Source organism: Indibacter alkaliphilus LW1 (assembly GCF_000295935.2).
Taxonomy (GTDB): Bacteria; Bacteroidota; Bacteroidia; order Cytophagales; family Cyclobacteriaceae; genus Indibacter; species Indibacter alkaliphilus.
On sequence record NZ_ALWO02000006.1, the window covers coordinates 57,672 to 100,650 of the forward strand.

The 42,979-nt window shown below is 39.1% G+C and carries 43 protein-coding genes (1 of these 43 running past the window's edge); 25 read left to right on the forward strand and 18 right to left on the reverse strand.

The features are described 5' to 3' along the window. From A33Q_RS00990 to A33Q_RS01025, 8 genes are all read left to right on the forward strand, one after another. On the forward strand, positions 1-180 hold the final stretch of the coding sequence (locus A33Q_RS00990; RefSeq protein ID WP_009035143.1) for a HEPN domain-containing protein. It extends 1,923 nt beyond the left edge of the window; the window shows 180 of its 2,103 coding nt (coding positions 1,924-2,103); the start codon falls outside the window, past its left edge; the stop codon is at positions 178-180. Next, a complete protein-coding gene (gene cobA, locus A33Q_RS00995) occupies positions 177-959 on the forward strand; it encodes a uroporphyrinogen-III C-methyltransferase (RefSeq protein WP_009035144.1) in 783 nt (260 codons plus the stop codon). Before A33Q_RS00990 ends, cobA begins: the two co-directional genes overlap by 4 nt. Before the next feature lie 400 nt (positions 960-1,359). Beyond that, positions 1,360-1,938, forward strand: a complete 579-nt coding sequence (locus A33Q_RS01000; RefSeq protein ID WP_009035145.1) for a precorrin-2 dehydrogenase/sirohydrochlorin ferrochelatase family protein — start codon at positions 1,360-1,362, stop codon at positions 1,936-1,938. Positions 1,939-2,031: 93 nt separating this feature from the next. Beyond that, a complete protein-coding gene (locus A33Q_RS01005; protein WP_009035146.1) occupies positions 2,032-2,712 on the forward strand; it encodes a hypothetical protein in 681 nt (226 codons plus the stop codon). A gap of 130 nt (positions 2,713-2,842) precedes the next feature. Then, positions 2,843-4,138, forward strand: coding sequence for a DUF2851 family protein (locus tag A33Q_RS01010; RefSeq protein ID WP_009035147.1), 1,296 nt, complete (start codon positions 2,843-2,845; stop codon positions 4,136-4,138). A 56-nt stretch (positions 4,139-4,194) separates the two neighbouring features. Continuing rightward, entirely contained in the window at positions 4,195-4,833 is a 639-nt protein-coding gene (locus A33Q_RS01015; RefSeq protein WP_009035148.1) for an acetyltransferase, read from the forward strand. 58 nt (positions 4,834-4,891) lie between these two features. Next, positions 4,892-5,875, forward strand: a complete 984-nt coding sequence (gene trhO / locus A33Q_RS01020; protein WP_016254459.1) for an oxygen-dependent tRNA uridine(34) hydroxylase TrhO — start codon at positions 4,892-4,894, stop codon at positions 5,873-5,875. Continuing rightward, positions 5,868-6,734, forward strand: coding sequence for a nucleoside phosphorylase (locus A33Q_RS01025; protein WP_016254460.1), 867 nt, complete (start codon positions 5,868-5,870; stop codon positions 6,732-6,734). The genes trhO and A33Q_RS01025 overlap by 8 nt, the downstream gene beginning before the upstream one ends. Before the next feature lie 22 nt (positions 6,735-6,756). Here A33Q_RS01025 and A33Q_RS01030 read toward each other — a convergent pair whose 3' ends face one another. The 3 genes from A33Q_RS01030 to A33Q_RS01040 form a co-directional block, all read right to left on the reverse strand. Next, entirely contained in the window at positions 6,757-7,038 is a 282-nt protein-coding gene (locus A33Q_RS01030) for a hypothetical protein (protein WP_009035150.1), read from the reverse strand. Between the two features lie 96 nt (positions 7,039-7,134). Next, positions 7,135-7,761, reverse strand: coding sequence for a response regulator (locus tag A33Q_RS01035; protein WP_009035151.1), 627 nt, complete (start codon positions 7,759-7,761; stop codon positions 7,135-7,137). A 2-nt stretch (positions 7,762-7,763) separates the two neighbouring features. Next, positions 7,764-9,797 (reverse strand): tetratricopeptide repeat-containing sensor histidine kinase, encoded by a 2,034-nt coding sequence (locus A33Q_RS01040; RefSeq protein WP_009035152.1) that lies wholly within the window; start codon positions 9,795-9,797, stop codon positions 7,764-7,766. Between the two features lie 391 nt (positions 9,798-10,188). Between A33Q_RS01040 and A33Q_RS01045 the strand changes: the two genes are divergently transcribed. Next, positions 10,189-12,618, forward strand: coding sequence for a TonB-dependent receptor domain-containing protein (locus A33Q_RS01045; RefSeq protein ID WP_009035153.1), 2,430 nt, complete (start codon positions 10,189-10,191; stop codon positions 12,616-12,618). Positions 12,619-12,698: 80 nt separating this feature from the next. Here the strand turns inward: A33Q_RS01045 and A33Q_RS01050 are convergent, their stop codons facing one another. Together A33Q_RS01050 and A33Q_RS01055 are read right to left on the reverse strand one after the other, a co-directional pair. Further along, on the reverse strand, positions 12,699-14,588 hold the full coding sequence (locus A33Q_RS01050) for an ABC-F family ATP-binding cassette domain-containing protein (RefSeq protein WP_009035154.1): 1,890 nt from the start codon (positions 14,586-14,588) through the stop codon (positions 12,699-12,701). 122 nt (positions 14,589-14,710) lie between these two features. Then, entirely contained in the window at positions 14,711-15,028 is a 318-nt protein-coding gene (locus A33Q_RS01055; RefSeq protein ID WP_009035155.1) for a hypothetical protein, read from the reverse strand. A gap of 33 nt (positions 15,029-15,061) precedes the next feature. Here A33Q_RS01055 and A33Q_RS01060 point away from each other — a divergent pair, with 33 nt between their 5' ends. Continuing rightward, a complete protein-coding gene (locus A33Q_RS01060) occupies positions 15,062-15,724 on the forward strand; it encodes a hypothetical protein (RefSeq protein WP_009035156.1) in 663 nt (220 codons plus the stop codon). On the opposite strand, the gene A33Q_RS01065 is transcribed toward A33Q_RS01060, so the two are convergent. Then, positions 15,725-17,518: an ABC transporter ATP-binding protein gene (locus A33Q_RS01065; RefSeq protein WP_009035157.1), complete on the reverse strand. Its 1,794-nt coding sequence runs from the start codon at positions 17,516-17,518 to the stop codon at positions 15,725-15,727. 146 nt (positions 17,519-17,664) lie between these two features. On the opposite strand from A33Q_RS01065, the gene A33Q_RS01070 reads away from it, so the two are divergent. The 7 genes from A33Q_RS01070 to coaE all read left to right on the forward strand — a co-directional run bounded on the left by A33Q_RS01070 (position 17,665) and on the right by coaE (position 22,863). Next, complete coding sequence (locus A33Q_RS01070; protein WP_009035158.1) at positions 17,665-18,765, forward strand: Glu/Leu/Phe/Val family dehydrogenase; 1,101 nt, start codon at positions 17,665-17,667, stop codon at positions 18,763-18,765. A gap of 141 nt (positions 18,766-18,906) precedes the next feature. After that, on the forward strand, positions 18,907-20,091 hold the full coding sequence (gene nusB / locus A33Q_RS01075) for a transcription antitermination factor NusB (RefSeq protein WP_009035159.1): 1,185 nt from the start codon (positions 18,907-18,909) through the stop codon (positions 20,089-20,091). 10 nt (positions 20,092-20,101) lie between these two features. Beyond that, on the forward strand, positions 20,102-20,404 hold the full coding sequence (locus tag A33Q_RS01080; protein WP_009035160.1) for a YtxH domain-containing protein: 303 nt from the start codon (positions 20,102-20,104) through the stop codon (positions 20,402-20,404). Positions 20,405-20,415: 11 nt separating this feature from the next. Next, positions 20,416-20,958: a DUF1573 domain-containing protein gene (locus A33Q_RS01085; RefSeq protein ID WP_009035161.1), complete on the forward strand. Its 543-nt coding sequence runs from the start codon at positions 20,416-20,418 to the stop codon at positions 20,956-20,958. Positions 20,959-20,961: 3 nt separating this feature from the next. Beyond that, positions 20,962-21,279 (forward strand): preprotein translocase subunit YajC, encoded by a 318-nt coding sequence (gene yajC / locus A33Q_RS01090; protein WP_009035162.1) that lies wholly within the window; start codon positions 20,962-20,964, stop codon positions 21,277-21,279. Between the two features lie 8 nt (positions 21,280-21,287). After that, on the forward strand, positions 21,288-22,250 hold the full coding sequence (locus A33Q_RS01095; protein ID WP_009035163.1) for a YbbR-like domain-containing protein: 963 nt from the start codon (positions 21,288-21,290) through the stop codon (positions 22,248-22,250). Further along, positions 22,243-22,863 carry a dephospho-CoA kinase gene (gene coaE / locus A33Q_RS01100; protein WP_009035164.1) on the forward strand — a complete coding sequence of 207 codons (621 nt, stop codon included), beginning with the start codon at positions 22,243-22,245 and terminating at the stop codon, positions 22,861-22,863. The genes A33Q_RS01095 and coaE overlap by 8 nt, the downstream gene beginning before the upstream one ends. On the opposite strand, the gene A33Q_RS22325 is transcribed toward coaE, so the two are convergent. Together A33Q_RS22325 and A33Q_RS01110 are read right to left on the reverse strand one after the other, a co-directional pair. Beyond that, positions 22,852-23,094 carry a hypothetical protein gene (locus A33Q_RS22325; RefSeq protein WP_009035165.1) on the reverse strand — a complete coding sequence of 81 codons (243 nt, stop codon included), beginning with the start codon at positions 23,092-23,094 and terminating at the stop codon, positions 22,852-22,854. The genes coaE and A33Q_RS22325 overlap by 12 nt on opposite strands. Beyond that, positions 23,091-24,056: a tetratricopeptide repeat protein gene (locus A33Q_RS01110; RefSeq protein WP_152527361.1), complete on the reverse strand. Its 966-nt coding sequence runs from the start codon at positions 24,054-24,056 to the stop codon at positions 23,091-23,093. Before A33Q_RS01110 ends, A33Q_RS22325 begins: the two co-directional genes overlap by 4 nt. 87 nt (positions 24,057-24,143) lie before the next feature. On the opposite strand from A33Q_RS01110, the gene A33Q_RS01115 reads away from it, so the two are divergent. The 6 genes from A33Q_RS01115 (at position 24,144) to hpf (ending at position 28,483) form a co-directional block, all read left to right on the forward strand. Further along, positions 24,144-24,638, forward strand: coding sequence for a C40 family peptidase (locus tag A33Q_RS01115; RefSeq protein ID WP_009035167.1), 495 nt, complete (start codon positions 24,144-24,146; stop codon positions 24,636-24,638). A 203-nt stretch (positions 24,639-24,841) separates the two neighbouring features. After that, positions 24,842-26,344 carry a F0F1 ATP synthase subunit beta gene (gene atpD / locus A33Q_RS01120; protein WP_009035168.1) on the forward strand — a complete coding sequence of 501 codons (1,503 nt, stop codon included), beginning with the start codon at positions 24,842-24,844 and terminating at the stop codon, positions 26,342-26,344. Between the two features lie 40 nt (positions 26,345-26,384). After that, positions 26,385-26,633, forward strand: a complete 249-nt coding sequence (atpC, locus tag A33Q_RS01125) for an ATP synthase F1 subunit epsilon (protein WP_009035169.1) — start codon at positions 26,385-26,387, stop codon at positions 26,631-26,633. A 126-nt stretch (positions 26,634-26,759) separates the two neighbouring features. Continuing rightward, complete coding sequence (rpsU, locus tag A33Q_RS01130; protein WP_009035170.1) at positions 26,760-26,954, forward strand: 30S ribosomal protein S21; 195 nt, start codon at positions 26,760-26,762, stop codon at positions 26,952-26,954. A gap of 310 nt (positions 26,955-27,264) precedes the next feature. Further along, positions 27,265-28,149, forward strand: a complete 885-nt coding sequence (locus tag A33Q_RS01135) for a tyrosine-type recombinase/integrase (protein WP_009035171.1) — start codon at positions 27,265-27,267, stop codon at positions 28,147-28,149. Positions 28,150-28,177: 28 nt separating this feature from the next. After that, positions 28,178-28,483 carry a ribosome hibernation-promoting factor, HPF/YfiA family gene (gene hpf / locus A33Q_RS01140; protein ID WP_009035172.1) on the forward strand — a complete coding sequence of 102 codons (306 nt, stop codon included), beginning with the start codon at positions 28,178-28,180 and terminating at the stop codon, positions 28,481-28,483. Between the two features lie 81 nt (positions 28,484-28,564). Here the strand turns inward: hpf and A33Q_RS01145 are convergent, their stop codons facing one another. From A33Q_RS01145 to A33Q_RS01165, 5 genes are all read right to left on the reverse strand, one after another. Continuing rightward, on the reverse strand, positions 28,565-29,743 hold the full coding sequence (locus A33Q_RS01145; RefSeq protein WP_009035173.1) for a CynX/NimT family MFS transporter: 1,179 nt from the start codon (positions 29,741-29,743) through the stop codon (positions 28,565-28,567). A gap of 42 nt (positions 29,744-29,785) precedes the next feature. Then, positions 29,786-30,820 (reverse strand): ferrochelatase, encoded by a 1,035-nt coding sequence (hemH, locus tag A33Q_RS01150; RefSeq protein WP_009035174.1) that lies wholly within the window; start codon positions 30,818-30,820, stop codon positions 29,786-29,788. Between the two features lie 166 nt (positions 30,821-30,986). Next, positions 30,987-31,466, reverse strand: coding sequence for a DUF4168 domain-containing protein (locus A33Q_RS01155; protein ID WP_009035175.1), 480 nt, complete (start codon positions 31,464-31,466; stop codon positions 30,987-30,989). A gap of 228 nt (positions 31,467-31,694) precedes the next feature. Beyond that, positions 31,695-32,936, reverse strand: a complete 1,242-nt coding sequence (locus A33Q_RS01160) for a cation:proton antiporter (protein ID WP_009035176.1) — start codon at positions 32,934-32,936, stop codon at positions 31,695-31,697. Between the two features lie 9 nt (positions 32,937-32,945). Further along, entirely contained in the window at positions 32,946-33,776 is an 831-nt protein-coding gene (locus A33Q_RS01165; protein ID WP_009035177.1) for a universal stress protein, read from the reverse strand. 239 nt (positions 33,777-34,015) lie between these two features. Here A33Q_RS01165 and A33Q_RS01170 point away from each other — a divergent pair, with 239 nt between their 5' ends. Together A33Q_RS01170 and A33Q_RS01175 are read left to right on the forward strand one after the other, a co-directional pair. Then, positions 34,016-35,632 (forward strand): M14 family metallopeptidase, encoded by a 1,617-nt coding sequence (locus A33Q_RS01170; protein WP_009035178.1) that lies wholly within the window; start codon positions 34,016-34,018, stop codon positions 35,630-35,632. A gap of 11 nt (positions 35,633-35,643) precedes the next feature. Continuing rightward, positions 35,644-37,392, forward strand: a complete 1,749-nt coding sequence (locus tag A33Q_RS01175; protein WP_009035179.1) for a M14 family metallopeptidase — start codon at positions 35,644-35,646, stop codon at positions 37,390-37,392. Between the two features lie 56 nt (positions 37,393-37,448). Here the strand turns inward: A33Q_RS01175 and trxA are convergent, their stop codons facing one another. The 5 genes from trxA to A33Q_RS01200 all read right to left on the reverse strand — a co-directional run bounded on the left by trxA (position 37,449) and on the right by A33Q_RS01200 (position 42,844). Then, entirely contained in the window at positions 37,449-37,754 is a 306-nt protein-coding gene (gene trxA, locus A33Q_RS01180) for a thioredoxin (protein ID WP_009035180.1), read from the reverse strand. 198 nt (positions 37,755-37,952) lie between these two features. Beyond that, positions 37,953-40,406 carry a TonB-dependent receptor gene (locus A33Q_RS01185; protein WP_009035181.1) on the reverse strand — a complete coding sequence of 818 codons (2,454 nt, stop codon included), beginning with the start codon at positions 40,404-40,406 and terminating at the stop codon, positions 37,953-37,955. Beyond that, entirely contained in the window at positions 40,393-41,370 is a 978-nt protein-coding gene (locus tag A33Q_RS01190; RefSeq protein WP_160169328.1) for a DUF4249 family protein, read from the reverse strand. The genes A33Q_RS01185 and A33Q_RS01190 overlap by 14 nt, the downstream gene beginning before the upstream one ends. A 106-nt stretch (positions 41,371-41,476) precedes the next feature. Beyond that, entirely contained in the window at positions 41,477-41,980 is a 504-nt protein-coding gene (locus tag A33Q_RS01195) for a hypothetical protein (RefSeq protein WP_152527363.1), read from the reverse strand. 105 nt (positions 41,981-42,085) lie between these two features. Then, positions 42,086-42,844 (reverse strand): hypothetical protein, encoded by a 759-nt coding sequence (locus A33Q_RS01200; RefSeq protein ID WP_009035184.1) that lies wholly within the window; start codon positions 42,842-42,844, stop codon positions 42,086-42,088. Positions 42,845-42,979 lie beyond the last annotated feature (135 nt).

Genomic DNA, 42,979 nt, shown 5'->3' on the forward strand with positions numbered 1-42,979 from the left:
CTTTTTGATGAAACCTTCACCGAAACTGACAAAATAGAGCTAGGGAAGCCTTTTGCTGAGATAGTCTATCAGATCCAGCAAGAAGAACCTTCGCAGGAATTTGCGAAAACTTATTACGAACAAGCCGCTGGGGTATTTGAAGCAATCAGTGCATTTAGAGAAAAGGAGGTGACAGCATGATAAACCGTACAAAACCAAAAGTAACCCTAGTCGGTGCAGGACCTGGTGATCCAGAGCTGATTACCCTCAAGGCAATCCTTGCGCTCAACAAGGCTGATGTAGTGCTCTATGATGCGCTGATAGATAAATCCTTGCTCAAACATGCCCCGCATAACGCCATCAAGGTATTTGTAGGCAAAAGAGTGGGCAAACACAGCTGTCCTCAAGATGAAACAAACAGGCTCTGTGTGGAGCATGCGCTCAAGCATGGCCATGTAGTCAGGCTCAAAGGTGGAGACCCTTTTGTATTTGGTAGAGGGGCAGAAGAGATTGATTATATCGAAGCCTTTGGCATCCCAACAGAGGTGGTTCCGGGTATCACTTCTGCCATTTCTGTTCCTGCGGCAGTAGGAATTCCCGTAACTAAAAGAGGCAGCTCGGAGAGTTTCTGGGTGATCACCGGTACCACTACTTCGGGAGAAATTTCCAGAGACATAGCACTTGCTGCCAAGTCTACCGCTACAGTTGTGATATTGATGGGTACCAGAAAACTATCGGAAATTGTCGCTTGCTATCAGCAAGAAGGCAGGATATCCATGCCCATTGCCATCATCCAAAGTGGAACTACCAAGGAAGAAAAATTGGTGGCAGGTACCATCTCCGATATTGAAGAAAAAGCCCGCCTCTCCCAGATTGCCGCCCCAGCCATCATTATTATTGGAGAAGTGGTAAGGGAAAGTTATCGTCTAAAGGAGGTTTACAATGAAGTAGTTGGAGTTGAATTAAAGCAGGTAAGGTAATTTAAAATATGCTTCGCGAAATAAAGTTGAAATATACCTTTGGTGAAATAAAGTAGAAATATACTTCGTGAAATAAGATAGAAACTGGAGATTTAGCGGAAGTCCCGAGAGCGGAGCGATTCGGGATATGCTTCGCTGAAATAAGATAGAAATATAGCTCTACCTACGGCAGACAGGTTCGCTGAAATATGCTTCGCGAAATATTTATCCCCCTGTTTCAATATATTTCAACTGTATTTCCACCGTATTTCTATTCTATAACTCAATCGCTCCAAATCCTTTCATTATAAGGAAATCCGCAAAAGTTCCGATTTCAGCCATATATCAATCATATTTCAACTTTATTTCTACCATATTTCTATAATATATTGTAAAACTTGTTTCCAAATAAGATCAAACCATGAACCAGTTATACCCCATCTTCCTCAAAGTTCACCAGCTCAATGTACTCTTGGTAGGGGGTGGATTTGTGGGGACAGAAAAGTTGAGTTTCCTGCTCAAGAGCAGTCCTAAAGCTCAGGTCACAGCGGTTTCCAAGGAGTTTAATGCTGAGTTTTTGGAATTGGCCGGGCAGGCAGCTAATGTGACCCTGATTCAGGATGCTTATGACGAAAAGTATCTGGGAGGAAAGCACCTTGTCATTGCTGCTACCAATTTCCCAGAGATCAATAAGCAAATTCATTACGAAGCCAAGGAAAGGTATATCCTGGTCAATGTAGCGGATACGCCCGAGCTCTGTGACTTTTATCTCGGTGGCATCGTGACCAAAGGAAATCTGAAAATCGCCATCAGCACCAATGGCAAATCCCCCACCACAGCTAAGCGTCTACGCCAAATGTTGGAAGAAGTACTTCCTGAAGAAATCGATGAACTATTAGAAAACCTCAACGCTTACCGAGATACCCTCAAGGGGGATTTTGAGTATAAGGTGAAGGCGATGAATGAAATTACAGGGATGCTGGTGGAGAAGAAGGGTTGACTTCAGAAGAGGATGGTTTTTGGCATTTTATTTTAAACCTAATCTCTTAATTCCCGTTCGAATCGAAAAATAGACTTTTAAAATTCCAGCGGTATGAAAAGATTTGTTTACACTTTAATTCTTTTTTCCATTGCCTCCTTTTCAGTCAGAGGACAGGATGGAATAGCAGGGATAAATTTCAATGCAGGTTTTCCTGTCGGTTCCTTTCAATCTGAAGTAGGAAACCAATTTTTTCCATCAATTAGCTTGAATTACCTGCACAAACTTTCAAATACTCCTATTTATGTAGGAGGTGAGTTTGGGTACATGTTGTATGGTACTGCTGTAGAAAGGAGCAACAATATCATCAATGGTACAGATCAGAATTTCAGAATTCGGAGAAATAACAATGCGGTAAATCTTTCAGCTGTTGTTCGCCTAATGCCGGATTTTGGAATTGGAGTCAAACCCTTCGTGGAAGGTCAGCTAGGTGGAATTCATACCTACACCCGATCCAAAGTTCGTGAAAACCGGCTGACCGAGCCTTTGTCATCAGGTACAGAGGTTTATGATTGGTCATTCCTGTATCAGTTGGGAGGGGGGATTATGGTTCCATTAGAAAAAAAGGGGGATGTTTTTCTGGAGCTGAGGGTCAATTACCTGCAAACAGGGCCTATGAATTTCCTCACCAGTCGGGATGCACTATATGACGATTTAGGTTCGGTGACACTCAATACAAGAAATGCTGCTTTTCAATTACTGTCGCCAAGTTTAGCTATTAAGATTATGCTTTAGATCTCTATCAGCCTAATCTTGAATGTTTTGGTGAAATAAATCACCTCAATTTTTTTTCAAGTCTCGAAAAGAGGTTAACTTAATAGTGCTTTAAGTAGTCATTATCTTTAGTTTTTAAATCTTTATTTTTATGGAATTCAAAGAGGATTTTCTTCAGGCTGTATGGAAATACCAGTATTTCGACAAGAATGGACTTCGCAGCAGTGATGGCCAAACTTTGGAAGTCAAAAAAATAGGACTTCACAACTTTTACCATGGTCCGGATTTTCTGGAGTCATGCATCAAAATCGGTGGTTTGGATCTTTTTGGACATGTGGAAGTTCATCGCAAAGCCTCTGATTGGAAAAACCATGAACATGATGCTGATACCCGGTACAATTCTGTAATCCTTCATGTGGTGTATGAAAACGACTCTGAAATCTTCAGAAATGACGGCACGAAAATTCCCACGCTAGAATTGAAAGGAAAAATCCTTTTGGATGTGGTTAGAAATTATGAAAAGCTGATCAGCTCGGGAGACGGTTTACTTTGCTCGGAATTTCTTCCGGAGATTTTACCAATACTGAAATTTTCCATGTTGGAAAAGGCTTTGGTAGAAAGACTGGAAGACAAATCAACCAGTGTCTTCCATATTCTGGAAGGTACAAAAGGAGATTGGGAAGAGACTAGCTACAGGTGGCTTTTCCAAAGTTTTGGCTTTAAAACAAACTCTCTTTCCATGCTGAGACTATCAGAAAGTATTCCGTATAGGACTCTTCAGAAGTTAAGCAATCATGCAAAGGGAATAGAAGCCATTCTTTTGGGACAGGCAGATTTACTACCTGAGCAACCTGTGGATGAATACTCTAAAGAATTGAAAAGTGAGTTTGAATTCTACATGAAAAAGTACGGCTTAAAGAAAACTGTATATTGCCAAGATTGGAAATTCATGGGAGTAAGGCCTCAAAATAATCCGGTCCTAAGGATTGTACAATTGGCAGCTTTTCTGAGTCAAAACAAAAACATTTTCAGTGAGGCCATTTATGAAAGTTCAAAGTTTGATGCCTTCAGACAACTTTTTACGATCGAAGTAAATCCATATTGGGAAAAACACTTAAGGCCTGGGGTTCCTGCTAATCAAAAACTCTCCAAAAAATTGAGTGAAAACACCATCCGTTTGCTTATGATCAATTTCGTAGTGCCGCTTTGGTTCAGCTATGGACGCTATATTGAAAACAGTCAATGGAAAGACAAGTGTTTTGACCTTTTGCAGGAATTAAAACCAGAGATCAATCATATTACAAAAAGGTTTAATGCTTACAACTGGATTTGTGAAAATGCCTTTGATAGTCAGGGAATGATTGGACTTTTCAACATGTATTGCATTCAAAAAAAGTGCATGGACTGCAAAATCGGTCATTCTCTTCTCAAGACAGCATCCGTTTAATTTTTGGTTAGGAGATTGATTTCCCGTACTTTTGCCATCCGATTAGACAAAAAGAAATGGATAAACCAGTAATAATTTTAGGAGCCAAAGGAATTGCACAGGCAGCATTGGAAATTTTCAATAGCAACGAGGTAGTAACTTATGGCTTTCTGGATGAAGACAAATCACTCCACGGGACTGAAATCAATGTAGTCCCCGTATTGGGTCACACCGAAGATGAAGGCTTTCTAAAGCTGATCGGAAAAAAGTGCGAGGCATTTGTAGCCGTAGATGATAACAAATACAGGGAGTTTTTGGTAAAAATGCTCAATGATGTCCGCAAAGTACAACCTGTAAATGCAATCCACAAGACCTCGTTTATTTCTTCAGATGCGGCTATCGGGCATGGCAATTTTATCAATTCCCGTGTAGGTTTAGGAACTGCTGTTAAAATGGGGAGTCATTGTATTTTACATACAGGAGCAATCATAGACCATCAGGCTGATCTGGGAGACTTCGTTCAAATAGGCGCCGGCTCTATTATCAATTCAGGTGTAAAGATTAGCAAAGGAGCCTTTGTAGGTTCAGGAGCAGTAATTGTTTCAGGAATATCCATCGGGAAAAACGCACGGGTTGGAGCAGGATCAGTTGTCATATCCGATGTGAAAGACGGCGAAACAGTCTTTGGCAATCCTGCAGCACCCATAAAGAAATAAAATTTCTTAAATTCATCAATAAAAAACCAGACACCCTGTCGGAAACAGGGCTTTAGTTATGGAAAATAAAGATTATAACGTCCTATTGTATTACTGTTATGCTCAGATCGAGGATCCTGAAGCTTACAGAGAAGAACATCACTTGTTCTGTATTGAAAATAACATTCGAGGCCGCATTATTGTCTCCCCGGAAGGACTAAATGGTACAGTTTCAGGTACCGAGAAAGACTGTCAGAAATACATGGACTATGTTCATTCTGACCCAAGGTTTGCCAAAACCGAATTTAAAATTGACACCCATGCAGGACATGCTTTTGCAAAAATCCATGTACGTGTCAAGCCTGAGATCGTACATAGCAGCTTGAGACATCTTGACCCCAATGTCAGAACGGGAAAACACTTGGAACCGGAAGAATTTAAAGCACTCAAGGATCAGGACGATGTGGTCATCTTGGATGTCAGATCCAATTATGAACACGAACTCGGCAGATTTAAAAATGCCATTACTTTGGATATAGATAATTTTAGGGACTTTCCGGAAAAAGTCAAAGAGTTGGAGCATTTTAAAAATAAAAAGGTTCTTACTTACTGTACAGGCGGCATCAAGTGCGAAAAGGCTTCTGCTTTCTTGTTGGAGCAAGGCTTTGATGACGTATATCAGCTTCATGGAGGAATTATCAAATACGGCATGGAGGCCGGAGGAGAGGATTTTGAAGGCAAGTGTTATGTATTTGACAATAGAATTGCAGTCGATGTCAACAAGGTAAACCCGAAGGTCATTTCAAAATGCCATGTTTGCGGTACTGAATCTGACCGTATGGTCAATTGTGCCAACCCTGTGTGTAATGAACACCTTCCCATTTGTGAAAAATGTGGATGGGAATTGGAAGGAGCTTGCTCTGTGGAATGTAAAGATCATCCGGAGAAAAGGCCTTATGACGGAACCGGCTATTACCAGAAGAACACAAATGGCTATAATCCATACAAAGGATTGATTAGAAAACAGGATAAGGAAAAAACTAAAAACATTATTCATGAATAATAGAATACCAGAATCTGAACTGATCATCAATCCTGATGGAAGCATCTATCATCTCAATTTGAAGCCAGAACATCTGGCTTCAACTGTTATTACTGTAGGCGACCCCGATCGTGTACAAAAGGTTTCTCAGTATTTTGATGAAGTGGAATTCACCATGTCCAAAAGGGAGTTTGTGACCCACACAGGAACCTACAATGGCAAGCGCATCACAGTAATGAGTACCGGAATGGGCACAGACAATATCGAGATATTTATGACAGAACTGGATGCTTTGGTTAATGTGGACCTGGCTACCCGGTTGCCCAAAGAACAACATACCAGTTTGGACATAATCCGAGTTGGGACCTCCGGTAGCATGCAAACTGACATTCCTGCAGGAGCCATGTTGGCTTCAGCATTTGGAATAGGCCTCGACACATTAATGGCCTTTTACAATACTGAATATTCGGAATTAGAATCACAAGTTGGGTTAAAAATTCAAGAGGAATTAGGTTTAAGTTTTCGTCCCTACTGCATAAAGGGGGCAGAAAAACTTTTAAAACAATTATCTGATGGATTGATTGTCGGCAACACAGTCACTTGTCCCGGTTTTTTTGCCCCTCAAGGCAGGCAGGTGAGATTGAAGCCAGCTATTCCGGATATTATTGAAAAACTCAGCAAAGTAAATGTAGAAAGTTTCGAACTGACCAATTTTGAAATGGAAACAGCAGGCTATTATGCAATGGGAAGACTGTTAGGCCATGAAGTGATGAGTTTGAATGCTATTGTAGCCAATAGAATTACGCACGAATTTGCTGAAAATTCGTACGAGATCGTGGACAAACTGATCAAACACACATTAAAAAAATTGGCGGGTTAATACCCGCCATTTTTCTGTCTAATCACCCATTATAAACTACTCTTTCAAAAAGTGTAGTATTTTCAATACTTACTGAATCCAAATCCAGTAATTCAATATTTTTAAGAAGCTTACAGAATATTTCCGAGCATTCCTGCCTACCTAAATAAGCTCCAAAGACCCTGTCTTTTTTACTTACCATGAATACTCTTTTGCTGTCAAAAATTCTGACCAGACTCTCCCAATCTGACATCATTAAAAGTTCATCTGACTTGCTGATAGACTGAATAATTTTGAAATCCCCAAAAGTAGAACTGATTTTCATAAGTGATTCTGAATTTGTAATATTCAAATATACTTTAAGCGTATTTGGCTATCAATAAGGGGAAACACGTATTTTTATCCAGTGACTGGTATTGTCTTAAAAAATGATCCCTTTGTTTTTTTGGGCCCAAACCAAGAGAGCGTTGTGCTTTTTATCCAGTTTCAACTTACTGATGATATTGCTTCTGTGCTTTTCAACTGTCCTTTCTGCTACAAAAAGCTTATCAGCGATAGCTGGCGTAGTAAGCCCATCTGCTATCAATCTCAAAATTTTCTTTTCTGAAGGGGTAAGAGAAGCACCTTGACTGACATTTTGTTTTTCTTCTTTACTTTTAAAAAGTTTTTCACTGAAATATTTCCTCCCTTGCTTTACCTCTTCTAAGCAATTGATTATCTCTTCCGTGGCAAAGTCTTTCAAAAGATAACCTGAAATATTGAGTGAGTCCGCTTGCTGAAATATAAAAAGCTCCTTGTGAAGAGTAAATAAAATAATTTTCGTCGGAATATTATCCCTTCCGCATGCCTTAGCTATTTCCAGGCCTGTCATCCCGGGCATTTCTAGGTCAAGAATCGCTATCCCTGGCTTTAACTCATTGATGGCTTCCCATGCTTCTCTCCCATTTTTGGCGGCAGCCGCAACCAAAAAGTCATTTTCTTCCAGAAAATCTTTAAGCCCTTTAAGCAACAAGGGATGATCATCTGCAATAACCAGTACCTCGTTCATGTCTATTTGTATAGGTAAAATGAAAATTTTGTTCCTTTGCCTTTTTCTGATTCTACCTTCATCGTCCCGTTGAGGCTTGCTGTTCGCTCTTTGAGCGTTTTCAAGCCCAAACTTCCGAAATCCTGATATTTTTCCGAAAAATCAAATCCAACACCATTATCCTCAATCGATAAACTGACCATATTTTTTTCCAAAACCACCAGTACCCGAACAGCTGAAGCTTGCGCATGTTTGATAATATTGTTGAAAACTTCCTGCACCATTCTAAAAACCTGAAGTTGCTCATTTTTGTCAAACAAATGATCCACATCGTCTATTTCAGAACTGATAAAAATCTCTGTCTCACCATCCAGATGCTCAAGCGTATTTTTGAGGGCTTGGGTCAGGCCAAGCTCTTCTAGCTGAAACGGGTGAAGAGACCTCGAAATACCCCTCAACTCTTCTATGGCTGAGTTTAACATTCCTGTAGCAGATGGGTCGGCGCTCATTGCAACTTTATTTTTGATCAGCAAAAGGCTTTGCCCTAAACCATCATGAAGATCCTTTGAGATTCGCTTTCGTTCCTCCTCCTGATAGACAAGCAAATCCCTGGAGAATTTCTCTTGCATTTCTTTTGCCTTAATCTGCGACTGTAAATTTTTGTAGAGATATAAAAACACCAAGCCCCCTATAATAAGCAGTGAAATCCCTATCATCCAGGCTAGTCTTTTTTGATTTACCAAGGTGATATTCTCGATCTCCAAAGATTTATTCACAAGCTCTCTTTCCTTTTTTTCAGTCTCATACAAAGTTTGATAATAAGCAAATGAGGTGGCTTTATTTACTGTAAATACTGAATCCTTTTTCTGGGTCCAAGATGAAAGGGCTTGGAAAGCTTCAGGATAATTACCCATCATTTTTAATAAATCAGCTTCAAATTCCAAAACATCAAGTTTGTCACTAAACTTATCCTCTGCATTAGCTTGCTCTTTGTACTCATCCAAATATATTCTAGCCCGGCTTAAGTCTCCGAAGTTTTTTTCACCCAGAAATCTTGACCTTAAAAAACTAATATCAAGGTATGAACCTTCTCCTATCCTTGAATCAAATATGCTATCAGCCCTTTGAAAATGAAATTCAAATTTCGGTTTATCCTTATCTCCAGCATAATGATTAGCCAAGGAGAGATTCAGAGCAACTTCAAGATGAGGGTCGTCCACCGCATTCAAATTCTCATAGACTTCTTTGAGAATCCTCAGGTTTTCTTCAGGATATCCTGCTTTTCTGTAAGTTCCGGCTCTATTGTACATCACAATAGCCCAATACTCCTTCTGATTTCGTTTCAAATGATTTTCCAAAAGTTTTAACCTGATCTTTTCAGATTCTTCCAGCATTCCATACTTGCTAAAAATAATACTCATACTGTTTTGGACATGATCAACATACTCCTCATCTCCCAAAAGCTCATAATACAAAGCGGCCAGCTGATAATCATTTACTGCGTTGATAAATTCCCCTTTAAAGTCCTTAGCTTGACCCCTGAAAAAAAGTGCATCTGCCACAAAAATCGAATCTTCTTCTGCAAATTGATTGATGGCATTGGTGTATTCCTCCACAGCCTCCTCAAACTGCCCCAAATCATAATAGGCCGCAGCATATTTCAAATAAACATTTCCACGCATCACTGAGGAAGAAATCCCGGGAACAAACTCTGTAGCCTTTTTCATAGTCTCCAAAGCCTGTTTGCCCCCATCAGCTGTCAATTGATAATATTGGAAAAGTTCTATAGACCACTTGGCAGCCTTATCCAAAGAATCCAAAGAGGCAGCATGCTGAATTGCATCAGGATAAAACTTCACGATCAAATCAGCATTATTAGGGTAAATCATAGGCAATAAGTCCTTATACAAGGCTAACCTATGATTATCAGAATCAGCAATTATCAGTTGATTGACTAGAGAATCAATGGACCTGTCCTGTGCTACGGACAATGTGTCAAAAAGAAAAAATACCCAAATTAAGGATAGTGATTTTTTGAAGAGTAATCGGGAGGGCATAGGTACTTCACAACATGTAAATCATTCGGAATCAATTCCAAATCACTAATTTATCCTTTTTTTGTTTAAGAAATATTCATTTTTCTTCCCGTTTGTGTAATAAATAGACTTTTTATCTACAAATAAGCCCGATAAATGTATATACACAGATTTCCGGAACAAACAGCCACCCCGAACGTTTTTTAAAGTGATGAGTTTTGTATGCGAGCCATGAATTTTATCAGTAGTTCATTTCAACAAATCAAGATTGGCAAACAGCACTCAACTTCCGAACAAATGATTAAATATTTATAAAATTACTTTCTTTTACGATTACCGCTTATAAATAAAGCCTTTAAAAACAGAATAAAATTCTGTATATTTAAGGTCTATTTCTTGAATAAACAATACTATGAAACCTATTTTAGCCTATTTATTTATCGCAACTTTTACCATGTGCACAATTGAAGTGTTCGGACAGGATTATTCAATTCGTGGCCGTGTTTTGGACCGTGACAAAGGAGGTGCAATGGAATTTGCTAATGTAGCATTATTAAGCCCTGCGGATTCGAGTCTCGTAACAGGAGGAATGACAGAATTGGACGGTACTTTCTCATTTCCGGCAGCTGCTGGAGATTATATTTTAAGGGTTGGATTTATTGGATATGAAAATTTCTTCAAAAATATTCAGGTTGGAGATAAAGAAACTTTAAATGTCGGCAATGTCAGGCTGAGAGCCGATGCTCAAAACTTGGAGGAAGTCACAGTACAAGGAGTTCAATCTATGTTTGAAAGTGATATTGACAAGCGAACATTCAATGTCGAAAACAGTATCGTTGCAGAGGGCGCTACTGCTACAGAATTATTGGAAACGCTACCATCCATACAAGTAGATGATGAGGGAGGTATTTCAATGAGGGGTAGTGGCAACATACTCATTTATATCAATGGAAGGCCGTCAAATTTATCAGGAGATGATGCAGAGAGCATTTTAGCCCAATTTCCAGCCAACAGTATCAAATCTGTTGAATTAATTACCAACCCTTCTTCAAGATATGATGCAGCCGGTGTCGGCGGTATCATTAATATTGTTTTGAAGAAAAATGAGAAAACAGGCTTAAATGGTCAGGCAAATGCCTCAATAGGCACAAGAGATAAATACACAGCTGGATTCAACCTGAATTATGGACTGGAAAAAATCAACATTTACGGGTCTTACAATTATCAGGACAGAAGGTTATTTAGAGAAGGTGAAGGGTTGAGGGAGTCGTTTATACCTAATGTTTCCCCATTCCTTGATCAGGATAATTATAGTGAAAGAGTTGATGTAAATCACCTTGTAAGGGGTGGTTTTGACTGGAACATTACAGACACTAAAACTTTTGGATTTTACGCGCAGGCAAATTTCAGGGACCGGTCCAGTTTTAATGATCTTAATCAGAGAAATTTAAACCAACAAAGACAACTTGACAGTCTTTTTGTCAGAAATAACAGAGACACCCGTACAAGTTATAATATTGAAACAGGGATCAATTACAATTGGGAAATAGATACTTTGGGACAAAGGTTATTTACTTCTATATCTTATTCTTATGATGACAGATTCCAAGATGAGTTTTACGATCAGAGTTTTTTCAACCAATTCAATCAAGAAGTCCCGGACAATAGATTGATACAAATCAATGAGAGACCACAATGGAGCTCACTTTATGTATTGCAGGCTGATTATGAGAAGCCATTTTCTGATGGTGGTAAATTTGAAACTGGGCTGAAAGGAACATTTGGTGTTTGGGATAGAGGTCAGGATTTTTTCCAGGGCGATCAAACCACTGAGTTTGAACCGGTATTAGACGACAGGTTCAGTGATGGTTTTAATTTCAAGGAAGATGTCTATGCTGCTTATGCCGCCTACAAAAATAAAATCGGAAAACTTGGCTATCAAGGTGGTCTGAGAGGTGAGTACACAGAAACAATCTCAGTACAAGAAAGCAACCAAAATGTAGTGGTCAATAACTATTTCAACCTATTCCCCTCATTATACCTTTCTTACGATCTTGGAAATGAAGAGGAATTTACAGCAAACTACAGCCGAAGGATTTCAAGACCAAATATTTGGGCATTGGCTCCGCTTTTCAGAGTAGCTGATTTGTACAACCTGAGTGTTGGGAATCCATTTCTACAACCTGAACTTACTGATAGTTATGAGGTAGGATATATGAAAGGATGGGAAAGGTATTTGATGAACGCAACAGTTTACCATAGATTCTCTACAGATATTCTGACAAGAGTAGTCAGAATAGATGATAGCAATGTGGCTGTTCAAACCCGTGAAAATGCCAATAGTAGAAGCGCAACAGGTTTTGAATTGGTCAACCAAATTCAGGTCACTGACTGGTTTGATGCAACTTTAACAGGAAACTTTTTTTATTCTGAAATATTCGGTGACAACATTGAGGAGGGATTCAATAATTCCAACTTCAGTTGGACTGTTTCTTTACTGGCTAATATGTCCATACCTAAATTTGCTACTGTACAGATTCAGGGTAACTACAGAGGACCTATAGTACTTCCACAGGGTGAAATAGAACCGCTTTGGGGAATAAACGCCGGTATCAGAAAAAATATCTTGAATAACAGAGCAACTATCTCAGCAAATGTCAGTGACATTTTCAATACAAGGATATTTAGGATAAGAACCGAAGATGCAAGATTTGTTCAGGACAGAATGTTCAACCGGGAAACAAGAATAGGTACACTTTCCTTTACCTGGAGATTTGGAGGATTTAAAGACAGAAATGGTAGAGGTGAAAGAGAAGAATATGATGAGGATATGGATTTTTAATCCTATCCCTTGCAATATACCGATGCCCATCCGAGATTGGATGGGCATTTTTTTTGAGACCCTTTATGAATAATCGCAGCTCAGTCAATTCCTTCCAGTTCACTCAATTCCAGCCAACGCATTTCAAATTCCTCCAAAGCTTCATCAACTTCCTGAATCCTGACTGACCAAGATGTAAGCACTTCGTGGTCATCATGACCTTGAGTGATTTTTTCAACCAGATAATCCTTTTCCTTACCAAGAGCTGCCATTTGTTTATTGATTTCCTCAAACTCTTTTTTATCCTTAAAAGTAGCCTTTAGCTTATCTTTCTGTGTCTCAGTTGTTACTACTTCCACCTTTTTCTCTTTGGCCAACGGCTGAATGAGATTTTTCTGCTCTTTCTCCCATTCTCTCAGGTCAGTATAATTTCCAGGGAAGTCCTTGATACTTCCTTGACCTTCAAAAACAAATAAATGCTCAACCAATCTGTCCATAAAATACCTGTCGTGGGAGACGATAATCAGACATCCTGGAAAGTTGTCCAAAAATTCTTCCAGCGTATTCAATGTGACAATATCCAGGTCATTGGTAGGCTCATCCAGGATGAGAAAGTTTGGGCTTTTGATCAGCACCATAAGCAATTGAAGCCTTCTCCTTTCTCCACCGCTCAATTTGGCAATTGGCGTATGTTGCTGTTTTGGAGGAAAACCAAACTTATTTAAAAACTGTGCGACCGTGATGGTAGCCCCTCCTGCCACTGTGACGACTTCAGCAACCTCTTTGACAATATCAATCAGCCTCTTTTCTTCATCAAACCTGTCCTCTTCCTGCCGGTAGTATCCAATGGCCGTAGTTTGACCCATGGAAACTTTTCCAGAATCAGGCGTCAATAAACCTGTAATAAGGTTGAGAAAAGTGGTTTTACCCGCCCCATTTGGACCTACAATACCAATTTTATCTCCCTTTTTGAAGGTGTAGCTGAAATCCCGAATAAGCTGTTTTCCATCATAAGATTTATTCAGCTTTTCAATTTCAATAATCTTATTTCCTAGCCTCTGAGAAGTAACAGAAAGTTCGATTTCTCTTTCTTCTCTTTTCTGAAAAGCTTTTTCCTTGGTTTCTTCAAAAGCATCCACCCGGTATTTTGCTTTGGTACCTCTCGCTTTGGGTTGCCGGCGGATCCAGTCCAATTCCTTTTTGTACAGACTTTTTGCTTTTTCCTGCTCAGTGGCTTCCACTTCTCTGCGCTCAGCTTTCTTTTCCAGAAAATACCCGTAATTACCCTGATATCTGTACACATTTCCCTGATCAAGTTCTAGGATCTGATTGGTCACTTTTTCCAAAAAATACCGGTCATGGGTGACCATAAAAAGGGCTAAGTTTGCCTTGGACAAGTATTCCTCCAACCACTCAATGGTTTCGAGATCCAAATGGTTGGTAGGCTCATCCAATAGCAACAGATCAGGTTTTTCCAGAATAGCCTTAGCCAAAGCCACCCTTTTTCTCTGCCCACCGCTAAGATTCCCCACTTGCATTTCCGTATCATGAAGTCCTAACCTACCCAATACTTCTTTTATCTGATATTCATAATCCCAGGCTTGGAGCTGATCCATTTTTTCAAAGATCTTCTGCATTTCCGAAGCATTGTCAATTCCGTTCTCGGAATCAAGCATGGCTTTTTGATAAGCTTCAATGACTTTCAGGGTTTCATTTTCACTTCCGTCAAAAATGGTCTGAAAAATGGAGAGCGAACCAGAGAAGACCGGGTTTTGGTGTACATAGGAGATTTTAACCTGCTGGTTGATGGCTATATCACCGGCATCTGCCACTTCTATACCCATGATGATTTTCATCAGGGTAGATTTGCCAGCTCCATTGATCCCGACCAAGGCTACTTTTTCTCCTTGATTAATGCCAAAAGAAATATTTGTAAAAAGCCTTCTTTCTCCGAAGGACTTACTTAGATTGTCTACTGAAAGGTAATTCATGCCGCAAAGATATACCTTTATTTAGCCATTGGGAACCCCACAGCAGATATTGAAAAAAATATCCCAAGCTGAAAACCGGGATTTCTTACAAATCAAATAGAATTTTGACGTATACTTTGAAATTATTTTGACCCTAAAAGTACTTTGATTCCCTCTATAATCTGCTTTAGGCCTTCTTTAAAATGAAAAGCTGATTCATTAATGTTAGGCTCATACTCCTCTTTTTTTTCATTGTATAGCTTCTCTACTTTTTCTTTTCCTTTTTGATATTCTTTTTCTAAAGTAGTACGCTTTTCTTTAAGGTCCTTGATTTTCTTTTCAATTTCATCTTTTGCCTCACCTCCTGCTTCCTTACCTTTCTCGATTAATTCCTCTATTTTAGTACCGATTTCCTTAAGAATGGATTCAACTTCATCAAAGCCCGACTTTTTATTTGCCATAGATATAATGATTTAATTTAAATTCATAAAAATATGATAAACAATATAGTAACTAAGCTCCAAACTACCAGTAAATTAAAGTATAAATTGTTTGAAAACACGGCTCATTTATTCATAGAGCTGGAGCAAGTTTGTCTGCAAATAGCTGGTGAAATAAGCCAAAAAGACAAAAGTGAAAAAGCAATCCCTATCAAAGTGGAAAAAATTAATGACTATGAATTTAACTTTCGGGTAGGTGGAGATGTCCTGATTTTCATCCTTCAAAGCAACATAGTCAAATTGTCAGATGACACCTACCTTGCCAAATCAAAGTACCTAAAAAGTGATGATAATCTGAAATACTTCGGGCAGATTTTGATCTATAACTTCCTTAGTGACACCCTGACTTTTGGGCGATTGGACGACCTGGGATACCTTTTGGGGAGAGTGCTGCTCAATATGGAAAACAAGTTTTTTCTAGAAGGTGACCGCAAGGTGGTATTCAACTTTCCCGAACTCAAGGAAAATCCTGTCACTCCCGAAAAAATGCGGGCTTTGGTAGAACAGTTGATTTTATCAGCTTTGGACAATGATCTGCTAGCTCCTGCATTTCAGGACATCATGGTGATCAATTACCATCAAAAATTGGAGCATACTTCAAGTATGGGGAACCCCAAAAAGATCGGCTTTGATTTTTTTGCAAAAAATCGGGAGTAACTAGTCCTCTTCTACAGTCTCTGAAGTCTGGGTTTGTTTTTCATACAACTCGGCATAAACACCTTTTTTCTCCAAGAGCACTTCATGCGTACCTTGTTCTACGAGCTTACCATCATCCAACACGATGATTTTATCTGCCAGTTTTGCGGAAGAAACCCGGTGTGAAATAATGATAGAAGTTCTCTTGATCATAATTTCTTTCAGGGCATTCAGAATGGCATTTTCAGTTTTGGTATCAACAGCAGATAAGCAGTCGTCCAACAATAGAATACTGGGTTCTTTGGCGATTGCCCTCGCAATGGAAACACGTTGTTTTTGTCCCCCTGAAAGGGTGATCCCTCTTTCCCCAAGTCGGGTTTCAAAGCCATTTGGAAAGTCTATGATATTGGTATAGACATCGGCATCTTTTGCTGCTTTTTCTACCACACCTTCCGGTATAGTATCCAAGCCAAAACCTATATTGTTGCCAATAGTATCGCTAAATAAAAAGACATCCTGAGGGACATAGCCTATTTGCTTCCTCAAAGCAGCAATATCGTATGCCTTTATATCCTTCCCGTCAATCAATATTTCTCCTGAATCAGGATCATACATCCTCATAAGAAGGTTTGCAATGGTTGATTTACCAGAACCAGTGGTACCAATGATTGCAAGTGATTCTCCTGAATTTATAGAAAAGCTAATCTGATCAAGTGCTTTGATTCCTGAATCAGGATACACAAAGCTTATATTTTTGACCTCAAGATCTCCTTTGATGAAAGTATCCAAGCCTTCACTGCTGACTATTTCATTTTCCACATCTAAAAACTCGTTGATCCTTGCCTGAGAAGCGGCTGCTCTTTGAATGATACTTGTAACCCAACCTAAAGAGGTGACAGGCCAGGTAAGCATATTTACATACAAAATAAATTCTGCAATCACACCATACCCAATGGTCCCTTCTATCACCTGAATTCCGCCTATGTATACAGTAAGTATGGTACTGACACCTATCAATGCCAGGATCAGTGGAAAAAACAATGCCTGTACCATTGTCAGTCTGATCGACTTGTCTTTATAGTCCAAGCTAGCTTCCTTAAATTGCCTGGAGCTGTCTTCTTCTCTTACAAAAGCTTTAAGAACTCTAATTCCTGAAAAAGCCTCCTGAACAAAAGTGCTCAGACCTGAAAGGCTTCTTTGAATTTTTTCTGACCTTTCGTTGATCAGGTTATTTACAAAATAAATGCTGACAGAAAGCACAGGTAATGGCAACAAGGAATAAAGTGTCAGCTCCACATTAACACTGAGCATGTATCCGATGACCATTGGAAAAAGAATCAAAAGGTTCAGACCATACATGATGGCAGGACCCAAATACATCCTGACACGACTTACATCCTCTGTGATCCTTGCCATGAGGTCCCCTGTACTGTTCCTTCTGTAAAAGCTCAAAGGCAGGTTTTGATAGTGCTCAAAGATTTCATTTTTCATGTCATATTCTATCAATCGCGACATGATGATGATGGTCTGCCTGATAAGAAATAAGAAAAATCCTCTCAAAAGAGCCATGACGAGTATGAGTACTCCAAAAATGAGTATGTACTTTAAAAATAAACTTCGGGCAAAAATGCCTATAGCCTCACCTTCAATTACTTGAAAATAAGAAAAACTTTCAACCACATAATCTATGGCAATTCTGACCAACTGAGCAGGAATAATTACAAAAAAATTGGAAATGACAGTAAATATAATCCCCAAGAGAATATATCCCTTGTATTTAAGCAGGTACTTATTGAGCCGTAATAGGGGTTTCACAGAAGAAAAGTTTTTAAATCACTTGATAAGTTTTTTATTACTCTATTAATTGCATTAGCAAAGGCCAAACAAAATATATAATTTTGCGGCACTGTCTTTCAATACAGTAATCCCAAATATAACACAATTAAAAATTCCAAGTTCACATGGTAGATTTAAATACTGAGGAAAAAGTGAGGGAAGGCTCCATTTATGGACAGATCACCTCACTTGGGCATGAGCAATTGGTCATATGTTATGACGAACCTACAGGGCTCAAGGCAATCATAGGAATTCACAATACAGTTCTTGGTCCAGCTTTGGGTGGAACCAGAATGTGGAATTACGCTTCTGAAGCAGAAGCAATTACCGACGTCCTCAGGCTTTCCAGAGGAATGACTTTCAAAGCTGCCATTTCCGGGTTGAACCTGGGCGGTGGTAAGGCTGTGATCATTGGAGACCCCAAATTAAAAAATGAAGCCTACCTCAGAAGGTTTGGAAGATTTATCAACAGCCTCGGAGGAAGATACATCACCGCGGAAGATGTAAACATGAAAACCAGTGATATGGAATATATCGCTATGGAAACCAAGTATGTAACCGGACTTCCTGAGGTAAAAGGAGGAGGCGGAGATCCCTCCCCTGTCACTGCTTATGGTACTTATTTGGGAATGAAGGCAGCTGCAAAAAAAGCCTATGGATCTGATAGCCTTACGGGTAAAAAAGTAGCCGTACAGGGTATAGGTCAAGTAGGAAAATACCTCGTAGAGCACTTAGTGAAGGAAAGGGCTGAAGTTTTCATTACTGATATCTTTGAAGACAGACTGAAAGTAGTAGCCAAAGAAACTGGAGCTGTTGTAGTGGACCCCAGTGTCATATATGATATTGATATGGACATTTACGCTCCATGTGCACTTGGAGCCACAGTCAATGATCAGACTATTGATAGATTAAAATGTCAGATCATCGCTGGAGCAGCCAATAACCAACTTCAGGATGAGGAAAAGCATGGAAAAGCACTTCTGGAAAAAGGAATAGTTTATGCACCTGACTTCTTGATCAATGCAGGTGGCCTGATCAATGTCTACGCGGAATATGTAGGAGGTTACAACAGAGAGTTGACTTACTTACACGCTGATAAAATCTATGACATTTGCTCAGCAATTCTTGACAAATCAGAAAAAGAGCAGATCCCTGCGCAAGAAGCAGCTATAGAAATGGCTTGGAACAGAATAGAATCCATGGGCAAGGTAAAATTGCCTTACTGATAAAACCAAACAATCAAAAGACCACCTGAGGAGGAACTTTGTTCTGAGGCAGGTGGTTTTTGATTATCTTAAAGGAAAAGGTTATTTCAATTCCCTAATCCAATTCAATTTACTTTATATTTACGTTCTTTAATTTCGGGTATGTTAAACAGAAGAATTCTCAGAGTCAAGGCTTTCCAAAACCTTTATGCTTACGAACAGTGTAAAGCATCCAACTTCAATTTGGCAAAAGACCAAATCAAAGATGCATTTTTGCCGGACCTTAACAGCATGGAAGTTCAGGACAAAGGCTTGCTCAAAAAAGAAGCAGCGCTTGCCACCGAACTGTTTATCAAAAATCTTAATACAGATACTTTTGAAGCTGAGAAATTTAGCAATCCCAAAATCACTGTTGAGGCAAAAAAAGCCATCAATGCTTTCCACCAAGCAAATAGGAAGGATTTTGAATTTTTGGCCAATAACATGGTAAGCTCAGCCGAAAGGCTTCCACAACTCTACCTCTATTCCATTCAGATCCTTTTAGCTTTCAGAGACCATGTAGAAAAAGAATCTGAGAGAAAGAAAAAAATGTCTCAGGAAGCTGTTACATTGAATAAAAGTGATTTGAATCTCAGCAACAACAAAATCTTATTGAAAATCAAAGACTCCGAAACTTTCAATAACGCCATTACCAGAAACGGCGCCTACATTGATGAGCTTGAATTGGAAATCAAAGAGTGGTTCAGGGATTATGTGAGACCCTTGGATAGTTACAAATCTTATATCCAAATAACAGATCCAAGCCTGGAGGAAGATTTTGAGATCGCTGATGACATACTCAAAAAGGTAATCTTCAAAATCGACGCGATTCTAAACTTTTTTTCTGAAAAAGACCTTAACTGGACAGAGAACAAATCTATCGTAAGGAGTTTGGCATCTAAAGTACTTAAAAACATCAAGGAGCAATACTCAGAAGAGGAAGAACTGCTTCCGGAAATAGCCTTGAACTGGGAAGATGATAAGGAATTCTTCCAAAATATCTTTAACTTGACAGTCCAAAACGACGATCATAATAAAGATTTGATTGCAAAAAGAACTCAAAACTGGGATATAGAGCGGATAGCACAGACTGACAAAATCATCTTGTCTATGGCTATCACTGAAATGAAAAAATTCCCGAGTATCCCTGTAAAAGTGAGTATCAATGAATACATAGATATCTCCAAAACATACAGTACACCGAAAAGTAAGCAGTTTGTCAATGGTCTTTTGGATGTGCTGTCAAAGGAGTTAACTGAAAATGGTCAAATCCGTAAGAGTGGAAGAGGTCTTTTAGATAACAAATAAAAATAAAGAAATGAGCAAAAATTCTAATACATGGTTTGCCTTTATAGCCGGCGCTGGAATAGGTGCTGCTTTAGGCATTTTATTTGCACCGGATACTGGTAAAAATACACGTGACAAACTCACTTACCAATTGTCCAGGTACAAAGAAGAGCTGGAGAGATTGATCAATGACTTGAAAGAAGGCAAAAACCTACCCCAAAACGAAGCTAAATCAGAAGGACATAAAGTCATCTCTGATGCTAAAAACAAAGCAGAAAACTTATTGAGTGACGTCAATAAACTGATTGAACAAATCAACAAAGAAGCTAATTAACCCTTATTATCATGAAATACTTAAAATTCCCCGCATTAGCGCTTTCAATTGCGCTCTTTGCATTCGGTTGTGAAACAAAAAGTGCAGACCAATCTGACAAAATCGCAGAATTGGAACAAAAATTGGCCAGACTGGAAGCAGCACAGCCGGCTACTCCATCAAATGTAGCCAACAGTCAGCCTGCTGATCCTTCTACTTTAGGCCAGTTTGGATTCAGTGAGATGGAGTTTGACTTTGGAACCATCGATGAAGGAAAGGTTGTGGAGCATATCTTCAAATTCACCAACGAGGGCCAAGCTCCTTTGGTAATTTCCAACATCACTGCATCTTGTGGATGTACAAGCCCTGACTGGACCAAAACCCCTGTAAAACCAGGTGAAGAAGGATATGTAAAAGTTGTATTCAACTCTACTGCAAAACCAGGTACGCAAGCACCAACAGTTACTATTCAGGCCAATACCAATCCTAATGTAACCAGGTTGAGAATGAAAGGAAATGTTACACCAAGATCACAAGCAGGAGCTGCAAGTCAAGCTGGCCCGGTTAAGAGATAATATATGAAACTTTGGATTTTATTACAAGCTGAAGGAGCTGGAGGCGGGATAATGGGGCAAGTATTCCTATTTGGATCCATTATCCTGATCATGTACTTTTTCATGATCAGACCACAGCAGAAAAAACAAAAAGAAACAAAAAATTTCCTGGAAGCCATGAAAAAAGGAGATACTGTAGTGACCATCGGAGGGATTCACGGCAAAGTGAGCTCAATAGAGGGGGATACAGTAACTGTGGATTTGGACAAAGGATTAAAAATAAAAGTAGAAAAATCAGCCATATCGGCGGATTTCACCAAAAAAGCTACAGGAACTAAATAAGATCCATTTTGGCTACACTCAAAAAACGTTTTTCCAATCTTTCTCCACAAAAGATTGCAAACCTGAAAGTGGCGGCTCTGTGTTTTTTCGCAGCCGCCACTTTTTGGGTTTTGAATGCCCTCAACAAAGACAATTACACGACTGTCATAGATTATCCAATTCAGATAGTGTTTGACCCAGAGGAGTTCATGCCGGTGGAAAAACTTCCAAGTAGGATAAAAGTAGAAGTCAACGGTAACGGATGGGACCTTCTAAGAAAATATTTCAAAGTAAATGAGAACCCGTTTTTGATTGAAATAAATAATCCCTCCACAAAAAACTACATCCTTACTTCAGAGATCAGAAGAGGCTTGGCAGAATCCATCAACCCTACCAACCTCGTGTCTATGGTCACAGACACGATCACATTCAATATAGATAAGGTAGTGACCCGAAAAATCAAAATTGAAATAGATACAACCTCTAGCACCCTGGCTAGAAATTACAGGATTGCAGGAGATATAGAACTAGACCCTGCACTGGTGAACGTCAAAGGCCCAACTTCCATATTACAAAAATTGGATGGGGTTATTCTGATGAAACTTGGAGAGGAAAAAATAAATAAAAACTTCAATAAAATCCTTCCAATTGATCTGGAGGAGGAAACAGCCGAATTCCTGACTTTGGAAGAAGAAAGTGTTCATGTGAAATTCGATGTGTATCAAATGCTCGAAGGAAACAAAAGACTTAGAATCAACAAGCAGAATTTCCCAAATTCGGTGACCTTGGCAGAAGAACCTTCAATCGTAATGCGCTATATGATAGACGAACGAAAGGTAGAGGAATTGAAGTCTATGGAATTTGAAGCAGTATTGAATTATTATAATCGTAACAGGGATGATAGTACCATACTTATCCAAGTATCACCAAGACCCAATTTTTTGGAAAATATTCAGATCGAACCTTCCGTTCTACGCTTGAAATATGAATAAGATAAGTCCTAAGCTAATTGGAATTACAGGTGGAATTGGCTCTGGAAAAACAACAGTTTCCAAAATATTTTCCATCTTAGGTATTCCTATTTACTATGCTGATGATCGGGCAAAGTGGCTAATGGCCAATAATCTTGATTTGATTCAAAAAATCAAAGAAAACTTTGGAGAAGAAAGCTACACTGAAAATGGGGAGCTTAATAGAAAATATCTTGCTGAAAAGGTTTTCTCAGACCCGGAAAACACAACAATCATCAATGCCCTTGTCCACCCTGCTGTAGGTGCAGATTTTGAAAATTGGGCTACTTCGCAAAACTCCCCCTATATTCTGAAGGAGGCAGCACTGCTTTTTGAAACAGGCTCCTACAAACAACTTGATAAGATCATCAATGTAAGTGCTCCATTAAAACTGCGTATCAGCAGAGTAATGGCAAGAGATCCTCAAAGAGATGAAAAACAAATAAATGCCATCATTGACAAACAAATGCCTGACGAGGAAAAAAATAAAAAGGCAGATTTTATCATCAAGAACGGCGAAAATAAATTACTTATTCCACAGGTTTTGAAAATTCACCAAGCACTTTCTTCCCAAAATCAGAACCTAAATGGATAACTGAATCTGGTCAAGGTAAAACTTCATTCTACTGTGCTCTCGATTTAAAAATTGAATGTTATCTATCTTATCAAGCTTGTGGTTGTAAAAAACTTCAACGTATTCATTGTCCAAAAGGTACAGATTCACTTTATGGGTATAGTACCTTATAGCCACCACGAAGGTCCCCTCTGTGTAAAGTAATTTTATTTTTTTGTGCAATGGTAAACTTATGAACTCCTCTCTACTCATTCTCTCAATTTAGCTAATTCCATTTCTGATGCAATATAGCCAAATGCAGACCAATATCCAGTTTCAATTACATTGTTAAATATCCTTTCAGCCATAGTTGTATCTCCTTGGCTAAGATAGTAATTCCCAAGGCCGTAGCCCTGAGTAACATATTGAAGCTTCTGGTCATCTTCAGCAGAATTGACATTCAGCAAACGACCTGGTTCCAGCTCTCCCTTATACATTAAGATTCTTTTGTGGTAAGCTTCATTCTCAATTATATTCATGTCCGGAGTGACTACTGCAATCGACTCAAGTGCTTCTGCTTTTTTCCCCATTTTGATCAAAGTCATATAATACCAATCTAAAGTAGCCACAATCAGGTCATCATTATCAGAAACTTTGATACATTCCACATAGGCGTCCAAAGCTTTTTCCCACTCCCCTTTTAGATAATGTGCTAAACCCAAATGATACCAAACATTAAATTGAACATTTGACAAAGGAATATTGAGCTTGTTGGGCATTCCATCTTCCTCAATCAAAATTTCTTCCCCTTCCATTAATTTAGAGGCTTTTTTAAAATCTTCTATGGCTTCGTCAAATTTCCTGACAGATACAAACCTGTGTCCTCTATGTCTCAAAGGCTCAAAAGCGTCAGGATATTCCTTTATTGCTTTGGTAAAAGTCCTTATTGCCAAATCGTGCCTTCCCAGGTAAGCTTCCCTTCTACCTATCCAAATGAGGTTTTCCATGGATGGGTTTTCAGCATAACGGGATTCAGCCTCTTGCAATTCCCTGATTTGATCATTTTGGGTTGTAGAATCTATTCTTGAGGTCAGTGTATCCCCCAACAAGCTAACTCCCTGTACAACCGTGGAATTTTCAGAGTTATAACCCAATCTCAAAGAATTAGTATCGCTCTGAGGAGCACTGCAAGAAAAAACTGAAAGAATAAAAATAAAGGAAATAGATTTTTTCATCTTCATAGCGTTTATTTATAGCGTCAAATATTTCACAGTCCCGATACTGCAAACGTATTATTGAATATAAAAATATTCCATTCAAATATGAATAAATCCCCAAAGGAAATCCAAATTAAATTTTTCTATTATCTGATAGTCTTATTGCCAATCTTGATTTTTTCCTCTTCATGCGCCTCTTCCAAAAAAGGAAAAAACAGAGAAGTAGACACTATTATTAGTACTGCAAGATCCTACAGAGGCACACCTTATAGATATGGAGGCACTACCCGGTCTGGAATAGATTGTTCTGCCCTGATCTTCCATGCATACGCCAGTGTGGGAATAAATCTGCCCAGAACCTCTGAAGCCCAAAGTAAATTGGGAAAAAATGTATCAGGAAGAAATCTGGAAAAAGGAGACCTTTTGTTTTTTGCTACTGGAAAAAGGCGCAGAAAAGTAAGCCACGCCGGAATAGTCACAGATGTCCAGAGGGGTCGTGTAATTTTTATTCATTCTTCGACATCTTTGGGTGTGACAGAAGATAATCTTGCAAATCCTTATTGGAACAAAGCCTTTCTATTTGGAAAAAGAATCCTGTAACAAATATTGACGGTTTATCGCTAAACTTTTGACTATTATCAATTTCCATTTTAAATACTGAATCTGTAGGATTGCAAATCGCAAAATAAAAAAAGTTTAAATACAGGGATTAAATTTCCAAACATCCTTTGGTATTCAGCTTTAATAATTAATTTTGCAACCAAATTCAAAAAGCATCAATCCTTTTTACAATAAAAATACAAATGGCAAATATTGGTAAGATAACTCAGGTAATTGGTCCAGTAGTGGACGTCTCTTTCGAGGGAGGAAGATTACCTAACATTCTGGATGCATTGACGGTCACTAGAGAAGACGGTCACCAAGTGATCCTCGAAGTGCAGCAGCATTTAGGTGAAGATAGAGTAAGGACTATCGCTATGGATGCTACAGAAGGTCTGGTAAGAGGCCAAGGAGCAGTAGATAACGAGGCCCCAATCTCTGTACCTACCGGTGAGGCAATCAAAGGTCGACTGTTCAATGTGATTGGTCAGGCTATTGATGGACTTCCTGAAGTGAAATCTACCAAGAGATTACCTATCCACAGATCCGCTCCAAAGTTTGAAGACCTTTCTACTTCAACAGAAATTCTTTTTACAGGTATCAAGGTAATCGACTTGATCGAGCCTTATGCAAAAGGTGGTAAAATCGGTCTTTTCGGTGGTGCCGGTGTGGGTAAAACAGTTTTGATCCAGGAATTGATCAACAATATCGCCAAAGCATATTCAGGTCTTTCTGTATTTGCAGGTGTTGGTGAAAGAACCCGTGAAGGGAATGACCTTTTGAGGGAGATGATCGAGTCAGGCATTGTAACCTACGGTGATGATTTCCTTCATACCTTAGAAGAAGAAGGAGGATGGGATCTATCCAAAGTTGATTTGAAAAAACTGGAAGAATCCAAAGCAACTTTCGTCTTCGGACAAATGAATGAGCCTCCTGGAGCAAGAGCTCGAGTAGCCTTGACAGGTTTGACTCTGGCAGAATACTACAGAGATGGTGAAGGTGATGGAGCCGGTAAAGACATCCTTTTCTTCATTGACAATATCTTTAGATTTACCCAGGCTGGTTCAGAAGTGTCCGCACTTCTTGGACGTATGCCATCTGCGGTAGGTTACCAGCCAACTTTGGCTACAGAAATGGGTTCCATGCAGGAAAGAATTACTTCTACCAAAAACGGATCCATTACTTCAGTACAGGCTGTTTATGTACCTGCCGATGACTTGACTGACCCTGCTCCAGCGACTACTTTCGCTCACTTGGATGCAACTACTGTACTTTCAAGAAAAATCTCTGAGCTTGGTATTTATCCAGCAGTGGATCCTTTGGATTCTACTTCCAGAATCCTTTCTCCGGATATCCTTGGTGATGAGCACTACAACTGTGCACAAAATGTAAAAGAGATCCTTCAGCGATACAAAGAGCTTCAGGATATCATCGCAATCTTGGGTATGGAAGAACTTTCTGAAGAAGATAAGCTTGTGGTACACAGAGCCAGAAGGGTACAGAGATTCCTATCTCAGCCTTTCCACGTTGCAGAGCAATTTACAGGCCTAAAAGGTGTATTGGTGGATATCAAAGATACTATCAAAGGCTTCAATATGATTATGGACGGAGAGTTGGATCATTTGCCTGAAGCAGCATTCAACTTGGTGGGTTCTATCGAAGATGCCATTGCCAAAGGTGAGAAAATGCTTGCTGAAGTAAGATAATCTAAAAGCTGTACTTACAGTTTAAGCAAAATATTAAGTTATGATCCAATTGACAATTATCACACCAGATCAAAAAGTATTTGAAGGTGAGGTCGAAGAGGCAACGTTTCCAGGTGCCAACGGCTCTTTTCAAGTATTGAAAAACCACGCAGCTTTGGTATCTGCCCTTGCAAAAGGTACCGTTTCATACACTACCAAGGAAGGAAAAAAAGCACATGTGATCGATGGGGGTGTTGTAGAAGTAAATGATAATAATGTAGTTTTATTAGCCGAAAAAGTAATCGGTTAATTTATAAGCTAATTCAAAAAAGCCTCTTTCGTAAGAAAGGGGCTTTTTTATTGACAATGTCCAGATAAAGTTTTCATATCAAAATATTATTCTTACATTTGCAACCCTGAAAGGAGGTGTATACATATGATCATAGTCAACGTAAAAGAAAACGAATCTATCGAGAAAGCGCTTAAGCGTTTCAAAAAGAAGTTTGATAAGACTGGAGCTGTTCGCGAATTGAGAGCCAGACAGCACTTTGTAAAACCTTCTGTTAAAAACAGGGAGCAAGTTATTAAAGCAGCTTACAAGCAGAGATTACAGACAGAAGCTAGCAAGTAATTGTTTGTTATCTTTTTGAGATAATTCACATCTAAAGGCGTACCTACCGAAAGCGGGTACGCCCTTTTCTTTTTTAATGCTTTAACAAACCTTAAAGCAACTGGTAGTGATTTTTTACTGGAAAGGTTTTAGATTAGGTTTAAAATTGACCTGTATGAAGCATTGAGGATTATGCAGCCATGATGAATGCCGTTTATAATCCCAAAGAAGCCCTACCTGTAGACCACTGATGTATACTCGCTCTTGGGATGACTTTCGTCACAATTCAGTCGGATAATTTTTTATAATTTCATACATTCAAGTAACATATATGACTGATTCTTTTATCAATTATCTGGAGCATGAAAAAAGAGCGAGTACCCATACAGTACTTGCCTACAAAACGGATTTAGAACAATTCTCAGAATTTGTTTCTACTGCTTTTGGCTTGGAGGATATTGGTAATGCTGAGCATTCAGAAATTAGGGCTTGGGTGATTGACTTGGTAGATTCTGGACTCAACCCTAACTCTATCAATAGGAAGATTGCCACCTTAAGATCCTATTATAAGTTTTTGATGCGCTCAGGTATAATTTCAAAAGACCCTACCTACAAAATCCGGGCATTAAAGACTGCTAAAAGACTACCTGAATTTGTTCAGGAAGAAGCCATAGAAAAAATCCTGGATGAGGCGGTTTATGAAGTGGGGTTTGATGGACAAAGAGACAAGATGGTCATGGAGTTCTTGTACCTGACCGGGGTTAGACTTTCCGAGTTGATTTCTATCCGATGGAAGGACATCAACCTTGAAGAAGGAAGCATAAAAGTATTGGGAAAAAGAAAAAAACAAAGAATAATACCCTTAACAAACACCTTGAAAAGGAATATTATTCTGTACAAAAAAGTATTTGAAGAAACATTTTCAAATATACAAGAGAGTGATTATTTTATCGTTAATATCAATAAAGAGCAGGCATATCCTATGAAGATTTACCGGATTGTAAGACACTATCTTGATCTTTTTGCCCAGACTTCCAAGCGGAGTCCCCACTTGCTCAGGCATACTTTTGCCACTCATTTGCTAAATAAAGGAGCAGACCTAAATGCTGTAAAGGATTTACTTGGTCACGCCAACTTGGCGGCGACTCAGGTATACACGCACAATTCAATGGAAAAACTTAAGGCTGTGTTTGAACAAGCACATCCAAAAGCTTAATAAATGTTCAATTTTAAATAAGAAAGTTATGAAACTTCAAATGCATTCCATCCATTTCGATGCCGATCAAAAGCTTATCGACTTCATCCAAAGAAAAGCTGATAAACTGGATACATTCTATGATCGTATTGTTGACGGTGAAGTTTTTATGAGATTAGATAAACATGAAAAAAATGCGAATAAAATTGTAGAAATCAAAATGAACGTTCCGGGTAAAACCCTGTTTGCCAAGCAGCAAAGTGACTCTTTCGAAGCTGCAGCTGACGAAGCCGTGGAAGCATTAAGAAGACAAATCAAGAAGTTCAAGGAAAAAGTAGTCCTTGCCAACCAATAATTCAAAGGCCCTTTTCGGAGGGCCTTATTTTTTTAATAGAAGTCTATCAGGAAAATTGGGTTAATACAAAAATCATATTTACTATATCTGAGCAGACTTTCCAGCCTTTGTCCCAAAATAAATAAACAGCACACTGCAGGTCAAAGTCAGGTAAATCAGAAAGTTCCAATTTTGAAACAAATCAAAAGCAATTCCAAAAAGAAGCGGGCCAAGAGCTGCCAGGTAATACCCTGTAGACTGCACCATACCTGAAAGGGAAGCAGTCGTCTTTTCCATTTTGGTACGCAGTCCAATCAGAGTATATGCCAATGATACACTGGACCCCAAGCCCAAGCCTACAATTGCCAACCCGACATAATTCACCCACAGTTCATCAAAAAACAAACTGCAAAAGCCTATTATGTACATAAAACCTAAAACATTGATCAAACCTACCTGATCCTTAAATCTAACAGCTATAATAGGCGCCAAAAAGGACCCTATCAAACCTATAATCTGCATTACCGAAACCAACACTCCCGCTTCTGTAGCAGAAAGCCCTCTGGATATCATCATATCAGGAAGCCATGCAACTAAAGTGAAAAACAGCAAGGACTGAACCCCCATAAACATACTGACATTCCATGCCAATCTGGATTTCCAAACATTGACCTTTGCCACGGAATTTTCAGCATGATTCACTGCTGCACGGAACTTCAGCTGAGGTATCCACAAGATTATCCCCAATACTAATAAGCCTGCCCAAGAAACCAGGGACCCTCTCCATCCTAAATTTAAGTCTATAGCCAAAGGCGCCGAAATTCCCGATGCAACAGCTGCCAGAAATGTCATCCCTGTGGTATAGGATGCTGTGACGATTCCTATTTTGGAAGGCATTCGGTTTTTGATCAAGGGAATCAACAGCACATTGCATATAACAATTCCTATACCCGTAAGGCCAGTTCCCAAAAACAAGACCAATGATCCACCCAGTACCCTGACCAATGTCCCCAAAAGGATCAAGGCCATGCCTAACATAAGTGCTTGGGAATTGCCCATAGCCTTTCCAATGCGGGCTGAAAAAAGTGAAAAAGTAGCAAAAGTCAGCAATGGAAAAGTGGTCAAAAAACCTGCCCATCCATTGCTCAAACCTAGGTCTTCCCGGATCATTGGAATCAAAGGACCTACAGCCGTAATCGAAGGCCTGAGATTAAATGAAATAAAAAGGATTCCAAGAAACAGCAACCAGTTTTTCTGATACAAAGGTTTTTCAGCAAGCATGAAGGCGTTGGCTTAAAAGGGTTCTGCTATTTGGAATGTAAATCAGGTGTTTGTCAAAACTAGATCTTTGACACACTCAACCCAAGTATCATTGGAATTGAGACTTGGAACCAAATCCCACTGTTCACCCCCAAGCTCCTCAAACTCTTCCTTATACTCCTCCCCTACTTCAACGGTAGTCTCAAGACAATCTGCTACAAAAGCAGGGGAAAACACCAATACTTTTTTGACACCTTTCTCAGCCAATTCCTTGATGATATCTTCTGTATAAGGTTTTATCCATGGATCTTTCCCAAGCCTGGATTGAAAACAGGTAAGTACTTTATCTTCCGGCAAACCCAATTTCTCTGCCAAAAGTCTTGTGGTATGAAAACACTGACCTCTGTAGCAGAATTGGTTTTTCTTGGTATAGTTGCCACAGCACTTGTCCGAAAGCTGGCAATACCCATCCACCGAGCCTTTTCTGATCTGCCTCTCCGGTAAGCCATGATAGGAAAATAGATATTTGTCATATTCTTGGCCCTGCATCATTTCTTTACCCAATTCGGCCCAAGCCTCCAGGAATAAGGGGTGTTCTACAAAATTGGATATAAATGTAATATTTGGAATGATCTGCCATCCTCTTGCTATTTCCATTACCTTATCCGCCACAGATCCATTAGTGGCAGAAGCATATTGAGGAAACAATGGCAGCACAATAATTTTCTTCACATTAGCTTTATTGAGCCTTTCCAGGCCATCCTCAATGCTCGGAGACTGATACCTCATGGCCATTTCCACCACATAGGTTTGGGGGTCAAGTTTGGCAATCAACTTGTCCCTGAGATCTTCTGTGTGAAAAAGCAAAGGAGAGCCCCTATCTGTCCATAATTTCCTGTATTCATTGGCTGATTTTGGAGCCCTGAATGGGGCTATTATCAGATTGACAAGCATCCAACGGGGAATAAACGGGAAATCGATCACTCTTCCATCCATCAAAAATTCTCTGAGGTATTTCCTTACATCTCCTGTAGCTGTACTGTCAGGTGTTCCAAGGTTGACTAAAAGTACTCCTACTTTTGCTTTATTTTTGGTCATGATTGTATTTGGATGATTAAAAACTCAAATAGAACCCAAAAGTAAGTGCTTTGGTTAGAAATATCTAATTGATTTGACCAATCACCTGTAAGAGAATTCTATCGGTAGCCAGAAACAAAAAAAGCATCCTCAAGGGATGCTCTTAAATTACAGATTTTTAACCTGCTTAATCTTCAATGGCATCAGCCATCATTTTATCGATTTTAGCCCTTACTTTCTCACTTTGGGTATAGGCCATATAAATCTGTTGGAATTTTTCCGGACCTAAATCACTCTCTGAAATGTGTCCAACTACTTCGTTTTGCATCTCGGACTGAATTTGCATAATTTCCTGACCTGCTTTATTGTAAGCTGCCAATTCCTCCGGATCCTCAGATGCTTCTCTGATGTCCCCGTTTTGCTGTGCCATACTTAGAGCTTCAAAACGCTCTACCGTCATTCCGCTTTCCTCTATCGATTCCATCATTTTGGATTGATATTTTTCCTGGATTGGCATCACTTGCAAGTTGACATCTACGAATTTCTTAATATCTTCTTCAGGAAAATCTTCCTGAACTTCCATTTGTTGTGGCATCACTTCCTGAGCTGAAGCAGTAAAACCAAAAAATAATGCAAAAACAAAAAACGGGACTACTAATTTGTACATTGAATTTGGGTATTTCATTTTTTTTAAATTATTGATTCAAGGATAAAAATACAAAAATCCCTCCAAAAAGGACAACAAACTGCAGTTTTAACAGAATTTCACAGATTTTTTTAAAGATAAAATTCAAAATAAGCATAAAATATCCACAGATCAGCTATTAGGATTTAACCTAAAATACCATTCTTTATACTTATTTGAAGAATTAATATCATGCTACAAATTAGACCCTTAAGTTTCTTTGATATCAGTCCGCAAAGCCCATTTCATCAAAGGGCCACTGCTCATACTCGTCACTATTGCCATAATGACAAGTGCGACAAAGAGCTTCTCATCAATCAGTCCATTTTCCAGTGCGATAAGGCCCAGAATAATCTCCATGGCACCCCTGGCATTCATCCCAAAGCCTACAGCTAAAGATTCTCTCAAATTGAACCCACCTTTTGAAGCACCAAAGCCACTGCCTACAATTTTTCCGGCGAAAGAAATAGCTAACACTGCCAAGGTAAGCATCACCTCAAAATTGGTGAAGAAATTGATTTTCAAACCGATCGAAACGAAAAATAGAGGGGCAAATATATTGTTGATAAACTGGTGTACGATTTCTTTAGCCCTCTCTGACATGTGTTCAGAATCCCCCAAAGCAACCCCCAAAAGGAATGCACCAAAAATAGCATGAATACCTAACCACTCTGTAAAGGCAGCGGCCAAAAAACAAAATGCCATTGATAGAGATAATACCCCACCAGGCCAAGCTAATTTTTTATTGATCCAAGGCAAGACCTTATTGATTATAATCTTTCCCAAAGTCAACATAAAGAAAGTAAAAGCCAAAGTAATCCCAATAGTCTGGAAAAGTGAGAGGTTGCTTCCTTTACCCATAAATGACAAAATGACGGAGAATATCAACCAACCTATGATGTCATTCACCATGGCTGAAGCAACGATCAACATCCCCATTTTGGTCTTGAAAAGGTCAAGGTCCATCAAAATCCGTACTACAACTGGCAATGCCGTAATGGACATCGCTGTTCCCATAAATAGCGAAAACAAGAGCCTATCTCCATCTGCCAGTCCAAAAAACTCGGAGAAATAGTAAGGGAAAACAAAACCAAGTGCAAATGGCACAATCAAGCCCAATAAGCTTATGCTCAAGGCTGACTTTCCTTGGGACCAGACCAAATGCAACTCTACCTCCAAGCCTGCTATAAAGAGCAGCAATACCACCGCAATCTGAACAAATCCATCCAAGGCAAGATTTGCACTTGGATTACTCATAAATAGATACTGATGCAAATCGGGGTAAAAGGTTCCCAATATGGTCGGCCCCAGTAATATCCCTGCCAACAATTCCCCGACTACTGCCGGCTGCTTAAAGCGCTGAGCAATCTCTGCAAAAACCCTTGCCAACAATAACATGGCGGCAAGCTGAAGAAACAGGTTTACTACATCCTGATGTGAAAGATTTTCCATGTGTCCTTTTTATTTTTTTACAATTAAAAGGTTACAAGGAAGGTCGCTCAGAATTTCTTCAAGATCATGTGGAAACAACCTATGGAAAAAGCCAAGATTCCCCTCATCTCCCACAATCAATAAGTCTGCTTTTACATCTGTAGCAAATCTTGCCAATTCTATGGCCCATTTGCCACATGTGATTTTGATGCTGATTTTCAAGGATCCCTTATCGAGATTTTTTAGAATATTTTCTACATAAATTATTTCTTCCCCTATGAGTTTACGCCTTGTCGCTGCAATCTCCTCCTCTCCGCCTTCACTTGCAGTGGCCATTTGAAGCCCGTACATCTTGATTTCGTTTACAATGTAAACCTGCTTTGCTTTATCTGACTTACACCATTTTAGACCTTGGTCTATGACGAAAGGGGTTTGGTCTTGTTGTGTGCCATTGATCACCACCCTTTCAAAGGCTTCCGGCTTCAACATAGGCTCAATCAGTACCAGTACAGAACATTTGGACTTTCTGATGATTTTTCTTGCAACGGAACCAATATAGTATTTAAAAAAACCTTCAGTTTTCAAAGCTCCTGCTATCAATAGGTCTACATTTTCCTGTTCACATACTTTGATGATTTTTTTAGCAGGATTGCCCACTTCCCATACAGTTGTCACTCCTGTATCAAGAAGTCCTTGAGAGCTGAGCATTTCCTGCATTTTTTTTTCAGATTCAGTTGTTTTTTCACCAACATGAATGAGCAGCAGTTCGGCAGCAAATATTTCTTTGATCCTTTTGGCTTCTGCGATCAAAGCCTCCATTCTGGGAGAAAATGCAATAGCAAGTGCGATTTTTGAAAACATATCCTAATCTTTGTAAAAGGCAAAATAAACAATATTATGGTTTATTTATAACCTCAGGAAAAATGCTTGATAAGTGGCTCAGGTTCTCACCCATTTATCCATACTTGTCGCCATTCAAAATCCATTGATTCACTACTTCCAAAGCATTTTTAATTAACCACCTATTTTTTGTAACATTAGGACAATATTTGTGCACTGAATAGCCCAAATTAAAAATTGAACTAAATCAAATATAACTTATGAAGAAAATGTATCTATCACTGGTTGCAGGAGCTGGGATGTTATTCTCTGTTCATACCAGCAGCCTCGCTCAAAGTGATTACCCTACTTTGAGCCAGATGAGCCAAAGACTGCAGGCAATTTCCGGAAGTGGGAGCACTGCTAAGCTGAGCTCTTTGACAAAAACCGAAGGGGGTAAGGATATCTGGGTATTGAAAATCGGAAAGGGGGACATGGACAATAAGCCAGGTATTGCCATAGTGGGCGGTGCTGAAGGTTTCCATGTTTTGAGTGTTGAATTAGCCCTTCAGTTTGCAGAGAAGTTGGTAAAAGAAAATGATGCAGCTTTGGAAAAAAACACTTTTTATGTTTTTCCAAACATGTCTCCTGATGCTTACGAGCAGTACCATGCTTCCTTAAAATATGAAAGAAGAGGCAATGCTTCCAAAGTAGACCATGACAGGGATGGCAGGGTCTCCGAGGACGGCTACGTAGATCTGAACAATGACGGACTGATCACCATGATGAGAGTGGAAAGCCCCATGGGAGACTATATGCCGCATGAGCAGGATGATCGCGTAATGGTCAAAGCAGATGTGTCAAAAGGACAAAAAGGAAGCTATTTGGTATACCCTGAAAGCAGGGATAAAGACAAGGATGGCAAGTTCGGAGAAGACCTTGAAGAAGGCATAGCTTTTAACAGGAACCAGACCTATAAATTTCCGATCTTTACTCCTTTGGCCGGAGATTTTGCGGTATCAGAGGCTGAAAGCAGAGCTTTGCTGGATTACCTCTTTGAGCAGTGGAATATTTTTGCCTTTGTAACTTTCAGCCCGGCAAACAACCTTTCGGCCCCACTGAAATACAATGCAGCAGATGCCAAGAAGAGAATCATCACCTCCATGTTGGAAAAAGATGTAGCCATCAATAGCATGGTGTCTGAAATGTACAATAAGACTGTATCCCAAAAAGCATTCAACCAAAATAATCAAGGGACGGATGGTGACTTTTTCCAATGGGCATATTTCCATTTTGGAAGATTGAGCTTCAGCACACCGGGCTGGTGGGTACCGGAAGTAAAAGATGAGGAAGGCAAATCTGTATCATCTAATCCTGAAGCCAATTTTCTGGCTTGGGCAGAAAAAGAAAAAATTGACGCATTTGTCCCATGGACAGCGATTGACCATCCTGATATCCCCAACCAAAAGGTAGAAGTAGGTGGTATCAAGCCTTTTGCAATGTACAACCCTCCATACAGTCAGGTTGGGGAAATTGCCAATGAGCATACGGAGTTCATTTTGAAATTGGCTGAAATGAGTCCCAAAATGGAATTCCATAATGTACAAACAGAAAAACTGGGCAATGGACTTACCAGAGTGACCGCAGATCTCTTTAATAATTCCCCACTTCCCACGCATTCAGACATGGGTGAAAAATCAAGATGGCTGAGAAAAATAAGGATTGATATCAATAGAGAAAGCAAAGACATCATATCAGGCGATAAGATCAAATTGATTGATAAGTTGGGAGCATTTGAAAAAACTACCCTCAGCTGGATCGTAAAAGGCTCCGGTAATGTAGAAATCAAGGCTGGTGCAGCTCATACTGGCATAGCTACTCTCAATGTGAAACTTTAATCAGCAAGGCAATGAAATTTAAAAATTGGATTTATACAGCATTTATAGGTGCAGCTTTGAGCCTCAGCTCAACTTACGAGGCCAACGCACAAGTAGCCCAGGATAGATATTTCAGGGCATTAGGCACACCTCACAACCCCAAGGTGCAGGTTTCCTGGAACAGGTATCATACCAACCTGGCACTGGAGGAAATTATGAAAGACATGGCCAAAAAGCACCCGAATTTGGTCAAATTGGAAAGTATAGGAAAGTCCTATCAGGGCAATGATATATGGGTACTGACCGTGACGGATTTCAATCATGGAAAAGCAGATGAAAAACCTGCCATGTGGATAGATGGCAATATCCACTCCAATGAAATACAGGGTACCGAATTTACCCTATATACAGCTTGGTACTTGGCTGAAATGTACGGAGACCTGGATTTTATCACAGAATTGCTGAAAGACAAGACCTTCTATATCGCTCCTACCATCAACCCTGATGCCCACGATTATTTTATCAAAGAGGCCAATACCCAGAATTCTCCGAGGTCAGGTATGATAGTCCTTGATAATGATGGCGATGGTTTGGCCGGGGAAGATCCTTTTGATGACCTGAATGGTGACGGACACATCACCTATATGATCAGAAAATCTCCAACCGGGAGATTTGTGAAAGATCAGATGGATCCACGAAAGTTAATTATGGTCGCTGCCGATGAGCAGGGAGAATACGAAATGCTGGGTTATGAAGGTATAGACAGAGATGGTGACGGAGAAGTAAATGAGGATGGAATCGGCTATTATGATCCCAACAGAGATTGGGGCTGGAACTGGCAGCCGGATTACGTACAGCGTGGAGCGTGGAAATATCCTTTTTCCGTACCTGAAAACAGGGCCGTGATGGAGTTTGTCATGAAACATCCAAATATTGCAGGCGCACAAAGTTACCACAATTATGGAGGAATGATCCTGAGAGGGCCGGGAGCTGAAGAGGATTTGGGTACCTATAATGCTTCGGATGTGAGGATTTATGATGCTATAGCCAAAAAAGGCGAAGAGTTTATGCCGGGATACAAATACTTGGTGGTCTATAAAGACCTCTATTCAGTGTTTGGTGGTCAGTTGGACTGGTTTTACGGTGGCCGGGGTATATTTACTTATTCCAATGAGCTGATGACCTCTTATCTGTATTTCCATGAAAATGCCGGCCGCAACAATCAGGACGAACAGATGAAGGTCGACAGGTACCTTACCTTTGGTGATGCCTTTGTAGATTGGGAGGAATATGACCATCCACAGTACGGAAAAATTGAAATAGGTGGGTTCAAAAAGAATTTTGGACGTTTGCATCCGGGATTCTTGATGGAGCAGGACGCCCATAGGAATTCTGCCTTTACCATTCTTCATGGGTACCACACGCCCAAGCTGTCCGTTTCCGAGGTGAAGGAAACTGACCTTGGAGGTGGATTGAAAGAAGTAGTTGCTACTGTTTATAATGAGCGTTTGATTCCTACCCATTCCAGTCAGGACCTTAAATACAAGATAGCAAGGCCTGATTATGTAAGTATTTCCGGTGCAAAAGTAGTGGCTGGATTTGTAGTGGAAAGCGAGGATTTCAAAAAGTATAAAGAACAGAAGGTAGATCCCGAGAAAATCCATGTGGAAAATATCCCGGGTATGGGCGCTGTCAAAGTAAGATGGATTGTCTCCGGTGGTGGTAATTATACCATCAATGTGGACTCCGAAAAAGGCGGAAAAGCAAGCTGGAAAAAGTAAAAAAAATGGAATAAATATAATTGAACACCGCTGGTTTTGCCAGCGGTTTTTTTTGCCTATACAAAGCCCCTGAGGGATTGTAAAAGTTCTCTTTTGGTCATATAGCCACCTTTTTTCCAGAGGATTTTTCCGTTTTTGAACAGAATAAAATGAGGTATAGACCTTACCCCAAACTGAAGACTGGCTTGGGGATTTTTATCCACATTCAATTTAAAGAGCTTGATCTTTCCGCCAAGTTCATGCAATGTTTCTTCCAAAATAGGTGTCATCGTCTGGCAAGGAGCGCACCAGTCGGCATAGAAGTCTACCAATACGACTGTATTTGATTGCTTAACGATTTCTTTAAACTTTTTCTCAGCCATTTTAGCTAGAAAAAAACCTTAGATGCGAGTTGTATTCGAACTCCCAATTGCAGAATTATATCCTCAGAGTTAAGTCCATAATCAGACACTATACTAAGAAGTCTTATTTAATGGTTGAGTAATTTTATTGCCGATTTCAAAACAATTCTTAAATCCATTAAAAACCAACGTAAATCACTTAAATACTTAATAATAAAATCAAAACCTCAAGCCATAGGAAAAAGTTGGTATTAAGGGAAATAGAGTTAACATATAATATTGCAGTTCTCCTTTTTGGAATCTGGAAAATACAAAATAGGGGTTTTGTCGATTATAAAGGTTAAACAAGGAAACCCCTACAGTTCTTTTCCATCCATTTCTCCATATTTTACTTTGATTGAAAGAAAGATCAAGCCTATGATAATCCGGCAGTCTAAAATTATTGATTTCGTCCAATAACAATGCCTGATGGTTGAAAGGTATGTACATTCCATTGGAAACAAAATCATCCAAGTTTTGAAAAGCACCTTCATCCCTGAAATTATCCCAGTGGGTGGTTCCATTAGGATAATAGTAGCTGTGATCATTTAAAGCTGGCAATCTCCTTTGACCTAGGGTTACTGGCATGCCAGTTTGATGTGTCCAGGAAAGCGCTAAACTGTTTTTTGGATTTATCCTCCACAAAAGGTTAAGATTTATGTTATGGGGCCTATCAAAATTATGAGGGAAAGGGTTACCCTGATTAAGTTGGGGAAATTCGTTAAAGGCTCTTGAATAGGTGTAATTAAATTCAAAATCCAAATTATCAAATTTTCTCTGTAAGCCAAGTTCCCAGCCATAAGCCTTTCCTCTTCCCCCTGAATAAACCTGATCGTCCCATTGGCCTTGGGCTATAGCGAAACCTGACACACCCAAAAACTGGATGATGTTCCTCATCCTTTTGTAATAAAGACCAGTCTGAATCTGGATATTTTTTTCCTCCCAATATCTGTTGAATTGGAGGGATAATTGGTCACTAATGGTAGGTTGAAGGTTTTTGGTTGAGGGTACCCAGATATCTGGGAGCAAAGAAAGACCAGCGGAATTAAGGGAATGCACTGATTGAGTCATCCGGCTATATTCCATGATAATATCTGAATTCCCCAAAAGATAGGTGGACTGGATTCTGGGCTCCATTAAAACAAAGTCCTTATCATTTTCAAGAAGGATGTATTTGCCCAATCTTCCTCCTAACTGTAATAGCAATCTTTCATTTTTAGACGCATAGTTCCATTGAAAATAACCGAAAACTTCGGTAGCCGACAGGTTAACCGCATCCTGATTTTCAACGATCGGCCTATCCATTCTTTGGATCTGGCGAAACCAAGAAATCGGGACAAACCTGTGGCTGATCCAGTCCAGTCCAAAATTTAAAGCATGGTTGACATTAAGATTGTAATTGAAATTGTGTTTCCAGACATAGTCTTTTACAGAAGTAGCATAATCAAACTGGTCAAAAGCCTCTCTCTGCCAATTAAGCGAACTGCTATCAGCGTACGTCATTCTGTATTCAAAATCCGTAAAAGCTAAAACCATGTTATACCTTAGCTTTTTTGAAACAGTCCGGTTAAAGCTAAGGCTGTACAACTTTGTCCCCCAATTATTATATTGGTGTTGGTAATTTGCTCTTCTTAGTGTATCCGTTGAACCCAAGATTAATTTGCTGTCCGTCTTCAGAATATCCCTTCCATGATAAGTACTAAAATGGACACTGCTTAGGTCATCAATTTCATGGCTCAACTTAAGGTTGAAATCATAAAAACCGTATAAAAATTTGTTGTCAGGTTTGTTAATACTATGAGCCAGATGAAGTACCGGATCCACAAGGGATTTTCTCGCCGAAAACATAAAAGAACTTTTGCCTTTTATAATGGGGCCTTCCAAGGCAAACTTCCCATACAACAAGCCTACCAAAACTTCCCCTTTGTATTGGGATTTATCACCTTCTTTAACCCTTATATCCAAGATAGAGGATGCTCTGCCACCAAACCTCGAAGGAAATCCTCCCTTGTAAAGGGTCATACTTTGAATGGCATAAGGATCAAAAACCGATAAAAAATTTGCCAAATGCCCAGTATTGTACATCGGTGTTCCATCAAATAATATTAGGTTTTGGTCAGTCTGGCCTCCCCGGACAGAATACCGAACCGTGCCCTCAAGTCCGGGTTGGATACCAGGTTGCCTGATGATTACTTCCATAATATCGGTCTCTGGTTTAATTGAGGGCATCTGGAGAAGGTCAGGATTGTTGAACCTAACCTCGTTTGAGGATATCCTGTCTATCCTTCTTTTTGATTCAACTACCACTTCATCAAGTTCAACGGGAGAAAGAAAAATGCTGACAAATTCACTATCGAATTCCGAAATACTTTTGCTCAATGTATGATAACCCGGATAACTGAAATGGATAACCTGTTCAAGATAAGAGCCGATTTCAACTGAAAATTTGCCATGTACATCGGTAAACGAATTTATGGCTCCAGGGGTAATTTTGACCAAAACCCCAACAATTGGTTCTCTCGATCCTTCTTCCCTTACTGTGCCGTTAATAAAGTTGTCTTGTGCATAAACCGCAATGCCATCAAAACTACTTACACAAAAAGTAAGGATCAAAAAGAAATTAATCCTCTTCATACCAATACCTTTCTATGATATAAAAATCCCTGCTTAAACCTGCAAAGATTCCCCTTCCCCCCTCAATGTTGGAGAACAACGGGAGAGGCGTTTTGAAAATACTTGGATTATAGAGATCAGAAGTGCTGGTAAAGGCTTGATAGGAAATTGCATCCAAATGGGCATAAAGGCTTTTTTTATAGTGATAGTATTCCGCTGATGTGGTCTCCAAAATAAAGACCATACTGCCTCTATAAAATGTTAACTGAATTTGAGAACCAGCATTTCCATTTACGGAAAAAGGAAAAGCAAACAAAAACTGGTCAGGTAAATTCTCCGACAAAATGATTTCATCCCTATTATAAGATTTATAAATGGAATAATTATCTTCTACTGCTATTCCCCATTCATCAGGATTACTTAAAACATCTCTCCTGTAAAATTTAGTCTCAAAATAATTCACCGCTTCGGCTTTTGGGTGAAAAAAAATCCTGTCTAAATTAGTGCTCCCTGTATGCCCATCGAATGACATAACCGGCCCTTGGCTCCTAACTATTGAGTCAACCTTTACAGGAAACGGTATGTAAGTAGAAGCAGAAAGAATTATTCCGTCTTTTGACCTCACTTTAAGTCTATATTCAAATCCGGCCTCCAAAGGAATCAAGGACTTGTACACGGAATCAACAAGTAACAAATCAAATGTCTGCAAATCCGAGGAATTATTGGGAGATATTTTCTCAATTTTAACACTTGCGTTTTTTTCGGGGTGCCAGTCATCACCAAGCTTGTTTTTGCTCCTCATCAGCGATACCACTGGCACTGAATCAGCGAAAATAAAGGAATTGGCTACCAAGATATCAGAGTCTGAACCTATAAAGCGAGGTTGAAACTCGCTGACACAGGAATAATAAATGAAAACAAGGGCAATTGTTATCGTAGGATGTGTTTTCATCCACAACCATTCGATATAAAAGGCCTTTTTCATCCAATTTACCATAGATCAGTTAACTCGTGTATATTTAGTGATCTTACTTGCCTCAATAAGATATATCGAATAATCAAAAAAAAATGATTAACTCAGTATGCCATCATTAATCCTTCATTGATGAATTTACATTGAAAAGTTTAAAACCTGTCACACCACTTGATCCATTAGCAATTTGGCGTACTACCTCGTATTGAATCCCAAATTCAACTTTCTTACCAATATCGGCAGCACTAAAGAGATATGGAATTTCCAATTCAACTGGAGAGGGCAGTCCCTCCCCTTCATTTTTTAGCAATTCCTTATCTTTTATTAAAACTCCATTCAGTTTTTTCACTGACTTTATCCCTGTTAATCTTCCATTCACATAGTTTTCATGATCAATAATGAATTTAAGCAATAGGGTATCTCCTGCAAATCCATTCAACTCATCAATTTCAGGGACTACCGTTATTTTAAGGCCCGAATCAGTAATTATTGGGGCATCCTCAATTGAGTCCCCACAAGAAAAAAAAGCACTTGTCTGAAATATAAAAATAATCAGAATCAACGTTCCTCTATTCCTCAATTTTTGCCCTATTTTCATCTCTTTATATTTTAAATTGAACAATCAATATTTCAATAGGTTATATCATTAAATATACAAACAAAAATTATCCTTAACCAAAATAAATTTTAATCTCTATACATTTGATAAACCTTTATATTTAAATCTTCAATATCGTCTAAAATACACAGAAAAGTTTGTATTGGTAGGGTTATCATAATTGTTTGGTGTTGGCCCGTGATGCTGGACAATAACTCTTAATCTCCTGATATTACGTTTGGTCGCCCAAGAAATTTGTCCAATATCTGTCAGATAATCCCAACTTGGAGTTAAATCCCTCATACCACACAATCTACATTCTCTATATAGCCAGCGTGCCATAACCATCCTAGTATTTAACGAAGGAACAGCATTATAATTGTAATACCTTCTTACTTGACCATATTCATACAAAGTAGGACCATCAAAATAATCACGTCTAAAATTTGGATAAAAGTCATCTCCAAATACACTATTGTCAATTCTATTATTTGAATTGTCTGTTGTTTCAGAAATTAAGGACAATGTAAAACCTTTTGCATCAGGTTCAATAAAGTAATCATCCACAACAAAATACCTATTAGGTTTGTCATCAATAGAAATGTTAAAATCCAAGGATTTCTTCCTCAACGAAAAATCAGGAAGAATTTCACTATCATCATAAATTAATTTCAATTCCCATAGAGCGTTATCGGATGGAATCGTTACAAAATCTTCAATATCTGACTCAATCCTTAAATTCACCCAACTGTTTCCATCGATTGAAGAAATTTTAATAGAATTGCTAAAATTGAAATCAAACTCTTTCAATTCAGGTTCCTCAACTGAGTCAATTGGAGGAATTTCCATATTGCAGGCTCCAATTATTATCGAAATTCCAAAAAGCATAATTAAGTTAAATGTTTCATAATATAAGCTTTAATTGTTTAAATAATTTATATAAGAATTTTTAATAATAATAATTTATTTTTTAAGAATAATCTAACAAAATTGAAAATTAATTTATATGAATATCCGCCTACA

Bases quoted from the DNA above. Each gene is read 5' to 3' on its own strand.
- A33Q_RS01135 (WP_009035171.1), top strand. From the start codon at position 27,265: ATGACTGATTCTTTTATCAATTATCTGGAGCATGAAAAAAGAGCGAGT.
- A33Q_RS01115 (WP_009035167.1), top strand. From the start codon at position 24,144: ATGAATAAATCCCCAAAGGAAATCCAAATTAAATTTTTCTATTATCTG.
- cobA (WP_009035144.1), top strand. From the start codon at position 177: ATGATAAACCGTACAAAACCAAAAGTAACCCTAGTCGGTGCAGGACCT.
- nusB (WP_009035159.1), top strand. From the start codon at position 18,907: ATGTTAAACAGAAGAATTCTCAGAGTCAAGGCTTTCCAAAACCTTTAT.
- coaE (WP_009035164.1), top strand. From the start codon at position 22,243: ATGAATAAGATAAGTCCTAAGCTAATTGGAATTACAGGTGGAATTGGC.
- trxA (WP_009035180.1), bottom strand. From the start codon at position 37,754: ATGGCTGAGAAAAAGTTTAAAGAAATCGTTAAGCAATCAAATACAGTC.
- A33Q_RS01035 (WP_009035151.1), bottom strand. From the start codon at position 7,761: ATGAACGAGGTACTGGTTATTGCAGATGATCATCCCTTGTTGCTTAAA.
- A33Q_RS01040 (WP_009035152.1), bottom strand. From the start codon at position 9,797: ATGCCCTCCCGATTACTCTTCAAAAAATCACTATCCTTAATTTGGGTA.
- A33Q_RS22325 (WP_009035165.1), bottom strand. From the start codon at position 23,094: ATGAGTAGAGAGGAGTTCATAAGTTTACCATTGCACAAAAAAATAAAA.
- A33Q_RS01000 (WP_009035145.1), top strand. From the start codon at position 1,360: ATGAACCAGTTATACCCCATCTTCCTCAAAGTTCACCAGCTCAATGTA.
- hpf (WP_009035172.1), top strand. From the start codon at position 28,178: ATGAAACTTCAAATGCATTCCATCCATTTCGATGCCGATCAAAAGCTT.
- yajC (WP_009035162.1), top strand. From the start codon at position 20,962: ATGAAACTTTGGATTTTATTACAAGCTGAAGGAGCTGGAGGCGGGATA.
- A33Q_RS01080 (WP_009035160.1), top strand. From the start codon at position 20,102: ATGAGCAAAAATTCTAATACATGGTTTGCCTTTATAGCCGGCGCTGGA.
- rpsU (WP_009035170.1), top strand. From the start codon at position 26,760: ATGATCATAGTCAACGTAAAAGAAAACGAATCTATCGAGAAAGCGCTT.
- A33Q_RS01190 (WP_160169328.1), bottom strand. From the start codon at position 41,370: ATGAAAAAGGCCTTTTATATCGAATGGTTGTGGATGAAAACACATCCT.
- A33Q_RS01005 (WP_009035146.1), top strand. From the start codon at position 2,032: ATGAAAAGATTTGTTTACACTTTAATTCTTTTTTCCATTGCCTCCTTT.
- A33Q_RS01185 (WP_009035181.1), bottom strand. From the start codon at position 40,406: ATGAAGAGGATTAATTTCTTTTTGATCCTTACTTTTTGTGTAAGTAGT.
- A33Q_RS01165 (WP_009035177.1), bottom strand. From the start codon at position 33,776: ATGTTTTCAAAAATCGCACTTGCTATTGCATTTTCTCCCAGAATGGAG.
- A33Q_RS01025 (WP_016254460.1), top strand. From the start codon at position 5,868: ATGAATAATAGAATACCAGAATCTGAACTGATCATCAATCCTGATGGA.
- atpC (WP_009035169.1), top strand. From the start codon at position 26,385: ATGATCCAATTGACAATTATCACACCAGATCAAAAAGTATTTGAAGGT.
- A33Q_RS01050 (WP_009035154.1), bottom strand. From the start codon at position 14,588: ATGAATTACCTTTCAGTAGACAATCTAAGTAAGTCCTTCGGAGAAAGA.
- A33Q_RS01015 (WP_009035148.1), top strand. From the start codon at position 4,195: ATGGATAAACCAGTAATAATTTTAGGAGCCAAAGGAATTGCACAGGCA.
- atpD (WP_009035168.1), top strand. From the start codon at position 24,842: ATGGCAAATATTGGTAAGATAACTCAGGTAATTGGTCCAGTAGTGGAC.
- A33Q_RS01145 (WP_009035173.1), bottom strand. From the start codon at position 29,743: ATGCTTGCTGAAAAACCTTTGTATCAGAAAAACTGGTTGCTGTTTCTT.
- A33Q_RS01085 (WP_009035161.1), top strand. From the start codon at position 20,416: ATGAAATACTTAAAATTCCCCGCATTAGCGCTTTCAATTGCGCTCTTT.
- A33Q_RS01155 (WP_009035175.1), bottom strand. From the start codon at position 31,466: ATGTACAAATTAGTAGTCCCGTTTTTTGTTTTTGCATTATTTTTTGGT.
- A33Q_RS01055 (WP_009035155.1), bottom strand. From the start codon at position 15,028: ATGGCAAATAAAAAGTCGGGCTTTGATGAAGTTGAATCCATTCTTAAG.
- A33Q_RS01200 (WP_009035184.1), bottom strand. From the start codon at position 42,844: ATGCTTTTTGGAATTTCGATAATAATTGGAGCCTGCAATATGGAAATT.
- A33Q_RS01175 (WP_009035179.1), top strand. From the start codon at position 35,644: ATGAAATTTAAAAATTGGATTTATACAGCATTTATAGGTGCAGCTTTG.
- A33Q_RS01060 (WP_009035156.1), top strand. From the start codon at position 15,062: ATGATAAACAATATAGTAACTAAGCTCCAAACTACCAGTAAATTAAAG.
- A33Q_RS01045 (WP_009035153.1), top strand. From the start codon at position 10,189: ATGAAACCTATTTTAGCCTATTTATTTATCGCAACTTTTACCATGTGC.
- A33Q_RS01070 (WP_009035158.1), top strand. From the start codon at position 17,665: ATGGTAGATTTAAATACTGAGGAAAAAGTGAGGGAAGGCTCCATTTAT.
- A33Q_RS01110 (WP_152527361.1), bottom strand. From the start codon at position 24,056: ATGAAAAAATCTATTTCCTTTATTTTTATTCTTTCAGTTTTTTCTTGC.
- A33Q_RS01170 (WP_009035178.1), top strand. From the start codon at position 34,016: ATGAAGAAAATGTATCTATCACTGGTTGCAGGAGCTGGGATGTTATTC.
- A33Q_RS01160 (WP_009035176.1), bottom strand. From the start codon at position 32,936: ATGGAAAATCTTTCACATCAGGATGTAGTAAACCTGTTTCTTCAGCTT.
- hemH (WP_009035174.1), bottom strand. From the start codon at position 30,820: ATGACCAAAAATAAAGCAAAAGTAGGAGTACTTTTAGTCAACCTTGGA.
- trhO (WP_016254459.1), top strand. From the start codon at position 4,892: ATGGAAAATAAAGATTATAACGTCCTATTGTATTACTGTTATGCTCAG.
- A33Q_RS01010 (WP_009035147.1), top strand. From the start codon at position 2,843: ATGGAATTCAAAGAGGATTTTCTTCAGGCTGTATGGAAATACCAGTAT.
- A33Q_RS01030 (WP_009035150.1), bottom strand. From the start codon at position 7,038: ATGAAAATCAGTTCTACTTTTGGGGATTTCAAAATTATTCAGTCTATC.